Here is a 57,671-nt window from a genome sequence, read left to right on the forward strand (position 1 = left end):
ACCCATCAACAAGAAACCAGAAGTCAGTCGAAACTGATCAATGATCTTTATAAAGCTGTAGAAGAAAAACAGTTCATCTTATATTACCAACCAAAATTTAATACCAATCTTGAAGTTTGTGGGGTTGAGGCATTAATCCGTTGGAATCACCCAGCTTTAGGAATACTTACTCCGCATATGTTCATTGAAGGTGCGGAAAAAACGGGTTTGATCATTCCAATGGGATATTGGGCGCTTGAGCAAGCTTGCCTGCAAATTCAGGAGTGGGAGCGGAGTAACACGCCATTTTATCCAGTCGCTGTGAACTTATCGGCACTACAATTTGAAAATAAAAAGCTATTTAGTACACTCGAAGCATTATTAAAAAAATATCAAATTCAACCTCATCACTTAATTGTTGAGATTACTGAATCAACTGCAATGCGGCATATAGACTTGAGTATCCGAGCTTGTGAGCGATTACGTGACATGGGGATTCGTGTTGCCATTGATGATTTTGGAACAGGGCATTCGAGCTTCTTGTATTTAAAAGATTTACCCGTAGATGAATTGAAAATTGACCGAGGCTTTATTGTTGACTTAAAACCGGGTTCAAAAGAAGAAGTTATTCTAGAAAGTATTATTCATTTAGCGAAAAAGTTAGGTTTAACCGTAACGGCAGAAGGGGTGGAAACTCAGCAACAGGTTGAGATTTTAACCCGTTTAGGATGTCAGCAATTCCAAGGTTATTTATTGGGAATGCCAGTTCAGGTCGATCAGCTCATTGAGTCTCAAGGTGCTCATTCTGCTTAGTCATTTTAGAAGTAAATAAATTTTTTAAAAGTTCATATTTATACAATATCTAAAAACATATTTTAGGCTAGTTAAAAAATTAAATAATTTTAATAACTTAAAGAAATTTGGCTATTGACAGTTTTCCTATCTCAGTCTATCTTTTTCACGCTTGAGCTACAAGACGAGTTCATCGATCAAGTCTTGTTGAGGTTCAGAAGAGGCATATACTTTTAAAGTACTAGTCTACTTTCTTGATGGTTGAATGAAAGAGGGACATCTTTGGGTGTGCTGGTGTCGTACCAGTCTGTCAACCCGCTTTCGTTCTGCCACCATAATTTTTAGCTAATAAGTAAAATATTTTAAAAAAATAACTATGAAAAATAATATAGTTTTTATATTTATATAATATTTAAAATAATAATTAAGTTAATCTAATGAAAAACAATAAGAAATTTAAAATCTTGTCATAAAAGCTACATTGACACCTATAAACTCTCAGATTATCCTTTGCAAGCTGGCCTACATTGCCAGTCGGTTTTAGCAGACCGCATAGTAAGAGCATCAGATTATTCCTTCTGAGGAGTAGTCTTATGTTATCAATCGTCCCTCGCTTGTTGCGGTAGGGCGAGTGAGGGACACCTTCGGGTGTGCTGATTCTTACTATCAGTCTGCTAACCCTTGCTCGTTCTGCCACCATAATTCTAGATTAATGCTTTGGCAGAACTCCCAATCTAAAGGAGTTGGTTATGCATTCTATTTTTATACCTCCAGACTAGTCTATAGCGCGGTTTGATGACCTTTGGGTTTTCAAGCAGTAGCTCGTCACGACCAAAAAAATCATATCAACAATAAAACTTGAGATGCGCTGAGGCTGTCTTTAGAGGGCCTTTGCATGCCTTTTTTTGCTTAAAACAAGAGCCTAGGCAGTTTTATCTCATTGAGACACAACAAGAACTTATTTTTATAACGGTAAAACTATGCAACATTTAGATCTCCCATTTCGTGCTTTAAGCGTGCTTCATTCTGCAAGATATCTTTTTAATAATTATGGTTTTCATAAAGTCGGGGTAGACCGAATTATTGAAGCAGCAAAACTCCCCAAAGCTACCTTTTATAATTACTTTCACTCAAAAGAAAGGCTCATTGAAATGAGCTTAACCTTTCAAAAAGATGGTTTAAAAGAAGAGGTGCTTTCAATCATTTATGTTCAGAAAGATTTAACCATTATTGAAAAACTCCGTAAAATTTACTTCTTACATGCAGATTTAGAAGGCCTTTACCATCTGCCATTTAAAGCTATTTTTGAAATTGAAAAACTTTACCCAAAGGCTTATCAAGTAGTGGTTGAATACAGAAACTGGCTCATTAGCGAGATTTATAGACTGCTTTTAACAAAGAACTCAGAGGCCTCAAAAGAAGATGCACACATGTTTTTATTTGTGGTGGATGGGGCTATGGTTCAGCTTTTAGGTGAAAACAGTGTGGATGATAGAGATGTATTATTGGAGTATTTCTTAAAGAATATCACGGTGGATTAATAATATATAAATGTGCATAGTTATAAGTGGTAAAGGTTTAGTTATTCTTAATAAACCGCTGATTAAAACTCATTAAATTTATATAGATTATAAAATTAAAATAAAGAAAATGAGAGCAGCTTCTGTGTTTAAACTAGCAGGGGCTTTGCTTTTATAGGGCTGTAACAATAATTTAGATAGATTTTATCAGTAGAGCTGTAATTCATGCTCTACTCGTTTTTTTAATGATATTTTAATTCTTCTACAAAACACCTAAAACTATTAAATTGATACATTAAGCGGCGGAACACGCTTGAGTTTCTTCAAAATTAATAAGCTTTATTATATAAGACCATGTTTGTTCAGAATTAATTTTTGATTTATTTATTGTGCCATCAATAATGATGCCATCAATAATATTAAGGAAAAGACTGGTAAGTGTATGGGCATCTTTAATTTCTAATTCTAGAAATGTTGAGAAAACCAATTTGTAAATCCATTCTCGATATTTATTAACCTGATCTTTAATAGATGGGTACAGTTGTAGAACTTCAATGGTGGCTTTTTTAAATAAACAACCATTGAAATCCTCTGTATTAATCCAGTCGATATACCAGTTAAAAATGCTTTTAAGTCTAATTAAAGGATTGTTAATATTATTAATTTTTCCTAATATTGAAGATTGTATTTCTAAATTTCTTTCATGAAGACACTCTTCAATTAAGTTTTCTTTAGAAGAAAAGTACTTATAAAAAGTCATTTTTGCCACATTGGACTCAGCAATAATCTTATCAACACCAACAGATGTATAGCTCTTCTGGTTAAAAAGGGATGTTGCTGTTGTTATAATATTTTCTCTTTTTGTCATCGGGTTCACCGTCGCGAATATTTTTGATTAACTTTGCTATTGTAAGTGTTAAAGCTTAAATAAAACTTATTTTATAATATTTAAAAAACTATATTTATTCAATAGTTTGGTTAACCTTAAAAAATAATATTTTATGTATTTAGTTGGCAATAATTTACTTTTTTAAATATTATTAATTAATCCATTGATTTGTTGAGTTAATAGACATAATATCAGGTTGTTAAGGATGGGTATATGGATTTTATTTTAGCAACTGAATGCAAATTGAAATAAAGGGAATCCCCAACTTAACTATAAGAAAAAACTTTTTATTGAGAATGATTATGTCAAAAAAATTTGAAGATTTTAATAATCCACGAGAAAAAGCATTGCAGGGGATGAAAAATAGTATTCCTGCAAAACAATGGGAAGAAAATTTAAAATTTCTCAAACAGTTAAGAAATAAAATTGCAGAATTACCAGTTTGTAAACATCCTGCAATTGAAATGTTAAATCATGGTTATCTAGATAAGGATACTTTAATTCATATTCATTTAGAATATCGTCATGCAATTGTACAGATTTTTACTGATGCTTTATTACAAGCGCAGTTCCAAACAAAACAACTGGAACCAAAACTCCATTCTGGAGCTAAAATGTTTCCACGGGTATTATTAAGTTTAAATGTACTTGATGAATTCGGTTTTAGACCGGGATTAGGTAAAGATGATTATTATTTGGGGAATCCTGAATATGCTCATTATCCATTGTATGAAGATTTACTTAATGATTATGGTCTAACGGAAGATGATCGCCGTAATTATAAAGCTTCACAAGCCGCAGATCAGGTTCGTTCATTTTTAGAATCTTCTTATGATAGTTATATCAATGTAGTTGCATTGTTAGCAGTTGCCGAAGAAGAGGTTATTCTTTTTAGCCCTCCATTACGAGAAGCGACTAAATTTGTGAATATCGACGTTGAAGGCGGTGGCTATTACCATGTGCATGGTGTATCTACCGATGAAACGTCTGAGGCGGCTGATGATGACCATCAGGATGACCTTTGGTTTGCGTTAGCTCAAGCAATTACAAAAGATGATTATGAGAGCTTAACTAAGCTATGTATTGATTATTGTGCATTATGGAATGAGTTCTGGGATGTACAAATTGCCGATGTGCAATTTATTGAAGAAAAGAAACTAGCTTAAGATATTCTGCTAAGTCCTAAGAAAGCCTATCCACAATCGGATGGGCTTTTTTGATTGTAAAATCTCTAATGAACGAAGTTGTATTCTCAAAAAATGTTCAAAAATCTTATGAGTGACTGATGGCATATCAACAATCATTAAACAGTTCTATAAATCTGCTACAATTACGCCAATTTTTATTTTGATCGACTTTAGATCTTTGGCACTGCAATCTCCGCAGTAGGTGTATTTCATGAGTTTTAAAGATGAGTTAGCGGCACAGGTTGCTCAACGCCGCACATTTGCCATCATTTCCCACCCCGATGCCGGTAAAACCACCATGACAGAGAAATTACTGTTATGGGGTAAAGCAATTCAGGTTGCAGGGATGGTAAAAAGCCGTAAATCTGACCGCGCAGCTACATCTGACTGGATGGAAATGGAAAAAGAGCGTGGAATTTCTATTACCACGTCTGTTATGCAGTTCCCATATAAAGGTCATACCATTAACTTACTCGATACACCGGGACATGAAGATTTCTCGGAAGATACGTATCGTACCTTAACCGCAGTTGACTCAGCGTTAATGGTGATTGATGGTGCAAAAGGTGTCGAAGAACGTACCATCAAATTGATGGAAGTGTGTCGTATGCGTGACACGCCTATCATTTCATTCGTAAACAAGATGGACCGTGAGATTCGTGAGCCACTTGAGTTACTTGATGAGATTGAAAATGTCCTCAATATCCGCTGTGTACCTATTACATGGCCATTAGGAATGGGCCGTGATTTTGCTGGTGTATACAACATTATTGAAAATAAATTGTATGTCTACAAAGCAGGCTTTGGTTCAACCATTACAGATATTGAAGTACGTGATGGTTATGATCATGCTGATATTCGTGAAAAAGTAGGCGATTTGGCTTGGGCATCTTTTGAAGAGTCGCTTGAGCTCGTACAAATGGCGAATGAGCCATTAGACCGCGAATTATTTTTACAAGGTAAACAAACTCCGGTTCTATTTGGTACGGCATTAGGCAACTTTGGTGTTGACCATGTACTAGATGCTTTCATGGGCTGGGCACCTGAACCTAAAGCGCACCCTACACAAGAGCGTGTGGTTGACGCGAAAGAAGAAGGTTTTTCTGGTTTTGTATTTAAAATTCAAGCCAACATGGACCCGAAACACCGTGACCGTATTGCCTTCATGCGTATTTGCTCTGGTAAATATGAAAAAGGTTTAAAGATGAATCACGTGCGTCTTGGTAAAGATGTCCGCATTAGTGATGCTTTGACATTCCTTGCTGGTGAGCGTGAACATTTAGAAGAAGCATGGCCGGGCGATATTATTGGTTTACATAACCATGGCACGATTCAAATTGGTGATACTTTCACAAGTGGTGAAAATCTGCACTTCACAGGTATTCCTCACTTTGCGCCAGAGATGTTTCGTCGTGTGCGTTTAAGAGATCCATTAAAGTCAAAACAATTGCAAAAAGGTTTGAAAGAGTTGTCTGAAGAAGGGGCGACTCAGGTATTTATGCCGCAAATTAGCAATGACTTGATTGTTGGGGCGGTAGGTGTGCTCCAGTTTGACGTGGTTGCTTATCGTTTAAAAGAAGAATATAAGGTTGACTGTGTTTATGAGCCTGTAAGTGTTAATACAGTTCGCTGGATTCACTGTGATGACGAAAAAATTCTGAATGAATTTAAGAAAAAAGCACATGACCAACTTTCTATAGATGGCGGCGGACACTTAACTTATCTTGCTCCAAGCCGAGTGAACTTGCAGATTATGCAAGAGCGTTGGCCTGATATTCAGTTCCGTAACACACGTGAACACTGATCATTTTAATGTGACAAACAGCTTCGAATAGAAGCTGTTTTGTTTTGAAAAATAAAAAAGGATGATGAAATGAACTTGAGTAAAAAGGCAATTATTGCGCTGGTGGTTGCAGTCGTAACATTAATTTCTGCTATTTCTATTTTTGTCTGGAAAAGCTCTCAGTCTTCATCATCTTCTCAAACGAAACTAGCAGGTACCCAAACTCAAAATATTGAAAAAGCTGAAGTACTGCCATTTCTCAACTTACAAGAAGTAAAAGCCGATTATGCTTTGCCATTTTGTGAGAAGAAAAATTGTATTGATGTTGATATTCAAACGATAAAAACTCAAGACGCATGGATAAATGACTGGATCGCGAAAAGTCAGACAAAAGTGATCCAAGATCAAATTGATTTGAAAAAAGACTTAAGCTTGCAGCAGGCGATTAATGCCTATGTAAAAAAGTCTGATGAATGGCAAGATAAATATTCAAAGAATCGGGCTTATGAATTGCATCTTCATACACGTATTGCTTCGCAGCGTAATCAATATGTTTTATTGCAATTGGGGCTTGATACCAAGCAAGAAGAGCTCACGATTAAAGATCGTTATTACTTTTTCGTGGCCGACCGAAAATTGCATAAAAGTTTAAGTTTGTTAGATGTTTTAAAAAAGGATCAGCAAACAGCTATGCATCAAATGGTGCAGGTAGCCTATCAAGACTGGTTAAAAAAGCAGACTGTTGAGATAAAAAAAGAAGCACCAAAAACTTTATATTGGGGACAAGCGGATTGGTTCTTTGATGGTGAAGGCATTGGACTGCATTATCAGGCAAACCAAATTACAAAAGAGGCACCACAGCTCGATATTTATTTATCTACAGAACAAACAAAAAAAATATTACAACCCGAGGTTTATGAACAAATGTTTTAAGATGGTAGCAGAATTTGCAACCTCTATTTATATGCGCTAATTTCTTAGAAAAGGCACTGCGTAATCTCCTTAGAATAAAAGGCAAAATATGATGTTATCTTCTAAAGTTTCACTGCGATTAACTTTACTTGCTTCGGCTATATTTTTGGTGGCATGCCAACCTAAAGCCGATCCTAAGGATTCTCAAGAACAGCAGAAACCAGCAGTCGAACAACAAAAGCCAGTAGAGCTGACTTTGAAGGGTGAAACAATTCCGAGTAAGGTTGCTTTACCTGATTGTGATGGTAAGACTTGTCCTGAATTTACAGTTGAGCGTTTACAGAGTAATTTTCCATTTATTGATAAAATTGTAGATCAGCAAATCTTAAAGACTCTAGATCAAATTTTAGAGATTGCTGAACCCGATGCTAAAGTGAAGCAACCAGATCAAAAAACAGAAGCTTCAGCAGTTGCGGGTGCAGAGCAAAAAAATAGCTTTGATGCACAGGTGCAACGTTATGCAAACTCATTTATTGGTCTGGACAATGAGTTAAAAGCTTTAAGTAGTAGTCATCAAATTAATCTTTTAGTTAAACCTAAGATTTTGCAGGCTCAAGGTAAAGTGGTCACTGTTGTACTTAATAGCAGTAGCTATTTAGGTGGTGCTCATGGTTCTGCTGCACAGCATTACTATAATTTTGATTTAAAAGAACAAAAGCAGATCAAGCTTGAAGACTTGTTACGTCCACAGCAAAAAGCAGCGTTAGAGAAGTTGGCGCATGAAGCCTTTAAGACTTGGGTTACAGACTCTAAACTGGCTGATAATGTCGCTGATTATGAACAAGCTTGGCCATTTAAATTATCTGATAATTTCTTATTAGGTGAGCAAGGTTTAATTCTTCAATATGGTGAATATGAAATTGGACCATATGTGGTGGGATTACCTCGATTAGTCATTCCTTATGATCAATTACAGGAAGTCTTGAAAAAAGAGTATTTGCCGCAGCCTAAAGCGCAACCAGCTTCAACACCTGTTGCAAAAAGTGGAAGCTAATGCGTCTGTTTGATACACATACGCATTTTGATGTTGCCGATTTTGATGAAGATCGGCAACCGTTAGCGCTTAATGCCAAAAAGGCTGGGGTTGATGCGTTGGTTTTAATTGGTTTTGTGCAGTCACGTTTTGATGAATTGCTACAAACCCATCATCAGTTAAATAGCTGGGAAAATGTACCGACTTCATATCTAGCACCCGGTTTACACCCATTTTATATTGAGCAACATCAGCCAGAACATCTTTCTCATCTTGAGCAAATTTTACAGAAAGAAGAATGTGTGGCAGTAGGTGAAATTGGTTTAGATACTTTCTTAAAAGAACATAAGCACCCTGATATCTATGCGAAGCAAAAACAATATTTTGCCGATCAGTTAGAGCTGGCAACCCAATATCAAAAACCAGTACTTCTCCATATTAGAAAAGCCCATGGTGATGTACTCGCAATGTTAAAAGCTCAGAAATTTAAACTGGGTGGAATTGCCCATGCTTTTAGTGGTGGCATAGAAGAAGCGAAAGGCTTAATTAAACTTGGGTTTAAAATTGGTGTGACAGGGCAAATTACTAATCCGAATGCAAAAAAACTTCATACGGTTGTGCAGGCTATAGGTGTAGAGCACTTGGTGATAGAAACGGATTGTCCCGATATGACCCCACTTTGTTGTCAAACCTCAACTGAAGAGCGTACCCGTAATACCCCAGTTAATTTGCCTTATGTTTTGCAAAGTTTGGCAGAAAACCTAAACATATCAGCGTCAGATTTGGCCGTACAGCTTTGGGGAAACTCGCTCTCGGCGTTGAAATTATCGTAATAAAAATCAAAGATTAGAAATAGTAACTAAAACAAAACACAGCGATTAGAAAAGAAGCTTAAAGTAAGAAAACAACATGTAAAAACGTGAAAAATAACATTGCCAGACATGGGAGGATAACCCAATGGCTAAGTATAGCAATATCAATAGTTTTAATGCTTTACAGACGCTAACAGTAGGTTCCAGCAATTATCAGATTTTTAGCTTAGCCCAAGCAGAGAAAACGCTAGGGGATATTGCCAAACTACCGAAATCTTTAAAAGTATTATTGGAAAACTTATTACGGTTCGAAGATCAACTTAGCGTTAAAACTGAACACATCTATGCCTTAGCAGAATGGTTAAAAACCAAAGGTTCTGAACAGGAAATTCAATATCGACCTGCTCGAGTTTTAATGCAGGATTTTACAGGGGTACCTGCTGTAGTCGATTTGGCAGCAATGCGAGCAGCCATGGCTCAAGCTGGTGGAGACCCAGAGAAGATTAACCCCTTATCTCCTGTTGATTTGGTGATCGACCACTCGGTGATGGTTGACTATTTTGCCGATGATCAGGCTTTTGAAGAAAACGTACATATTGAAATGCAGCGTAATGGCGAACGATATCAATTTCTACGTTGGGGACAGTCTGCATTTAATAATTTTAGTGTAGTGCCGCCGGGTACGGGGATTTGCCATCAGGTCAATTTAGAATATTTAGCCCAAGCAGTATGGTTGGGAGAAGATGAAGGCAAAACTTTTGCATTTCCTGATACCTTAGTGGGAACAGATTCGCATACGACCATGATTAATGGCTTGGGTGTTTTAGGTTGGGGCGTAGGTGGTATTGAGGCTGAAGCTGCAATGTTGGGTCAACCTATTTCTATGCTTATTCCTGAAGTCATCGGTTTTAAACTTACAGGAAAATTACCAGAAGGTATTACAGCAACTGACTTGGTACTTACCATTACTCAAATGCTTCGCCAAAAGGGTGTAGTGGGTAAATTTGTAGAGTTCTATGGAGATGGTTTGGCAGATTTGCCTCTTGCTGACCGCGCAACAATTGCCAATATGGCACCAGAATATGGTGCAACCTGTGGTTTCTTTCCAATAGATGAAGTGACTATAGGATACCTAAAACTGACAGGGCGTCATGAAGACCGTATTGAACTCGTTGAAGCCTATAGTAAAGCTCAAGGTTTATGGCGTAATGCTGGTGATGAACCTGTTTTTACAGATACTTTAAGTTTAGACATGACCACGGTGCAAGCAAGTTTGGCTGGACCAAAACGCCCGCAAGACCGAGTGCTGTTATCAGAAGTGCCTAAAACGTTTAATGCGCTCATGGAGTTAACGCTAAAACCAGCAAAAGAAGCAAAAGAACGTCTAGAAAATGAAGGTGGTGGTACTGCTGTAGAGGCAAAAAAAGCAAATATCCAGCATGAAAGCCCATCTTGTGTGATTGAAGGGCAGGAATACCCTCTGACTCATGGGGATGTTGTTATTTCTGCGATTACCTCTTGTACCAATACTTCTAACCCAAGCGTGATGTTAGCGGCAGGCTTGCTTGCTAAAAAAGCTATTGAAAAAGGCTTACAAAGAAAACCTTGGGTGAAAAGCTCTCTTGCACCTGGTTCTAAGGTCGTGACTGATTATTTGTTAGCTGCTGGGCTTACGCCGTATTTAGATGAGTTGGGTTATAACTTGGTGGGGTATGGCTGTACAACCTGTATTGGTAACTCAGGCCCATTACCCGAGCCAGTCGAAGATGCAATTCAATGCCATGATTTAAATGTTGCATCTGTACTTTCTGGTAACCGTAACTTTGAAGGACGGGTACATCCATTAGTTAAAACCAATTGGTTAGCTTCACCGCCTCTTGTTGTGGCTTATGGTTTGGTTGGGAATATTCGTACCGACCTGACAACACAGCCTCTTGGTGAGGGCAAAGATGGACAGCCCGTCTATTTAAAAGATATCTGGCCAAGTCAGGCAGAAATTGATGTTGTCTTGCAGAAAGTAAATACAGAGATGTTCCATAAAGAATATGCTGCGGTCTTTGATGGTGATGCGAGTTGGCAAGCGATTCAGATTCCAAAGAGTAAGACCTATGAATGGGCCGATGACTCGACTTATATTCGCCATCCTCCTTTCTTTGAAGGAATTGGAGAGCCACCGAAACCAATTAAAAATATTGAACAGGCACGTATTTTGGCTGTTTTAGGTGACTCGGTCACAACCGACCATATTTCACCAGCGGGGAATATCAAAAAAGATAGTCCTGCGGGTCGGTATTTACAAGAGCAAGGGGTCGATTCAAAAGACTTTAACTCGTATGGTTCTCGACGTGGTAATCATGAAGTGATGATGCGAGGCACCTTTGCCAACATTCGTATTAAAAACGAAATGCTTGGTGGTGAAGAGGGTGGTAATACTATTTACATTCCAAGTGGTGAAAAGCTTGCCATTTATGATGCAGCGATGCTTTATCAACAAGAAAACACGCCTCTTGTGATTATTGCCGGTAAGGAATATGGAACAGGTTCTTCACGGGACTGGGCTGCAAAAGGAACAAATTTATTAGGTGTGAAAGCGGTGATTGCCGAGAGCTTTGAGCGTATCCATCGTTCAAACCTAGTCGGTATGGGAGTGTTGCCATTACAGTTTGTTGATGGGCAAACTCGTCAATCTCTTAATTTAACTGGTCATGAAGTGATATCAATCCGTGGTTTACTGGACGGGATTCAACCTCATCAAATTCTTGAAGTTGATGTAAAAAGACCGGATGGGGTAGCGAGTCATTTTAATGTGTTGTGCCGAATTGATACGTTAAATGAGGTCGAGTACTTTAAGGCCGGTGGTATTTTGCATTATGTACTTCGAAATTTGATTGCAGACTAATTGAAAAAGAAACCCTGTAATTTACAGGGTTTCTTTTTGGAAATTTAACTAAACTTAAATAATTTCTTCCAGCTAAATGACGTAGTCAGCATCCAAACATCGAGTGGATTAAAATATAGTGAATCTAAATCAAAGAAATCCCCAGATGCTTTTCGGGACAGCTTTAATAATTCTGAATTTTCATCTATCGAAAAAGTTTGATTCTCTAACAACTCTGGATTTTCGATAAGGATATATAACAAGAAATGATTCAGAATATAGGATGCTTGATCTACTTTTAGATTTATACATCCATCTGGTTTGCCGAATTGATGCATTCCACAAGAATAAAGTAAATTATCGTCGGAAATAATAGGAATAAAGCCTTTAAACAGATCTAGGGTATTTTCAGCACTATAACTAAGCCAATCACTTTTAATATGTCTAAGTCCAGAAGTCTCAACTTTAATTGCTAAGCCGCCTGCCTTGATGAGGGCTTGCCCTAACAATAGAGCTTGTTGTGCTAACTCGATTGATCCACCCTCACAAACAACATAAATAACCATATTATGTCGATCGATTTTTTCTAATTCACTTTCAGAAAAACGGCCCATACTCAATGACCTAAAAATCTGACTTACATTCGGATCATTTTCATACTCTTCAATTTCAGCATAATGCTCATTTGTTAAAGACTTAATAATTGAGCCTGCGTAAATATATCCTGTTTCATTAGTGAGGAGGGCATGTAATAGAGCTTGATGATTTTCCCAAACACCTGGGATACATAAGACAATTTTTTGATTAAGTTCTTGATTCATTATTAATAAATTTTAAGGGACTTTTGCTATTTATAATATCGTAAAAGATATCCTATGCCTAATTGATTCAGGTAAAATAGCCACCGTGTTTTATATCCCCTCAAAGAGTAACAATGACCGATCTCCAACAAGATGAATATGAACGTCGTTTTGCAGGTGTAGCCAAAGTTTATGGTGATTCATCGTTCCAACACTATGAAAAAAGTCATGTGATGGTGATTGGTATTGGTGGTGTTGGCAGTTGGGCTGTAGAAGCTTTAGCACGCACGGGTATTGGTGAGATTACATTAGTCGATATGGACGTGGTTGCGGCATCAAATGTAAACCGTCAGCTACCAGCGATGACCTCTACATTAGGCTGTGAAAAAGTTGAAATTATGGCGGAACGCTGCCGTCAAATTAATCCACGTATTAAAGTAAATATTATTGATGACTTCTTAACACCTGAGAATGTCACAGAGCTTTTAAATCCTGTACCGGATATTGTTCTAGACTGTATTGATGACGTTAAAGCGAAGTTGGCTTTAATGCTGCATTGCCGTTTTAACAAAATTCCTTTGATTGTTTCTGGTGGAGCAGGCGGTAAGCTCGATCCGCTTAAAATTCGTGTGGCGGATTTATCAAAAACCGAACAAGACCCGATGTTGGCGAAGTTACGTAGCCAACTTCGCGCTCGTGGTATTTGTAAAAAACCAAAAGAGAAATTTGGAATTACCTGTATTTATTCGATTGATAACCCATTCTCAAGTGCAGATGTGTGTCCATCGGCTGGTTTACGCTGTGGTGGCTATGGTTCAGCGGTGGTTGTGACTTCAAGTTTTGCCATGATTGCAGTAGCTGAAGTTTTAAAGAAACTTGATTTAAAGAAAGCTTAGTTTAAATATTAAAAAGGCGTGCTCTTATGTTTGGGCATGCCTTTTTCTTTTTTAGTCATATAATTCTATCGTGTCGTGTTTGGGCTGTGTTGGAAGCTGCTGATCATAAAATTTAAAGCACCATAAAATTAGAATAACGACAGTGAATATGGTGAAACCTTTTAAATACTTCATGAATAATTTAATCAAGTGAATGGTCTTGATAAAATTCTAGCGAAGGTAATCTATCTAATCTAATATAGAAAATAGGCTTAATGATCTAATTTTGAGATGGGAATGCTCACTTTAAAACAATTTCAATATTTTATAAAAATTGTTGAAGAAGGCAGTTTTACGGCTGCTTCAGAAAAGCTCTTTATTGCTCAATCAGCTTTGAGTAGGCAGATAAAATTATTGGAGGAAGAGATTAACTTTCAACTATTTGATCGTACTGACAAGAAAGTAAAGCTTACGGCAGCGGGAGAGGTCTTTTATAAGAAAATAAAAGATAACATGCTCTACTTAAATGAAATTATTGATCTTTCTAAAAGTGTTTCGGAAGGGAAAAACCGCCAGATTAAAATTGCTCACTCAAGCAGTGTTGTCATGGATCATAAAAAGATTCAGATATTAAAAGAAATTAGCTTAGCTAAGCAGATAAATTTTGAGGTGAATACCTTGTCATCGGAGCAGCAAATCTTAGCTTTAATGAGTGGAGAAATTGATATTGGTTTGATAAGACCGCCAGTATTGCATAGCCTTGAAGAAATAACGATTTTGAAATTATATGAACAGCCGTTATTTGTCGCTGTCTATATTGATCATCCTAAATTTAAACAAAAACAAAGTATCCAGATAAGAGATTTAGTAGATGAATATTTTGTTTCAACTCCACATCCAAAGCGGGGAGGTTTGAGCTATCTAGTCTCAAACTTGTGTGTAGGAGCTGGTTTCTTGCCTAAAACAGCGGTAGTCCAATCTCGTAAGATAACCCAATTACAATTAGTCGCTGCAAATTTGGGTATTAGTATTGTCCCTCAAGAATTTGAACAAATACTACCCAAAAATGTAAAACTGATTCCGCTGGAGAATAAGAACCTTTTCTCTGAAGTAGTTTTAGCTTATAGAACAGACCAAAGTGATCTGATTCAATCTTATGCTGAACATATCTACGAACTGCTACAAGCGTGAGTAGGAGATATCTTTAACCATATGCTGAAATAATTATTGTAGCCCAGTGTGCTCGCTAATAAGAAACGTATATTCGCTATCATCGTCTAACTGACGCTCCTGAGACATAATGTCTAGTTTAGGGCGTTTATGTTGATAGAATTCTAAATTGATGCAACCACTATTATTAATTGCATAGCGAATAGAGTAATTATCTGGCTCTAGAAAAATTGTTGCTTCTTCAAATGAGTGCAGAGATAGAATTTTTTTCTTATCATGAAAAATCACAGAAGGACAATCTAGTAATCCATTTAAATATTGCTTTCGCATGACATGGATCCGAGCTTGAGGAGCCGTTCCTTTCAATAAATATTGTGGTTGATAAATCCTTTTTTCTGGTACTTTTTTGAAAACTTCTATAACGTTTGTATCGGGAATAGCATACGCCAAACTAAACGACGTCAGTAAGTAACCGCCTAAGAGTATTTTTTTCATAAAGTTACATCATCATTTTTGACAAGTACAATATGAAAATCATGCAAAAAAGAAGCCAAACCTGATTTTAAAAGTCTGTCTGATCAACTGCTTGGCATATTTAAAAAGGATTGAAAAACCCAATGCTTAGGTAGGTTGCCCTAAACGATAGTAAGTGTAAGTGACGCTGTCATCTTTATAGACATCATAGCTGTTTTGTTTGAAGTCAGAGACCCATTCACTTCCTGTATAGCCAGCAATATGTCCATAAACGTGATTGCGAGTTCTGTGAATGATATAGATGTCACCTTCTTGTGGCTCATCAAATGATGGATTTATCTCTTTGTAGCCAATCTTTTTGAGAGTATCTCCCCAGTCTGAAGCTGCAATGGGGTGATTCCTAATATCTGCACCAGCAGATTCGAGAGCAAGGCGGATACTACGTGCACAACGGGCTTTGCTGCGTCTTGAGGTAATACTTTCTAATTTAGCTACGAATCTATCAACATCTATTGCTGGAATATCGGAAGTTTCAGTTTGATGATTACTAGGTTTCATGGTGAAAGGATAAGGGAGACTTGGAGTGCTGTGGAATACAACAATGGCTGCCTGATTTGAATCCTGATACATATAATTATCAGCTACTTGTCCGTCATAAATAATCATCGTGAAATCTCTACCGTACTATCTATATCCATATTAAAAAAATCACCACCTACCTGTGGCGTTCAGAGATACTAATAGGCGTACCTTAAAAGTTTTGTTTATGTTATGTAATAACGTATCTTTTTTCCAAATATTGCTACTTAGAGATAAAAAGATACTCATTAAAATGAAACACAAAAACAATTTAACTTAAGTTATTGATATTTTTATTTAAAAATAATTAATCAGAGCTTAAATTTGAATATTTTAATTCAGTCATTGCGAATATACTCAAAATCTAAGTCCCTGATTTAAAATGCCACATTTTCTTACAATTTAAGAAGCCATCACATGTTTAAGCCTGAGGTTCTTTTAAATATTCCTCAGTACGAATTAAAGCTGCTTGCATGTTGCTAATAGCCTGTTCAACATCACCTAAAGTTTTTGCATTTCCGCCACTTAGCGCCTGACGCCATTTACGCGCACCAGGTAAATTTTGGAATAAACCCAAAATATGACGTGTAATGATGGAGAGTGGAGCACCTTCAGCCATACGCTGTTCAATATAAGGTAGCATTTGTTCCATAATCTCAAATCGATCTGGAGCTTCCAAATTCCAAAGCTGACCCATTTCCGCGAGTAAGTACGGATTATGATAGGCTTCACGGCCAATCATGACGCCATCAACATGCTGTAAATGTGTTTGAGTTTCAGCAAACGTTTTAATCCCGCCGTTAATTTCAATGGTGAGATGTGGGCGCTCTTGTTTTAAACGATAGACATCTTCATAGCGTAAAGGTGGAACTTCACGGTTTTCTTTTGGTGACAGGCCTTTCAAAATAGCAATACGGGCATGAACTACAAAATGAGTGCAACCTGTTGCTGCAACTGTATCTACAAAATGAAGCATCTCTTCATAAGAGTGCATGTCATCAATCCCGATACGGTGTTTCACCGTTACTGGAATGTTTACTGCTTTTTGCATAGTGTGAATGCATTCAGCAACCAAATCTGGTTCTGCCATTAAGCAAGCACCGATTTTATTGTTTTGTACACGGTCACTTGGGCAGCCTACATTGAGGTTAACTTCATCGTAACCCCAGTCTTCAGCCATTTTTGTACAGGTCGCAAGCTCTTGCGGGTTTGAACCGCCTAACTGTAATACGATAGGTTGCTCTTGTGCACTGTAGTCTAAATGACGTTTTGCATCGCCAAAAAGAATCGCACCTGTGGTCACCATTTCGGTATATAGCACAACATTTGGGTTAAACAAGCGCGCAAAGAATCGATAATCCTTCGTTGTCCAATCCATCATGGGTGCGACAGAAATACGAGGTTGTAACGATTGAAGTGATTGCATAACCAATAGCCCAAAAGTCGCTAAATTAATGAAAGGGCAGCATTATACGAGGTTTATGCTTGAATCGACAGAGGCATTTAGCCGAGTAATTTATAACCACCCTTGTGTTGAATATAGGGAGATGATTTATAACAAGTTACCTTATTGGGAAATCATTTTCTTTTTTTGTAAGATAGCATCAAACAAGCTAAACAAAATACAAAGTACAACTAACCCAATACCAGCAAGGCAAGTCATGGTCCATCCGCCACGGTTCCATGCAAAAATTCCTAATGCTGAACCTCCTGCGCCACCAATAAAGTAAGTGGTCATATAGATGGCATTAATACGAGATTTTGCATCTGGTCGTAAACGGAAAATAATGCTTTGGTTGCTTGTGTGTACGAGAGCTAGTGCTAACTGAATTAAAGCAAAACCAGCAATGTAACTCGCAAGCAAAGTTTGTCCATAATAAAAGCAGAGCCAGCTTAACAAGAACAAACCACAGCCTATCCATGTGAGTAGAGTGGTACGTCCCTGATCGGCATATTTACCAATATAACGGGTTGATAAGGCACCAAAGATACCGACTAAAGGCACTAGTCCAATAAACAGATCAGGTAAATGATGTGCTGAGGTGAGGAGTAATGCGATGGTGGAATATAAAATACTCACAGATGCGAAAGCGAAAGCACCTGTAAGCGCTCTTAATAATAGTCTTTTCTCTTGTTTTAAAAGCTGACCCATGGAACCAAAGATCTGTCCATAGTTCATTTTCATGCGTAAAACATAAGGCAAGCGACTTTTTAAGGTATATGCCAACAGAAGCATTAATATGCCGCTTACCACATAAACCACTTTCCAGTGGAATAAGTTAGAAAATAGTCCAGCCAGACTGGTAGAGAGTAAAATACCCACCAATAAGCCACTCATTAAAAAACCAATGATCTCGCCAGTTTTTTCAGGTTTTACAGTCATTGTAGCAAGTGGAATAAGCACTTGAGCTGCCACAGAAAATAAGCCCGCTAAAATTGTACCGATCCATAGCATGGGTAAGTTAACAGCAAAAGCAGAAGTAAATAGGCCAACTGCACAAAGCACCATCAAAAACGGAATAGCCTTGGCTTTATTGACGATATCACCCATCGGAACAATAAAAAGCAGTCCGAGGGCATAAGACACCTGAGCAAATGTAACGGTCAATGCGGCTTGTGCTTGAGTAACAGCAAAGTCTTGTTGAATGGAGTGAATAAGAGGCTGGCAATAATAATTCACACCTGCACATAAGCCACATGCTGCTGCCATCAACCAAAGTAAAGGTTTATTTTGACTGATATCTTCAGGGGTAGACATGATGTTCTCTCGATTTTATTAGGTGTATGCGGTTGCTTCGACTTCAATGAGCATATGCTCTAATGCAAGGCGTGGTACAGGAATAAGTGTACAGGCTGGAAAAGGATGATTTTTCCATAAATTTTGCATAACTTTAATTAAAATTTCATGTTTTTCGACCGAATGGTCAACAACTAAAACTCTTAATACGGCAATGTTGCTAAGCTCTGCATCGGCAGCAGTTAAAGCATGTTGAACATTATCAATAGCTTGAGAAACTTGTTCTTCAAAGTTTGGGCTTAATTCACCTTTTGAGTTTTCGCCACCTTGACCTGCAATATGAATAATCTTTTTAAAACTTTCTACCACAGCAACATGACTATAAGCATTTGGAGTAGGGTCGTATAAAGTTGATGGATTTATTATTTTAAAAGTTTCTTTATTCATGGATCTCAACCGTTCAGTAAAATTTAGATGAGTATCCAACCTCAACTTAAGTTGAGGTCAAGAGAAATTAGTATTTTAATCTTTTCTTTCTAAGGGTAATTATCATGACACCTGCAATATTTAAAATACAGCCTACCCATTGCCACATATTGAGATGTTCATTTAAAAAAGTAACCGCGAGTAAAATAGTTAAAACTGGTCCTATTGAAGCAATCATGGCAGATTGAGAGGCGCCAAGTCGCTCAATACTTTGCATGAGCATAACGGTAGGTAAAACAGTGACTAAAAAGCCAAGTCCGACGCCGTACCAAATTACACTAGATGGAAGTTGTAATAGAAGTTGAATAGGCTGAGGAGTGCTTAATACATAGTGCGTTAATGTACCTATACAAGCCACTGTTAAAGCTAAACCTGTGAAATTCCAAGAACCAAATTTTTTAATTAATGGCGGTGTCAGTAGTAAGTAGCCTGCAAAAGCCATAGCACTCGCAAACACGAGACTTGTGCCTAACCAGAAGTTGCCCTGAATTGGTGCATTGTTGTGCTCTTGAAGCATGACCAATACAGTTCCACTATAACTAAGAAAAATGGCAAATAAACTTTTTGCATCTAATTTTTGTTTGTATAGGAAGCTTGAGACAATGACTGTGAGTGTGGGATATAAAAATAGAATAATTCGCTCGAGTGAAGCACTAATAAACATCAGACCCATAAAATCGAGCCAGCTGGCAAAGTAGTAGCCTAATAGACCAGCAAAAATTAAAATTAGCCAATCCTTCTTTTTTATGCCCTGATTATGATGCCTGTTAAACCAGCAAATTACTAGAAAGAACGGTAAAGCGCTTAACATGCGTAAAGCCATCAGGACTGTGGCGTCTACTAATGGAGAAAGGGCATAAGTCTGTTTAATAAAGATTGCTTTTGTACTGAATAGAAAAGCAGAGCAAAGAGCAAAAAAAGACCCGATTTGAAACGAAGATAAAGAAATTTTCATATACAAGACTGTATAAGAGAGACTGTTGTCTGCAAAAAAAGAAAAAGCTTCCTATGTTACACCTCAAATCAAATATCGTGAATCATCAGTTCAAAATATGGGTATTTATTAAATAAATATTGGGTGGTATTTTAAAAAAGTTCAATTAGAATCCAAATTCTGTACAAAGAATACACATGGGGGAAACATTGCAGGTTGCAATGTTTTTGACAATGAGAAATTAGCTTGAGGAACGCTCATGCAAATCGGAATCCCAACCGAAACTGTCGTCGGTGAAAATCGTGTAGCTGCTACGCCAGAGACAGTAAAGAAGTTGATTAGCGCTGGTCATAGCGTTGTGATTGAACGTGGTGCCGGTGTAAAGGCTGCGTACATTGACAGTGCTTATGAACAGGTCGGTGCAACCATTACGGATGATGCCTATACGGGTAGTCAAATTATTTTGAAAGTTCGTGCGCCACAAGGCGGGGAAATTCAAAAACTTCCAGCAAATACTGCTGTTGTAGCAATGTTTGATCCTTATCGTAATACCGAGCTAGATCAGTTTGCGAATCAGCAAGTTTCTGCTTTTGCATTGGAATTGCTTCCTCGTACGCTTTCTCGTGCGCAGAACATGGACGTATTGTCTTCTCAGGCAAACCTTTCTGGTTATAAATCAGTTTTGCTTGCTGCCGCTGAATATCAACGTATGTTCCCAATGCTTATGACTGCTGCCGGTACTGTAAAACCTGCTCGTGTTGTGATTATGGGTGTGGGTGTTGCAGGTCTGCAGGCAATTGCAACGGCAAAACGTTTAGGTGCAATTGTTGAAGCAACTGATTTGCGTCCTACGGCAAAAGATCAGGTTGAATCTTTAGGTGGTAAGTGGTTAGACGTACCAATGTCTGAAGAAGAGCAACAACGTGCAGCTGACGCCGCTAAAAATGGTTATGGATGGATGCCGGGTGAGCAATACATCAAAGACCAAGCCGCTATTGTTGATAAGGCTGTTTCTAACGCTGACATCGTGATTACAACTGCATTGTTGCCGGGTCGTGATGCACCGCGTCTGATTAAGGCTGAAACTGTTGCCAAGATGAAACCAGGCTCTGTCATTTTAGATATGGCTGTTGAAACTGGTGGTAACGTTGAAGGCTCTAAAGTTGGCGAGACTGTGTTTACAGAAAATGGCGTGAAAATTTTGGGTGTTCCAAATATTCCGGCAACTGTAGCGACAGAAGCTTCCGCACTATATGCGCGTAACGTATTCAATTTCGTAGAAACTTTATTCGACAAAGAGAAAAACTTTGCGATTAATCAAGAAGACGAAATCCAAAAAGCCCTATTGGTCACTCATGGCGGTCAAGTACTGCTTAAGCGTGGTTAAGGAGATTTCTCATGGTTGAAACTATTACAATTTTCGTCCTTGCCATCTTCGTAGGTTATTACGTAGTTTGGGGTGTTACACCAGCTTTACATACACCACTTATGGCAGTAACCAATGCGTTGTCATCTATTATTGTAGTGGGTGCAATGTTGCAAACTGTGGGTCTGCCTATTTTGGGTGTAGATGCTAACGTTGCATTTCAAAGTGTGAATGTGGTGAGCGTACTGGGTGCGATTGCGGTATTTTTGGCAAGCATTAATATTTTCGGCGGCTTTGCAGTAACTGCACGCATGTTGGAAATGTTCAAGCCTAAGCAAAAGAAATAAGAGGGCTTTGACATGGAATTTATTCAAGCAAATGCAAATTGGTTGTACCTTGTAGGCGCAATTCTCTTTATCTTGACACTTCGTGGTTTGTCTGGCCCTAAAACAGCAATTCAAGGTAACCGTTACGGTATGATCGCGATGGCGATTGCTGTAGTTACGACCTTCTTTGTTGCGAATAACCCAGTCATCTGGATGATTGTTGGTGCAATGGTGTTGGGTGCAATCGTTGGTATTGCGCGTGCTCGTACTGTGCCAATGACTCAAATGCCTGAAACTGTTGCATTGATGCACTCATTAGTTGGTTTGGCAGCAGTCCTAATTGCAATTGCTGCAATTTTACACAACAACCAACTCACTGAATTGTTTGCTCAAAATGAGGCAGCTTTGACAGCGGCTGGTGTGCAACATGTGCACATGAGCAGTGTTCACTTATTTGAATTGTTCGTAGGTTGTTTTGTTGGCGCGATTACCTTTACTGCATCTGTGTTTGCGTACGGTAAATTGGCTGCAAAAAAATGGGCGAAAACAATTTCTGGTGCATGGGTTAAACCAGTTCAGGCGCTTATCTTTATTGCGATGTTGGCTTGTGGTTTCTACTTCTTTACCACTGGCAACATGACTGCATTCTGGGCAATGACAGCACTTGCACTTGCATTTGGCTGGGTTTGGATTGCACCAGTTGGTGGTGGTGATATGCCTGTAGTGGTATCGCTTCTTAACTCATTCTCGGGTTGGGCTGCGGCAGGTATTGGTTTTACACTTGAAAACAACATGTTGATCGTTGCGGGTTCTCTCGTGGGTTCATCTGGTGCGATTCTGTCGTACATCATGTGTAAAGCAATGAACCGTTCAATCATCAATGTATTGTTTGGCGGTGCAATGGGTGGTGCAGCGGTTGCTACAGCTGCTAAAGGTGAGCAAGTTCAGCGTAACCACCGTTCTGGTTCTGCTGATGATGCTGGCTTCTTGATGTCAAATGCGGACAGCGTTGTGATTGTACCGGGTTATGGTATGGCGCAAGGTCGTGCACAAAATGCTGTAAAAGAATTGTGTGAAATTCTAAAAGAGCAGGGTGTTCGCGTTCGTTTTGCGATCCATCCAGTTGCTGGTCGTATGCCTGGTCATATGAACGTATTGCTTGCTGAAGCAGACGTAGCATATGAAGACATCTTGGAAATGGATGAGATTAACTCAGACTTCCCTGCAACTGATGTGGTGCTTGTAATTGGTGCAAACGACGTAGTAAACCCTGCTGCGAAAGATGATCCAACTTCACCAATTTATGGCATGCCGATCCTTGAAGCACATAAAGCACGTACGATCATGGTGATTAAGCGTTCTATGGCAACAGGTTATGCAGGTCTAGACAATGACTTGTTCTATAACGAAAAAACAATGATGATTTTTGGTGATGCCAAGAAAGTTGTGGAAGATATGACAAAAGCAATCAATGGTGGCGGTCACTAATCTGACCTCAATCAGGATTGTAAAAGCCACCCGAGGGTGGCTTTTTTATTTGGCCTATTTGTTTAAAGAAATTTTTCTACAAGGTCCATTGACTGTTGATAGAGGTTGCGTGCCAGTTGTTGGTTTTTTGCGTGTGAAGATTTCCAGTCTGGCATGTGCGCACTGACATATTCCCCATTACGATTTTGCCATGCATCTCCGGTTGCCATTTCTGTAATGAGATTTGCTGGAACTGAGGTTGGGACTAAGCCTAATTTCATCGCTGCATAAACTGGTTTTGGTAAGTCACGATAAATATCAGAAGCGACACCGCCCGGGTGCAATGCATTGTTGGTAATAGAACTACCTGCTAGTTGTTCTGCTAAAGCATTGCTGAATAGTAAATTCGCAAGCTTCGATTGCCCATAATAGAACAGGGGGTTGTAAAAACCTTCTGCTCGAAACTTGTTGGGTTTAATGGAGCCAACCCAATGAGCAATAGATGCGAGATGAATAATCCGTGCTTCAGGCGATTGTTGTAAAACTGGAAGCAATTTTTGAGTTAGTAAAAAATGGCCTAAATAATTGACACCAAATTGCTGCTCGAAGCCATCGACAGTCAGTTGTTTGGTCTTGGCAAATAACCCTGCATTATTAATGAGTACATCAAGGCTACCATAGCGATCTGCAATCTCGTCGGCTGCCTTTCTAGTTAATTCAAGACTGTTTAGATCGAGAGAAACTAAATCGACTTGTCCTTGGTTAAGGGCGCGTAATTTGTTTTGCGCATCTTGAGCTTTTTCTGGATTTCGGCAGGCTAAAATAACATGTTGCCCTTGTTTAACGAGTTGTTCTGCTGTGGCAAAGCCAATCCCTGTGTTGGCGCCCGTAATTAATATTCTCACTTTCTGTACTCCGGTTATGCTATTTATTGGTGGGGACTTCAAGAGTTTGTATATTGCTGCAAATCTGACAATTTGTCATGTCAAATTTAAAAGTGCGCGATGATTGGCTTTTAATGGCTAATAAAGCATTCGATGAAATTTAAAGATTTTGTTATTTAAAAAATATAAATACCACTTTATGAAGGGGCATACTTTTTCTAAAGAATTAAAAAAGCGGCTCAAAAGAGCCGCTTTTTTTAAAAGCAAAATTTTAAGCAACCGACTCTGGAGCGGTACGCCATAAGCTTTCTAAATCATAGAATTTACGAGCTGTTGGTAGCATCACATGTACTACAACAAAGCCGAGATCAATCAAGATCCATTCTGCATCTCGTTCACCTTCAACGCCAATCGGGCGGAAACCGGCTTTTCGAGCTTCTTCTGCAACATTGTCAGCGAGTGCTTTGACATGGCGAGTAGAAGTACCACTTGCAATTACAATAGCATCAGAGACATTGCTAATTGAGCTAACATCTAACTGGAGAATATCTTTTGCTTTTACATCAACTAAAGCGTCATGAACAACTTTGAGACAAGTCTGTACGTCTTTATTTGAGGTGTTCATTGCGAAATCGTGAGAATTAGACACGCTGGGCGATGGTTCTAAATTCATATAGGGTATATTTTCCTGACAATTACTCACTATCTAATATAGTGGTTTTCGCGCTAAATTTCAATCAGAAGTCGTAACAGTTTATATATTTACATCATCCGAAAAATACTTTTTCTTCCAAGTAAATGAGTGATTTGAAGTATTTTCAGGCTTGTATTCTGCTGCAATATAGTTTTGATAAGAGCTTTGCTTTAACCAAGAAAAAATTTGTTCATAAGGAATTTGGGCTGTATCTGGTTCATGACGGCCCGGACAGTCCGCAAATTGAATATGTCCAATTAAGTTAATATTTTCTTGCAAACCCTCAAGTACATCTTCGCCCATCATCGCCATGTGATAGCAGTCATATTGCATTTTTAGGGCAGGGTGATTGACCGCTTCTAGCATTTCTTGTCCCTGCGCAATGTTCTGCACCAAAAAGCGTGGCATATCTGTACCGTTAATCATTTCAAAAACGGGTTCTATACCGTGTTCACTAAGTAAGTTACAGGCAAGTTTTAAATTAGCTGCTAATGTTTTCAAACAAGGCAGTAGGTCGGCATCTAGCGGTTGTTTCCCTGCCAAAATATTAACACGGGGAACTTTTAAAGCGGTGGCATAGCTAATCGCTAATTCTAATGCTTCACGAAAAGCTGTTTCTTGACCGGGTACACCAGCTAAACCATTTCCGCCTTGCATAAGATCACCAGCAGGCACATTGATTAGGCAGAGGCTAAGATTGTAGCGTTCGAGTTGAGTTTGAATATCTGAAATAGCCAATTCATAAGGAAATTGAATTTCTACATATTCAAAGCCCTGTGCATGGGCCAGAGCAAAACGTTCAATTAAAGGAACTTCGGTAAAAATCATGGATAAATTGACTGCAAGACGACCCATACTCAAACTCCGTTTATTTTTGCTCTATTAATTGAATCATAGTAGCTAAATCTTTCTCAGCAAAGCCATTTTTTTGGTGAGTTTGTAGCTGTAGTAGAGCTTTTTGTGCAACTGGGATGTCTAAATTAACATTGTTAGCCAATGTTACTGCGTTGTTAAGATCCTTAGATAATGTTTGAACTTTCCACTGAACTGGTTCAAATGTATGAGTTGCCATGCGGGGAGTTAGAATTTGAAAGGGTTTAGAGTCAGCAAATCCACCTGCTAAGGCAGGAGCAAGCAAAGTTGTATCTACACCAGCTCGATCTGCAAGTGCGACAGCTTCTGCAATAAGAGCGCTGTTGGCTGCAACAATAAGTTGATTACAAATTTTGGTGGCTTGGCCAGTTCCTGTATCTCCCATGCGAGTCACACGTTGGGATAGAACATTATAAATAGGAGTTAATTCTGTAATGGTTTGAGCATCACCGCCTGCAAAAATGACAAGTGTGCCTTGTTCTGCACCCGCTGTTCCGCCTGATACAGGTGAGTCAATCCATGTGACGTCATGGGTAGCAGCTGCTTGAGCAAGCGTTTTCGTTGCGGCAACAGATAAACTCGAGAAATCAACAATAACCTGTTTAGCTTTTAAGTTAGGCTGAATTTGCTCAAATACAGCTTGTACTGCTTTGTCATCTGCCAGACAGATTAAAATAACTGGATATTCACCAATATTTGAAAGTTCTAAAGGTTGTGCACCGATATCAATAAGTTCTTCGCATGCAGAGACGGTTCGATTCCAAACAGCAACTTGAAAGCCAGCTTGAATAAGGCGGGTTGCCATCCGACTTCCCATAAGCCCTATGCCTAAAAAAGCAATAGGGGTGTTGCGATCAAAATTCATAATCTAAGCTCTTATTTATATTGGCGTGGTAAAAAATTAACTTCCGGATGTTTGTCTTTTTTACGAGCAAGTTTGCTATTTTTACCAAGTAATAATTTAAGTTGCCAGATTTTTTCTAGACGTAATGATTTTTCTGGTTGATGTTCCATTGCGTCAAGTACACGTTTTGCCGCAGTGAGGGCATCAGGTGAGCGCTGCAACATTTCAGATGCAATCTCATGTGCTCTCTCTAGAGGAGAATCACTTAAATGAGTTACAAGACCAATTTCTTTTGCATAATTCCCATCAAAAACACGTGCAGTTAAAGTGAGTTCTTTTGCAAGGTCAACGCTAATTAAACCTTTTAATGAGCGAGTAAGTCCCATATCAGGAACTAAACCCCAACGGCTTTCCATAATCGACATTTTTGTTTCTGGATGAGAAATTCGGATGTCAGCAGCCAATGCAAGTTGCATACCAGCGCCGAAACAATATCCTTCTAATGCCGCAATAACAGGTACAGGTAAATTCTGCCAAGTCAGAAATGCTTTTTGAAAAAGACTTTGTCCTGGTTTTACAAGTTCCCAAATTGCAAAAGCAGAGTTTTTGGGATTGTTGAGGTCAGATAAATCAATGCCAGCACTAAACACATTTCCTTCGCCTGTCAAAATAACACAGCGAATATCTCTATCCTTTTTAATTGCTTTTGCAGTTGAAACTAACTCTTTTAATAAGGCAAAACTCATCGCATTGCGTTTGTCTGGACGGTTTAAATATACCGTTGCAATGCCATTATTTTTTTCAATACGTAAGAGTGCCATGAGATTCCCGCTTCTTTTTTTATAGATGAACGGAGCATAACATGGCTGTAATCTGGAAACATGACAGCTCAGTCATACCTATTTGGTAGATATGTTAGTCAGGTATCACCAAGATCTGAAGAGCAGCACTTTCTACCTCTTTAACGGCAAGACCTAATTCATCAAAGCGCTGTATAACTTCTTCAATGAAGCCTTCATCTGCTATACGGCGTTCTTTACGTAGCGTTGAAATAAATTGCTCAAAGTCACCTGTAACTTGCTGTAGTTTCGGGGCACCTACATAGCGAGTGGCACCATACAGACGATGTAAAACATGCTCAAGTTGAGGGAAGTCTTCAAGCTCAATGAGCTGCTGCATTTCGTCTAGCTCAGTTGGAAAACTATCAACTAACATTTTAAGTAGATCTTGTGCTAAGTCTTCTTTATTTGCTGCAAGTTGCAAACTTTGTTGCCAGTTTAAAATTTGTGGGTCTAAAGCTTCTGCAACTACGTGGTGGTCTTTATCTATGGCTTTTGCTGTAAAGTTGTTTTTAGTCCATTGCGTTAAGATCTGGATGATTTGCTCCATTTGAATTGGCTTGGTGACATAGTCATTCATGCCTACTTTAAGAAGCTTTTGCTTTTCATCGGCAAGGGCATGGGCCGTTAACGCAATAATTGGAAGCTGCATTTCCCCATCTAAAGTCGACTCTAAAGAACGAATAGCACGGGTGGTATCAATGCCCGACATGACAGGCATTTGAATATCCATAAACACTAAATCAAATGGTTTGAGTTTTTGGTCAATTCGTTCTTGAATAAGGTTAAGCGCTTCTTGACCACTTAACGCTTTAGTTGTTTTAACGTTTAATTCACCCAACAAAGCTTCTAAAACAATTAAGTTTGGTAAATGGTCATCTACTGCCAGAATGTGTAAACCCTGACCATTAAAATCTTGCTGTTCTTCTTCAAAAATAGGTTGGTTGCTTAATAATTGAATGAGTCCACTACGGCTTAATGGTTGATATAGAGGACGAGCGCGATATTCACTGAGCATGTTTGGCTCAAGCGTCATTTGATAACCATAGACGGCTAAATTGCCTTGATAACGGCTACGGATTTCTTTTAATAACGCTTCTGTATCACCGCTATGGTCAACGATAAGCCATGTATTATCTTTCTGATCAAGATGTTTTAAACGGCTAAACAAGTCCAGAATCGATTGTGTTTCGATGTGAGGAACATGATAGTTTTCAAGGTAATAACGTAAAACACTTGCTGTAGCAGGATGAGCAAGATAAGACACGACTTGTAAATGCTCAAAATGCGGGTGTTCGATTTCGTAATCTTCATCTACCACAAATTGTGCGGTAAACCAGAACGTAGAACCTTTTTCTGTCGGTGCACGTTCTTGATTGTCCTCAAAGCCAATTTGACCATGCATGAGATGAACAAGCTGTTTAGAGATAGCAAGGCCTAAACCAGTACCGCCAAATTGACGTGTAACTGATGCATCGCCTTGCGAGAATGATTCAAATAATTTTTTACGATCTGTACCACTTAAGCCAATACCACTATCTTGAACACTAAAATGAAGCAGACATTGTCCAATATCATCATGTTCCATACGAACACGAACAATAATTTCACCATCTGGAGTGAACTTGATTGCATTAGAAATCAAGTTGGTCAGAATTTGCTTGAAGCGTAGAGCATCACCAATCACTTGTTGTGGAATGTTGTCCGCATAGTAAAAAGCCATGGCGATATGTTTTTGAGCAGCCAAAGGGGACAGCATATCCATGACATCAAAAATGGCTTCTTCTAAGTCGAATGGTGCTGTTTCAAGTTCTAACTTGCCTGCATCAATTTTTGAGAAATCTAATACATCGTTAATTAATGCCAATAAATGGGCAGATGACTTGCGAATCGTTTGTAAATAAAGATTTTGTTCGTTATTTAAGTTTTGCTGACGAAGCAATAAATGAATGAAGCCATCAATACTGTTGAGAGGCGTTCGAAGCTCATGACTAATATTTGCAAGGAAAACTGACTTTGCCTGATTTGATGAAATCGCTTGGTCACGTGCTTGACGATAGGTAATATTTTGGACTTCTAAGGTATCTAGTGTTCTGCGTAAATCTTCCTCTGTTTGTTCAGTGTGTTCTTTTAACTCTAAAAAGCTAAAGTGTAATCGCTTAACAACGTTTGCGATGTCTCGCTGTAGTAAGCGTAGCTCGCCAGTACTATTAATGACTAGGTGTTGGTCTAAAGTATCTGCATTTAGACGTTGTAACTGCATGCGAATTTCATACATCGGCGCAATCCAGCGACGAGAATAAAAATTCAAGCATAGTAAAAGCAACAGTAAGGTCATTAATCCAGTAATGACGAGAGCAATCATAATGCGATAACGTGCCAACTCTAGAGGCTGGTTATCCATTTCAATCACTAACCAGACAGGCGCTTTTCCAGCTTTATTACTAATCTGTAGTCCATAAATATTGTTGTGGTTATAAGAGATTGGACCAAAAAAATTATTACTACTGGGAAAGCTAGGCCAATAACGATTATCGCGATAACCAATACTTAAATAAGTCTGTCCGTTGTTATCGATAAGTACCGCGCGTTTAAGATTTTTTTCGCTAAACATGCTTTGCATGATGTGCTGGGCATGATCGTATTCATCGGGCTGTAGTTCGACCAGCGTATACAAATCTTTCGCAATTTGATTGTAGCGAGCTAAAATTGCTGAGGCGTGATGTAGCTGTTGTTGTTTTACCGAATGTGACGTTTCTGTTAAAACCAGAAAAGCACCGACCCCTGTTAAAATCATAATCGGCACAAAAATTAGAGCAATCAATTGCCCATATGCATGATTCAGACGTAAGCGTTTCGATAAGGTTTTATTGAAATTAGACATGGCTACATCAGATTTATCTCTCTGTACGGCATCTTATCACGCTTTATTTTAAAACAGACGGCATTTTATAAATGACCGAGCTTTAATCGCTTTCATGAAAAAGCATATTGAAATGGGTGCAGTACCGAGCATTTTTTCATACAATAGGCCCACCTCGATATAGGTGTTGATCATGAGTAATACACAACCTGACTTTTTAGCCGACGAATTTTTGTTAGATCACTATGTAGGTAAGACACCTCTAGTTCGTTTGCAGCGATTAGCTTCTCATACGCAAGCGACGGTTTTAGCAAAATTGGAAGGTAATAATCCAGCAGGTTCTGTAAAAGACCGTCCTGCATATAACATGATTATGCAGGCAGAAAAACGTGGTCAAATTAAGCCAGGTGACACTTTGATTGAGGCAACCAGTGGGAACACAGGTATTGCTTTGGCAATGGTTGCTGCAATGCGTGGCTATAAAATGAAACTTATTATGCCAAACAACATGAGTCAGGAGCGTAAAGATGCGATGCTGGCTTATGGTGCAGAGCTGATTGAAGTAACACCGCAGCAAGGCATGGAAGGTGCACGTGATTTAGCCTTGCAAATGGAAAAAGAAGGTAAAGGTCACGTTTTAAATCAGTTTGGTAATCCCGACAATGTTGAAGCTCATTACTTAACGACCGGTCCTGAAATTTGGAAACAAACAGGTGGGAAAATTACCCATTTTGTCAGCTCAATGGGTACAACTGGTACTATTATGGGTGTTTCTAAATATTTAAAAGAACAAAACCCAGATATTCAGATTGTTGGTTTACAACCAGCGGATGGATCAAGTATTGCCGGTATTCGCCGTTGGCCAAAAGAATATTTACCTACTATTTTTGATAGTAGCCGTGTGGATCGTACTATTGATATCCCACAAATTGATGCTGAAAAAACCATGCGTAAATTAGCACGTATGGAAGGCATCAGTGCGGGTACATCTTCAGGTGGTGCAGTATGGGCATCCATCAAGATTGCAGAAGAAAATCCAGATGCTGTTATTGTTTGCATTATCTGTGACCGTGGCGACCGCTACTTGTCTACAGGATTGTTTTCAGTACAGGACGATAACTCATAATTGAGAGAAATAATGCGTTTCCCAACCTTAGTTTTTGATATTGAAACTTTAACTGATTTAAAAGCGGGAGCGCATTTATATCATCTTGATTTGCCAGAGGCTGATGTAGAGCAAGCGTTGACTAAACTGCGCCGTCAAGAATCAGGCATGGATTTTCAGCGCTTACCTTTACATGAAATTGTTTGTATTTCTGGTCTGTGGATTGATGAGTCTGGTTTTAGGTTGTTTTCTTTTAGTCGGGAAAACTATTCTGAAGCCGAAATTTTACAGAAATTCTTGTCAATTTTTGATAAACGTCATCCGACTTTAGTGAGTTGGAACGGCTCGCAATTTGATTTACCCGTCATTCTATTCCGTGCCATGTATCATGGGCTTTCTGCACCAGGCTTGTTTGATCAAGGTGAGATTGATAGCCAGAAGCGTTTTAATAATTACCAAAACCGTTATCACCATCGTCATATTGATTTGATGGATGTGATGGCAATGTTTAACGGGCGTAATTTTCAAAAGCTTGATGATATTGCCTGCATTTTAGGTTTGCCGGGTAAGCGCGGTGAGTCGGGTTATCATGTGCCAGAATATGTCCGTACGCAGCAGTGGTTAAAACTGACCAGCTATTGTGAAGGAGATGTACTTAATACATGGTTCGTCTATGTACGTTGGTTGTTATTAAAAGGACAATTAACTGTAGATGAGCATAATGATTGGGTAAACTCTAGTATTGATTATTTGAAAAATATTCCTCAGCAAGCAGATTTTCTTGAAGTATGGGAACGTACCTCGAAACATACTGAATTTACTTCACACTATTTTAATCCTTTAGATTTTTAGGTTCATCCTTTGAAACAACAAGCCAAATCTCGCAAGCCTCAACAACTTGAATATATTTTTCAGGTTGAAACACTTTCTCATGAGGGGCGGGGAATTGCGCATTATGGTTCTTATCCTGATCATCCCGCAGATAAGCATGGCAAAAAAGTTTTTATTCGTTATGCATTGCCCGGAGAAACTGTAAAGGCTCAGATTACCCATCAAGCGAAGCGTCTTGAAGAAGCCGAGATGGTGCAGTTGTTAGGAGAACCTTCAACTCATCGTATAGATGCAATTTGTCCTCATTATGGTATTTGCGGTGGCTGTAGCATGCAGCATATCCATCCTGATGAACAAATCCGTTTAAAGCAAAGTGTGCTCCAATCACATTTACAGCATTTTGCAGGTATTCAACCTGAACAGTGGCTAGAACCGATTCGGTCTTTACAAAGTGATTATCGCCGTCGAGCACGAATTGGTGTGCGTTATTTGCCGAAGCCAGATCGCTTAATTATGGGGTTTCGTGAACATCATAGTAATCGCTTAACTTCTATCCATAGTTGTAGTGTTTTGGATGAAAAACTATCAAATAGCTTGCCTGAATTGCGTCTTTTACTCCAAAGTCTAAAAGGCAAAGCACATATTGGTCATGTAGAATTAGCAAAAGGTGATCATGAAATTTCTTTATTGGTTCGTCATGTAGAAAAATTAAACAATTCTGATGTCAACCAATTAAAGCAATTTGCGTTAGACAAAGGGTGGCAGTTGTATTTGCAACCTAAGGGTCCTGAAAGTATTCATCGTATTGATGATGAAAAAGGCGCTTCACGTTTACATTATGCCTTAGGGAGGTTTAATGTAAATTTTGCTTTTTCGCCATTGGATTTTACTCAGGTCAATGCCACAGTAAATGAACAAATGGTTCAATTGGCATGTGAATTGCTTCAATTGCAACCAGGTGAAAAAGTACTTGATCTATTTTGTGGATTAGGCAATTTCTCGCTTCCGTTAGCACGATGTGTTGGTGAGAGTGGGCAGGTTGTTGGTGTGGAAGGGAGTGAAGAAATGGTTCAACGGGCAACAGCTAATGCAAAATGCAATAGTTTGGTGCAGGCAACCTTCTTTTCACAAGATTTAACAAAAGATTTTTCGCATCATTCTTGGGCAAATCAAGGATTTGATGCATTATTGATTGATCCTCCTCGTGCTGGTGCATATGAAATTATGCAGTATGTATCAAATTTTGGAGCAAAAAGAATCGTTTATGTATCATGTAATCCAGCTACACTGGCAAGGGATGCAGGTGTTTTGGTCCAATATGGCTACCAGTTAAAAAAAGCAGCGGTAATGGACATGTTTACGCACACAGAACATGTTGAATCCATTGCACTATTTGAAAAAATTCAAGAGATAAACGATTAAAAACATGAGTTACATATTGAGGAGAATGGTATGGTCACAGTACGTGAACAGTTACCTGAACAACTAACAGAGTTGTCCGAGGAAACGACTGTAGAGCATGCCGCCGAAACGCAAATCGGTTTAGCCTCATGGTTGGATCGGGTGCGTGAAATATTAGATGGGGCGAAGCTTGAACAGCTTGAAAAGGTTGCGAATGAAACCCTGCAAAAAGAGTTAGAATCAACGGTTAATCATCGGTCCAATACTTTCGCTACTGGCGTTGGAATGGCCGACATTTTGGCACATCTCCATGTAGATGAAGATACTCTATCGGCAGCCATGCTCTATCGTAGTGTGCGTGAAGACATTACTGATATAGAAGAAGTAAAAAAGAAATTTGGAGATCAGGTCTATAACCTTGTCAAAGGCGCTTTGGCAATGGGTAAACTATCGGAACTCATTGAAAAAAATAAGCGGTTAGAAGACCACTTTAATAACAATCAACGAGAACATTTAAGTGGCATTTATAAAATGCTGATTTCGGTCACCGAAGATGTTCGTGTTGTTTTAATTAAACTTGCTGAACGTACCTATTCTTTACGAGAGCTGGCAAATTCCTCTCGTGAACGTCAAGAACGCGTAGCACGTGAAATTCTTACTATTTATTCACCATTGGCACATCGACTCGGTATTGCTCAGCTTAAATGGGAACTTGAAGATCTCGCTTTTCGCTATTTAGCTCCAGATCGTTATAAAGAAATTGCGTCATTACTGAATGAAAAACGTTTAGAGCGTGAACATTATATTCAGTTCGTCATTGACCGTTTAAAAAATGAATTGGCGTCTTACGGAATTGAGGCAGAAATCACAGGTCGAGCAAAGCACATTTATTCGATTTATCGAAAAATGAAAAGCAAAAACCTGAGTTTTGATCAGCTCTATGATATTCGTGCCTTACGTGTATTGGTCAATAGTGTCCCTGAGTGTTACCACTCTTTGGGTATTGTTCATCAAATCTGGCGTCATATTCCGCATCAGTTTGATGACTATATTACCAATCCGAAAGCAAATGGTTATCGCTCTTTGCACACTGCTGTAATTGCCGAAAATAAATCGCTTGAAGTACAAATTCGTACTCATGAGATGCATGACGAAGCAGAGTTGGGTGTATGTTCGCACTTTAACTATAAAGAAGGTTCAAAGAATACCGACCATTCCTTTAACCATCGTTTGCATTCATTACGTGCTGTTCTAGAGCACTATCAAGAACGCAATGAAACGACGGTACATCAAAACGAAGATGAAACAGAAGGCTTTGATCAACTACAAGATTTTGAAGGTTTTGAGAAGATTTATGTTTTCAGTCGTGATGGTGACATTAAGGAATTGCCACGTGGCTCAACAGTTTTAGATTTTGCTTATCATGTGCATACAGAAGTAGGGAACAAGTGTTACGCAGCGCGAGTTAACCAGCGTTATGTACCATTAACCTATACTTTAAAAACTGGCGAACAGGTTGAGATTTTAACTAAAAAAGATCGTGATCCAAACCGAGATTGGTTGGTGAATTCTTTAGGTTATATTAAAACCTCTCGTGCCCGTGACAAGCTGCGTCATTGGTTTAGACAGCAAGATCGTAGTAAAAATCTTGAAGTAGGCCGTGAACTTCTCAATAAAGAATTAGCTCGTCTTGCGATTCATCCAAAAAGTATCGACCTGAATGATTATTCATCACATTTTAATGTAAAAACAGGTGATGACATTTTGGTGAGTCTGGTAAGTGGTGATATTAGCTTACATGCCTTGATTAATCAGGTGAATCGTCAAATGCATCTAGATCAGGATGAACCTGAACTAGTGCTTAAACCAGCATTAAATCCGCGTGCAAGCCATACGTTATCGGCCCACGGAATTTTAATTGATGGTTTAGACAACGTAGAGTTGCACATCGCTCAGTGCTGTCAGCCCGTACATGGTGAGTCAATCGCTGGATATATTACTTTGAACCGTGGTGTCAGTATCCACAAAGTCATTTGTTCAGATTATCAGCGTATGATTAAGCAGGAACCAGAGCGTGCTGTTGAAGCCGATTGGGAAATGCAGCCAACGCGTGGTCAAAGTGTTCAAATTGTAGTTGAAGCTTATGATCGTCGTGGTCTACTAAAAGACTTAACTCAAGTAATTTTCTCTGACCAAATCAATATTCGGCAGGTCAATACAATTTCTGAAGCAGATGGTATTGCCAATATGAAGTTGTTAATTGAGGTTAAGGGTTTAGCGCAGCTTTCTCGCTTATTGGCTCGCTTAGAACAGCAACCTGGAATCATTAGTGCGCGACGCATGATCCAAGGTGTTTAATTAAATTGAGTAATAAAAAAGGCTGTCAAATGACAGCCTTTTTTATTCGAATTACTTTCTTGATAAATAAATATTAGTGAGTCGATTTAAAAACTGAGGGCTTAAAGTCGAGAGCTGATAAAGCAGTTTGGTTTTTATGCCAACAGGTGTATGAGTAGGTGTCCAGAAATGAGCTTTTTTCTCTACGAGCGTAAGAACCTGTTTGGCAATATCATTTGGTGTTAAGTCAATTCCCATATTGTGAATAGTACCGGCATCCATATTTTTGACCATTGCTGTTTGTACGAATAGCGGCATCACATCTAAAACGCGAATACCATATTTTTTCCATTCCACATCTAAGCCTTCAGTAATCCCCCGAACAGCAAATTTACTGGCTGAATAAGAAATCAAATCTGCTTGCCCATAAATTGCAGAAGCTGACGAAAGATTGATGACACGTGCAAAAGACGCTTGCTTTAAATAGGAGAGCGCAGCATGACAGCCATTAATGACACCGTTTACATTAATATTTATTGTTCTTTGATGAGCTTTGATATCAGTCGTTTCAAATGCACCAGAATATAAAATACCGGCGTTATTTACCAAGATGTTAAGTTCGCCAGCCCAGTCGGTAAATTCTTTTAATATATGTTGCCATTGGCTGTAATCACTTACATCTAGATAGCCAGCACATGCATTTGGCCCTAAGTCACTTGCCAGTTTTTGAGCAAGCGACTCATTAATATCATAAATGCCTACTTTATATCCCTGTTGATAAAATACACGTGCAATTTCTGCCCCAATACCTTGAGCGGCACCACTAATCAGAATACTGTGTCTCATCTTTTTTCTCTTTGTCAGTACAATAGTGCGATTGATTCAATCGCTTTGATTTTGATCATAACAAATTAAGATCTTAGTTTTACTGACCGACTTTTTGAACTTGAGGGTTACCATGGATAAGTTGCTTAAAATTATGCAAGAGTTACGTGAAAAATGTCCGTGGGATCAGGCGCAAACACCCATGACTCTTACCAAATATGCCATTGAAGAAGCCTATGAAGTCGAGGCGGCCATTCGTCAGGGCGATATTAATGAAATTCGAAATGAGCTGGGTGATTTGCTATTACAAGTCGTGTTCCAATCACAAATGTTTAGTGAGCAAGGCGCTTTTAATTTTAATGATGTGGTTGAGGCAATAAGCGAAAAGTTAATTCGCCGTCATCCACATGTTTTTCAGGCAGATCAATTTAATAACTTAACGCCAGAACAAGTAAGTGAACTTTGGAAACAAATTAAACAACAAGAAAAACAAGGCAAGCCGCAATCACGATTAGATGAACTAAAGCATGGACCAGCACTATTACAAGCACAAGAGATTCAAGAAAATGTAGCAAAAGTTGGGTTCGATTTTGAAACCGTAGAAGATGCTTATACAAAACTAGAAGAAGAGTTGGATGAGTTCAAGCAGGCACTAAAAAATCAAAATATGGATGAAATTCAAGATGAATTTGGAGATTGTCTGTTTTCATTAGTCAATGTTGGACGTAAACTTGCAATTTCAAGTGAAACATCACTTCTATCAACAATACATAAATTTAGAAGCCGTTTTGCTTTTATTGAAGATCAAGCGCAAAAACAGCAAAGAACATTAGAAGACATGACCTTGTCTGAAATGGATGAATTGTGGGATCAGGCAAAACAGCAGTTAAAATCAGGGGAAAAAACACATGCCGCTCAGCATGAATCTTTGGAAGAGTAAGTATTATATTTTTATTGTTTTATTTTGGAGCCTGATTTCATCAACACTGATTCAGGCCCAATCTTTCGATCAAAATTTTAAGGAGTGGAAAGCTAAACAGCAGATGTATGATCAGAAGTTAAGCATCCAGCACTCCTCTCATTCTAATGTCCCAAAAAGTTCAACAATGACTGATTCGTCTGGGCAGGTGCACTTGAATCAAGCCAATGTTGATGAGCTTCAAAAGCTAAAAGGGATTGGTGAGAAAAAGGCTCAGGCAATTGTAGAATACCGTCAAAAGAATGGTGGTTTTAAAAATATTGATGAATTTAAAAACGTAAAGGGCATTGGTCCAGCCATTTTTGAAAAGAATAAAACACGGTTGAGTTTATAAATCATGTGTTTGTCAATTGTCATTTCATGCGCAAACTACAGAGAATCAAATTGCCCTTTGTGTGCGTTAGAGCTATGATTAGCGACAACTTGTTATTTACGTCCTGACGTAGGAGACAGCGTCTTTTGCAAACCTTGCGAGCGTCAAAATGTGGTTTGTCCACAGCCCAACTTCCTTCTTCGATTTTAGATGTGATCGATAGCCTGACTAAAGCTGGCTATGAAGCTTATATTGTTGGGGGTGGTGTCCGTGATTTAATGCTAGGGTTTAATCCTAAAGATTTCGATGCAGTCACCAATGCGACACCTGCTCAAATTAAAGAAGTTTTTGGCCGACGTTGCCGAATCATTGGCCGTCGATTTGAATTGGCACATGTCTATTCAGGGCGTGAGCTTATTGAAGTTGCAACATTCCGTGCCCCCCCTAAAAAAGCAGTTACGAGTGCCTCAGGCATGATTTTACGTGACAATAACTGGGGTACCATCGAACAAGACTTTGCTCGACGTGACTTTTCTATCAATACCTTATATTACCAACCGCGTAAGGCTATTGTGCTCGATTTTTGCAAAGCAATTGACGATGTTAAAAACAAAACTTTGCGTTTATTGGGTGATCCAACACAGCGTTTTGAAGAAGACCCTGTGCGTATGCTGCGAACTCTACGCTTTGCAGCCAAGTTAAATTTCAAAATTGATTCAAATATTCTCGATATATTTGATGCTGAAATGACGCAATTATTGCGTGATGTCTCTCCGCATCGTTTATATGATGAATCTCAGAAGTTGTTCACAATGGGACATTTGGCGCGTGTTCTGCCAATGTTGATTGAGTTTGGTGTTTGGAAGCAACTTTTTGCCGATGTTCAGCCTAATCTCACCCCATTTATTCAACGAGCAGCAAAGAATACAGATCAACGTATACAAGTGGGTAAAACAATTAACCCTGCATTTTTCTATGCAGTTTTATTGTGGCAGCCGTTTTTAGAGCGTTGTGAATTTTATTTATCTAAAGGTATTGTGCCAGCCGAAGCGCGTGCACAGGCTGGTTTAGACGTCTTAAAACGCCAAGCAACACGTACAGTGATTCCTCGTTTTGCAGAAACTTTTATTCGTGAAGTTTGGGAAATGCAGACTCGTTTGCTCAATCCAAAACCACAGCAAATAGAAGCATTGGCAGGGCATGCTCGCTTCCGTGCGGGTTTTGACTTCTTATTACTCCGTGAAAAGTCAGGTGATGACACAACACAAGGAATGGGAAGCTGGTGGGAATCCTACCAAGAAATGTCAAATGACGAAAAAGAAGCTGCTATTAGCCAATATAATCGTCAGAAAGCTAGAAACCGCCGTAAAGCTGCTGCTGAGCCTATTGAAAATAATAAAGTTGAGACGGAAATTGAACCTTTGGTTGATATTCCAGAACCACGCACTCGCCGTGGGAAAAAAGAACGTACTAGACAAGATCAGGCAGTAAGCCGATTTGTTGAAAAAGCGACTGCTTCAGAAGCTGGTGTGACGGGCGATCATCCAATTTTAAAACGTAAGCGGGTACAACGCGATTTAAGCCAAGTTGTTTTTGGGCCAACGCAATGACAATAACCACTTATATTGGTTTAGGAAGTAATTTAGGCGATTCCCGTCAAATTTTATCTGAAGCCATTGCCAAGCTTAAAACCTTAGGAATGGTTAAAGTTTCTAGACTTTATCAAAGTCCACCTATGGGGCCTCAAGACCAGCCAAATTATTTAAATGCAGTTGCAGAATTAAATACGGATCTTGCGCCTTTAGATTTACTCAATCATTTACAACGTTTTGAGCAAGAGGCGGGTCGTGTACGACTTCGCCGTTGGGGTGAGCGAACCTTAGATTTGGATTTGCTTATATATGGCAATGAAAAAATTCAAAATGAGCGCTTAACTGTGCCGCACATAGGAATTCTACAACGAGATTTTGTTGTAATTCCCTTATTAGATTTAGATGCAGATTTACAACTGAATGGTCAGCCACTCAAAGATTTAGAGCTGATACAGCAGCCGACACTGACTGTACTTGCTGATGAGTCTTGGGCTTAAGCTCTCGATTCATTATGTTCTGCGAACTCCTGTAGAGGATATCATCATGATTAGTCTAAGTGACTTAAGAAAATTTAAAACCGAAGGACGCAAGTTCTCTTGCCTGACTTGTTACGATGCAAGCATGGCAAAAGCAATGGAACTTGCTGAAGTTGATACAATCTTAATTGGTGATTCTCTTGGAATGGCAATTCAAGGGCGAGATTCAACTTTGCCAGTAACCGTTGAAGATATGGCTTATCATACAGCAGCGGTTCGTCGTGGTAATCAGCATGCATTGATTATGACCGACTTACCATTCATGAGTTATGCAACCTTAAATGATGCTTTGCAGAACTCAAGAACAGTTATGCAGGCTGGCGCTCAAATGGTGAAAATCGAAGGCGGTGCATGGTTAAGTGAAATCGTGCAGGTTTTAACCCGTAATGGCGTGCCTGTTTGTGTACATTTAGGCTTAACACCTCAATCTGTACATGTATTTGGTGGTTATAAATTACAAGCTAGAACACGTGAAGCGGCAGATCAACTCATTGCTGATTGTACAGCAGTAGTTGAGGCGGGTGCATCGGTGTTATTACTTGAATGTGTACCTGCTCAGTTGGGACAAGAAATTGCTGAATTATTCCCAAATACACCTGTAATTGGTATTGGTGCAGGTAATGCAACTGATGGCCAAGTATTGGTTGTACAAGATATGTTAGGTTTAACTTTTGGTCGAGTTGCGCGTTTTGTACGTAACTTTATGAAAGAACAATCAGGTGAAACTGCTATTTTAGATGCGTTTAAAGCTTATCATGCTGCGGTACTTGATCAGTCATTCCCTGCTAAAGAACATACTTTTCACGTTGAGCTGTAATTCATGAAAACAGAAACCACCATACAAGGTCTTGCAGCTTCTTTAAATCCTGCTAGAGCTGCACGTAAAATTATTGGTTTTGTCCCAACAATGGGAAATCTACATGAAGGACATCTCACACTTGTTCGTGAAGCGAAAAAGTTATGTGATGTTGTGGTTGTGAGCATTTTCGTAAATCCGACTCAATTTGGACCGGGTGAAGATTTTGATAACTATCCTCGTACTTTAGAACAAGATAGTCGTCTATTGGCTGATGTAGGCTGTGATATTATTTTTGCGCCATCAGTTGAGCAAATGTACGGTACCCAACCGCGTTTAACAAACATAAGTGTAAATCAGATTACAGATGCTTTATGTGGTAGTTCACGTCCGGGACACTTTGATGGTGTAGCTTTGGTTGTAACTAAGCTCTTTAATATTGTGCAACCCAATTATGCTTTCTTTGGACAAAAAGATTACCAGCAGTTAGCAGTTATTCGCCAGTTTGTACAAGATTTAAATATCCCTTTAGAAGTGATTGGTGTACCAATTGTTCGTGCAGCAGATGGCTTGGCTCTTAGCTCAAGAAATGGTTATTTAAGCGATGAACACCGTCAGGTGGCTCCGGTTATTTATCAAAGTTTGAAGCAGGCTGAGCAACAGTTACATCAAGGCAAAGATTTGCAACAAGTTGTAGAAGATATCAAAACTCAGTTGACAGATAATGGTTTTGTTGTGGATTATGTCGAAGCTCGTCAGACAAATCTGTTACCTGCTACTCAATTTGATCGTGATATTGTGTTATTTGTCGCGGCAAAACTGGGTGCAACCCGTTTGATTGACAATTTAGAAGTTGCCTTTACACCCCAATAAAGAGATCAAAGGACAGCCATGCCATGAAGCGTATACTTATCGTGACAGGACAGTCTGGTTCAGGAAAATCTTCAGCCCTTCAAGTATTAGAAGATTTGGGCTATTACTGTATTGATAATTTGCCTTTGGCATTGCTGCCTGAAATTGTGGCAAAGCTAGATCATGAAAATAACCTAGAGCAATTGGCTTTAGGTGTGGATGTAAGAAGTACTCGGGCAGATATGCAAGAGTTCGATCATGTTTTTGAGCAATTACAAAGACATGGGACGGTTGATGTTATTTACCTTACTACGCAAGATCAGGATCTGATTGCGCGTTTTAGTGCATCGCGTCGCCCACATCCATTAGCCAACCGTTTTAAAAGTCTGTTGCAATGTATTCATGAAGAAAAGCAGTTGCTGCTTCCAATTCAGTTCCGCGCGACGGTTCATATTGATACAACGGATAAAAGCGTTCATGATTTAAAGCATATTTTACTGTCTAAATTGGGGCAGTCAGATAAGCTTATTGTCATATTGCAGTCCTTTGGATATAAACATGGCATTCCTTTAGATGCCGATTATGTTTTTGATGTACGGCATTTACCAAATCCGCATTGGGATTTAGAATTAAGACGTTTTTCTGGTTTGGATGAGCCAGTAAGACAATTTTTAGAAGCAAGTCCACAAGCAAACGAAATGTTTGATGATATTCTTCACTTCTTAAAAAAATGGCTTCCAGCATTTGCTGAAGGACATCGTCACTATATGACGATTTCTATTGGTTGTACTGGAGGTCAACATCGTTCGGTTTATATCGTAGATAGACTAAAACAAGCACTTGAGGCAGAATGGTCTGTTCAGGTCTTACACAGAGAAATGAAGCACTGGTCATGATAGACACAACTGTTGATGTAATTAATAAACTCGGTTTACATGCTCGTGCATCAGGAAAACTGATAGAGGTCACTACAAAGTTTCGTTCGTCGATCCAGATTGGGAAAGGCGACCATTTGGTAGATGCAAAAAATATTATGTCTTTGCTGATGTTAGGTGCAGGTAAAGGGACCACTTTGCGATTGGTCATTGATGGTACCGACGAAGAACAGGCATTAAATGAAGTACTGGCGTTATTCGCAGCAAAATTTTATGAGGCAGATTAATCGTGGCACGTGGTTCCCAACGTTATACTGAAGAAGATTTTGGTTCTTTAGAAGGACGTGCAAGCAAAACCGAACAGAAAAAAGCAGTGCAACGCATGGCTGCTTTAGGTGAGCAACTCGCACAACTTTCTATTAAACAAATTCAGAAACTTCCAGTTGATGAGCGTTTAATTGATGCTTTAATGGAAGTGCAGAACATTAGTTCTTTTGAAGCACGTCGTCGCCAATTTCAACGTATTGGTAAGTTATTGCGCAATGAAGATGAGACCGTTATTTTGTCTTATTTAACCCCACAGCAAGGCGCAAAAAGACAGGCTCAATTAATGCGTTGGGTTGACCGCATGATTGAACAGGGTGATCCTGCAATTACTGAATTTAGTAAAATTTATAATGCATCGGAACGTCACACCTTGCGTCAGCATGTGTTGAGAATCAACCGCGATAAAACTCAACAGGCGAGTGAAGCAGATATCGAGGCATCAAAAGTTAAATTTATTAACTATGTACAGCAAATTGCATTATTGTCTGATCAAGGCTAAATGCACTTAAATAAAAAAAGCGACGCTCAAGGCGTCGCTTTTTTTATTTATATATTCTCAGCGCGTTCTTTTGCCCATTCACGCAAAATAAACTTCTGTAATTTGCCGGTCGATGTTTTTGGAATTTCTGTAATGACCACATCTTTAGGAACTTTAAAGCGTGCTAACTCTTTTTGGCAATGTTCAATAATTTCTTCAGGCGTTGCTATTGCACCCATCTTTAATTCAATAAATGCGCATGGTACTTCTTGCCAACGGGCATCGGGTTTAGCAACCACCGCAGCGGTTAAAACAGCTGGGTGCTTATACAACACATCCTCTATTTCTAGAGAGGAAATATTTTCTCCACCTGAAATAATAATGTCTTTTGAGCGATCAGTAATTTTTGCATAACCATCGGGATGGCAAACTGCTAAGTCTCCCGTATGGAACCATCCACCAGCAAAAGCTTCTTGAGTCGCTTTGGGATTCTTTAAATAGCCTTTCATGACAATATTGCCACGGAACATGATTTCTCCCATGGTTTGTCCGTCGTTTGGTACGGGTTGCATGGTTTCTGGGTCTAATACACGCATACTGTCTTGTAATGGATAGGGCACGCCTTGACGGGAATGAAGTTGGGCTTGTTCGGCAATTGATAGCTCATTCCATCCTGATTGCGAAGCGCACAAGGCAGAAGGCCCGTAGGTTTCAGTTAAACCATAAACATGGTTTACGTTAATCCCCATATTGCGCATACCTTCAATAATAGCAACTGGAGGAGCTGCTCCAGCAACCATCACTTCAACATGGTGATCAAAGTCAGTTTGCTTTTCTTTAGGTAAGTTAATAATCATTGAAAGAACAATAGGTGCGCCACAGAAATAATCAACTTTATGTTTTGCAATGAGTTGCATGACTAATTTTGGGTCGACCTTGCGCAAGCAAATATTGGTTCCACCACTGGCTGCTATACTCCATGCAAAACACCAGCCATTACAATGGAAAAGCGGTAATGTCCATAAATACACAGCACGAGGTTTCATTCCGCAGGCCAATATATTACTTGCAGCGTTTAAATAAGCGCCTCGATGATGATAAACAACGCCTTTAGGATTACCTGTTGTGCCTGAAGTGTAGCTTAAGCTAATTGCATCCCACTCATCATCTGGTAAATGCCATACGAAATTAATGTCGCCTTGAGCTATCCATTCTTCATATTCAAAAGAGCCGATAAACTGATTCTCGCCCTCATATTCATCATCAGCTACATCAATCACAATAATGTGTTGGTCAGGAATAAGAGAAAGTGCTTCTCTTGCCAAATTAACAAATTCAGGGTCAACCAAAAGCACTTTACTTTCAGCATGTTCTAACATGAAAGCTATTGTTTTTGCATCTAAGCGTGTATTGAGCGTATTGAGTACAGCCCCAGCCATTGGAACTGCAAAATGTGCTTCTATCATGGCTGGCACATTAGGCAATAAAACTGATACCGTATCATTTTTTTCAATTCCGAGTTGTTTGAGTTGAGAAGCAAACTGGCAACAACGTTGGTAAGTTTCTTTCCATGAAATTTGGCGTTTACCGTGAATAATCGAAGCATGATTTGGATAAATATAAGCTGCACGCTCTAGGTAGCGTAGAGGCGATAACGCAACAAAGTTTGCGGGTGTGCGTGGTAATTCATCATAAGCACTAACCATGTGAAACAACTCCGTGTTCTATTTTTAATTCATTCTTTGAAAATATGACTTAACACTCATCAAAGCATCTATGCTTTAGTCTTAAAGAGAAGTACCCTTCAGTCAGAAAATGAGCAGAAATGCTATTTTCTTCATCTTAAACCACTTGTGTTGAACATGTTTAAAAAATAATCTCAATATGTTTTTTAAGTCATTTAATGCTGTTTACCTGATAAACAAAATGTATTTATGATTTTATGGGCTCAAAGGTTTTCACTTTGCTTGAACAAGTGTAAAATCTTTCAGGTTTTTAAACTTTGATTTACACCGTTTTTATATTTTGAGGTTCGCCTCGATCATAATCTCGCGGTGAAATGCTCCTTCGTATAGGGCATCACTCCTTAAGGATTTTTTTATGCCAATTATCACATTGCCAAATGGCGATCAAAAGAATTTTGATCACGCTGTATCTGTTATGGAAGTTGCCCAAAGTATCGGGCCTGGTCTAGCAAAAAATACTGTTGCTGGACGTGTGAATGATCGCTTAGTTGATGCATGTGACTTAATTACCGAAGATTCGACCTTACAAATTATCACTCCAAAAGATGAAGAAGGTCTTGAAATTATTCGCCATTCTTGTGCACACCTTGTTGGACATGCTGTTAAACAGCTTTTCCCTGAAGCCAAGATGGTGATTGGTCCAGTCATTGAAGAAGGTTTTTACTACGACATCTGGATGCCACGTCCTTTTACTTTAGACGATATGGCAGCTGTCGAAGAGCGCATGAAAAAGCTCATCGATCAAGATTACGATGTTGTTAAAAAAATGACACCACGTGACGAAGTAATTGCTGAATTTACTACACGTGGCGAAGAATACAAATTACGCTTGATTGCAGACATGCCTGAAGAAACAGAAATGGGCTTGTACTACCATCAAGATTATTTAGATATGTGTCGTGGTCCACACGTACCGAACACTAAATTTTTAAAATCGTTTAAGCTGACAAAAATCTCTGGCGCTTATTGGCGTGGTGATGCGAAGAACGAACAGCTTCAACGTATTTATGGTACTGCATGGGCTGATAAGAAACAGCTTGCTGCATACATCAAACGTATTGAAGAAGCTGAAAAGCGCGACCACCGTAAAATTGGTAAAGCTCTAGACTTGTTCCATATGCAAGAAGAAGCACCAGGTATGGTGTTCTGGCATCCAAACGGTTGGACGATTTACCAAGTTCTTGAACAATACATGCGTAAAGTTCAGCAAGACAATGGTTACCTCGAGATTAAAACACCACAAATCGTAGACTTTACGCTTTGGGAAAAATCAGGTCATGCAGCGAACTACGCAGACAACATGTTTACGACTCATTCTGAAAGTCGTAATTATGCGGTTAAACCAATGAACTGCCCATGTCACGTGCAAGTTTTCAACCAAGGTTTGAAGTCTTACCGTGATTTACCAATTCGTTTAGCAGAGTTCGGTTCTTGCCATCGTAACGAACCATCTGGTTCTTTACACGGCATTATGCGTGTACGTGGCTTTACACAAGATGATGCACATATCTTCTGTACTAAAGAACAAATCGGTCAAGAAGTCGCAGATTTTATTAAACTGACGCTTGATGTTTATAAAGATTTTGGCTTTGAAGAAGTGCAAATGAAACTTTCTACACGTCCAGAAAAACGTGTGGGTGAGGATGCACTTTGGGATATGGCTGAGAAATCTTTAGCAGATGCTTTAGATGCAGCAGGGTTAGAATGGGAATTACAACCTGGTGAAGGTGCGTTCTACGGTCCAAAAATTGAATTCTCATTGAAAGACTGTCTCGGACGTGTATGGCAATGTGGTACTATTCAGTGTGACTTCAACTTACCAGAGCGTTTAGATGCGTCTTATGTGACTGAAGACAATGATCGTGATCAGCCTGTTATGTTGCATCGTGCAATTCTTGGCAGTTTTGAGCGTTTTATTGGTATACTAATTGAACACTACGCTGGTTTCATGCCGCCTTGGTTGTCACCGTTACAAGCATGTGTCATGAATATCACGGACTCTCAAGCTGAAGCTTGTGAGAAAGTCGTAGCAAAACTCAAAGAAAATGGTCTTCGTGCCATTTCTGACTTGAGAAATGAAAAAATCGGATTTAAGATTCGTGAGCGTACTCTAGAGCGTATTCCTTACTTGTTAGTTCTTGGTGATCGAGAAGTTGAAGAAGGTACAGTGAATGTACGTACCCGCTCAGGAAAAAATTTAGGTACTATGTCAGTAGATGCATTCATTGACTTAGTGAAGTCTGCCGTCGCCGAACGTGGCCGGTATATTGTGGAGTAAGAAAGATTAAACAGCCTGACCGTAACCAACAACAAGGTGCAAAAAGCAACCGTCCAGCAATTAATGATGAGATCCGTGCAAAAGAAGTACGCCTCGTCGGTGCTGAAGGTGAGCAAAAAGGAATTGTTTCATTAAGTGAAGCACTGCGTGCTGCTGAAGAGGTTGAACTTGATCTTGTTGAGATCGTTGCAAACGCCGAGCCGCCTGTTTGTAAAATTATGGATTACAACAAGCACTTGTTTGACCTGAAGCAGAAGCAAAAAGATGCGAAGAAAAAACAGCATCAAGTGCAAGTGAAGGAAATCAAACTGCGCCCTGCAACTGATGTTGGTGATTATCAAGTTAAGCTTCGTGCTATTTTGAAATTCCTTGAAGAAGGAAACAAAGTAAAGATTACTTTACGTTTCCGTGGTCGTGAAATGGCTCACCAACAGCTTGGCTTAGCTCAATTGCAAAAAATTGAAGTAGATGTAGCTGAGTTTGGGGTTGTGGAACAAGCACCAAAAATGGAAGGCCGTCAAATGGGTATGTTACTTGGACCGAAAAAGAAAAAGTAATACTCAAAAAAAGCACTGCAAAAGCAGTGCTTTTTTATAACTAAATACAAATAAAAAAGATGATTTAATTTTTCTCTATTCAGTTTCATTTAAGACAATTAATATATTTTTCTAGGAAATTCAATTCTCGAATTTTATGTGTTTTTTGGTGTTGCAAATCTAATCGTCTCTGTTAAAACATGATATAAACCAAGACGCAGTCATGATAACGATGAGTAGGAAAATAGAATGATTGATCTATATTATTGGGGAACTCCCAATGGACATAAAATCACAATTGCCTTAGAAGAAATGGGACTGGATTACACTCTTTATCCAATCAATATTTTAGAAAATGATCAATTTCAACCAGATTTCCTGAGAATTTCCCCAAATAATAAAATTCCTGCGATTGTTGATCAAGATGGACCCCGTGGTGAGCCAATTTCTATATTTGAATCAGGCGCTATCTTGCAATATTTAGGTAGAAAAACTGGATTATTTTACCCAACTGATGAGCAAGAGCGAGTTGAGGTTGAGCAATGGCTCATGTGGCAAATGGGCGGTTTAGGTCCTATGCTTGGGCAAAATCATCATTTTAATCGTTTTGCCCCAGAAAAAATCCCCTATGCTATAGAGCGCTATGTAAATGAAACTAAACGTTTATATAGTGTACTTAACAAACAACTCATTGGTCAGAAGTTTGTCGCTGGTGAATACTCTATTGCGGACATGGCAATTTTACCTTGGATTTTACGTTATGAATGGCAAGGTATTCAGATTGAAGAATATCCATACGTACAAGAATATATTGTACGTTTAACAGCACGCCCCGCAGTTCAGAAAGCACTATCGATTAAAGTGGCCTAATTTCTTGCTTGGATTTAGTGAATACTTAAAGCAAAAAGTCGTTTGGTGTGATTGATTATGCTGAGCTACTTTTTGCTTTTTATGAGTGCCTTTGGCGCTGCGACATTACTACCTCTACAGTCTGAAGCAGTATTGGCGACTTTGTTATTAAAGGGGCAATATTCAGCTTTGCTTTTAATTGGCATAGCTACTTTGGGTAATGTATTGGGTTCTTGCGTCAATTGGTGGCTAGGCCTAAAAATAGAACAATTTAAACATCGTAAGTGGTTTCCGGTTTCTGAAAAGCGTTTACAACAAGCGCAGAGCTTTTACCATAAATATGGATTTTACTCTTTATTGTTAAGTTGGGTTCCCATAATTGGCGATCCCATTACTTTGGTTGCTGGACTATTCAAAGAAAATTTTTGGCGCTTCCTTGGTATAGTCATTATTGCTAAAGCAGGGCGTTATTTGTTTATTTACTGGGTGGTAATGGGTTTTATTTAAAATAAAAAAGCATCCGAAGATGCTTGAATTATAAATATGTATTTAGTCTTCTGAGCTTTTTGTAATGTCTACTTTAAATAGATCATTCGTTTTGAGCCAACAGAAAGTCACAACAAATAGAGTCATACAGCCTCCGAAAATAGTCGCTGTAATAGTTCCCAAATATTTAGCTGCTAAGCCTGACTCAAAAGCTCCTAATTCATTACTCGAAGACACAAACATGCCATTTACAGCGGCTACGCGTCCCCGCATATTTTCTGGTGGGAAAATTTGCAAAATGGTTTGTCTTACAACAACAGAAATACTGTCACATGCACCTGTCATAGCAAGCGCAAAAAGAGATAACCACATATTATTCGAGAAGGCGAATAGGATTGTGAATATTCCAAAACCTGCTACAGCAAGTAACATGTTACGCCATGCATGTTGAGTTGGCGGAAAGCGGGTTAAGGCAATCATGGTAATGAGTGCGCCAATAGATGGAGCTGCTCGTAAATATCCAAGCCCTTCAGGACCAACTTTTAATATATCTTCTGCAAAAATGGGTAATAACGCGATGACACCCCCAAATAAAACAGAGGCTAAATCAAGAGAAATTGCCCAAAGAACAATTTTGGTTTTCCAGATAAAGCGGAAACCGTCTCCTAGACTTTCTAAAATATTGTCAGTTTCAATTTTAGGGAAACTACGTTTATGCAGTAAGTTAATTAAAATAAAGCAAATAGCGAGTAAAGCAGCGACACTAAATAGGCTAGTTTCCCGTCCTAAATAAGCAAGCATAAAACCACCAAGCATTGGTCCAATAATTACACCACTTTGCCAGCCGATGGTTGTCCATGTCGCACCATTTGCATAAAGTTCGCGTGGAATTAAAAATGGCTTTAAAGATGTTGCAGAAGGATTGTAGAAACCGCGGATTGTTCCTAAACCAAAAATAACAGCATAAATGCCCCATGAAAGAAAACTAACACTGATATGCCCTAAACCATGTAAGTGGAAAAGTAACCATAGAACCAAGGGGAGAGGAACCGAGAAAAATAAACAGATTTTCATAATAATCTGTTTATTAAACCTATCTGCGAAATAGCCTCCCCAAAGAGAAAGGGCAATAAAAGGAATGGCTTCTGCGAGTCCGATTAAACCTAAAGTCAGTGGGTCTTTGGTGATTTGATATAATGAGTAAGCAACAATAATTTCTTGAATTAAAATTGCGAGCGTTAAGCAAAATTGATTGATCGTAACGATAGAGAAATCTCGATACCGCAATGCAGCGAAAGCATCATTTTGTGTATTCATATTCTTTTGAATTTAAGAGATTGCGCTTATTATAGGCGATGATTTTGTGGATTTTCTCGTAATTTGATAATTGATTATAGAAAATATTGTTTATATAAAATAGACAATTTACTATCAAAAAATGAGCATTTTACTTTTGTTTTAAGTTGGGATGCTTTAGAATATCGGCTCCCTTACCTGCAGGTCGTTTTTGCAATGGTGCAAACGTTCCGAACAGGTGTTCAAAAGAGGTTGTTATGCCTAAGATGAAAACTCGCCGCGGTGCTGCTAAACGCTTTAAAGCGACTGCACACGGTTTCAAGCGCAAACAAGCATTTAAGCGCCACATTTTGACCAAAAAATCTGCTAAACGTATCCGTCAATTACGCGGCTGTGTAATGGTTCATGTTTCTGATGTGAACTCAGTTCGTCGTATGTGCCCATACATCTAAGGAGATTATAAATGGCTCGTGTAAAACGTGGTGTAGTGGCTCATCGTCGTCACAAAAAAATTCTTGCTCGCGCTAAAGGTTACTATGGTGCTCGTTCACGCGTTTACCGCGTAGCGTTCCAAGCGGTAATCAAAGCTGGTCAATACGCTTATCGTGACCGCCGTCAAAAGAAACGTCAATTCCGTGCTCTATGGATTGCGCGTATCAATGCTGGTGCTCGTCAAAACGGTTTGTCTTACAGCCGTATGATCGATGGCTTGAAAAAAGCTCAAGTGATCATCGACCGTCGCGTATTAGCTGACATCGCTATGCATGATGCAGTAGCATTTGCTGCTTTAGCTGAAAAAGCTAAAGGTGCATTAGCTGCATAAGCTTAGAGATTCAAAAAAAGGCCGCTTTTTAGCGGTCTTTTTTATTTTTAGTGGTTCTGTTTTAAAAAAGATAATAACCAGAGATAAATTATGAAAGATGAAAAATTTTTAGATGACTTAATTCAAAAAGTGCAAAAAGGTGATCAGTTTAAATATTTATATTTTTGGGGGCATACTCCTAAGCAAGTTGATCTTATTGATAAGAGTTGTTTTAGTCAGTGGTATCCAGCGCAATTTAAAGATGAGGGTATTGAATACCTTACTGCTGAGCACTATATGATGGCGCAAAAAGCAAAATTATTTAATGATGAAGAAATCTTTGCACAGATCTTGCAAGTTAAACATCCAAATGAAGCAAAACAACTAGGTCGTAAAGTGCGCAATTATGATGAAAAGATATGGCAAGAAAAACGGTTTGATATCGTGGTGAAGGCAAACTTTGTTAAATTCTCTCAGCATCCTGAATTGAAAAATTTCTTATTAGCAACGAAAGACCATATTTTAGTTGAAGCATCTCCGGTAGATAAAATTTGGGGGATTGGTATGGCGCAAGATCATTTACATATTCAAGACCCATCTCAATGGCAAGGCTTAAATTTGTTGGGCTTTGCTTTAATGCATGTTCGGGAGCAGCTTTTAGCTCAATAAATTTGTTTTAAAAAATTTATACCTAACTTTAAAAAGTAGTGATGTGCGGGGAACGAATTGAAATCATTAAATGAAAGAGAAATTAGTATAGCCACTTTTAAGGATGCATTATCTATTGCAGAAGTGCATGTACAGTGCTGGAAAGAAACTTATACAGGTATGCTTAAGCAAGAAATATTGGATGAGCTTAAAGTACTAGATAAGGAGCTACTATGGAAAGAAATAGCCAAAAGCCCTGATCATAAGTTATTTATCTATACTGAAAATGGAATGGTAAAAGGCTTTCTCGATGGTTATCTGAGCCCTGAGAATAATACTGCTGAAATTCTTGCCTTTTATCTTTTGAAAGAAATTCAAAGGCAAGGTATAGGCCGTGAGTTATTTCTAAAGTTCTATCAATGTGCATTAAATCAAGGTTACGCTTTTATTCGTTTAGAAGTTTTTAATAAAAATCCAAGCCGTTTCTTCTATGAAAAAATGGGAGCCAAAATAATTGGCGAAGCCGAACTACCTGAGTTCGGCTTCGAAATAACAGAATTATTTTATCAATGGGAACTGTAATCTTGATTAAAGGCCAAAATAATAAGCCAAAGCACAAATAATAATCGTTAAAATAATCAGCTTAATAACGCCTGAACCAGTGCCTTTATGGTGGTGAGATTTCAAATGTTGTGGATTTTCATTTGATTGCTCGAATGGAGAAGCCTTAACGACTGGAATTATTTGAGCTGTTTGGTAGTGATTAGCAGTCTTAACAATAAGCTTGGCAAACAAATCATCAGTTTTTTGCGTGAAATTTCTTAAATTAATCAGTTGTTCTTGGTCTAGCTCTTCTCCTAAAGGATCATTTGCAAGTCGCTTCTTTTGTTCTAAATAGTTGGTTAATGCTTGAGTACGAGATAAAAGCTGGTGAGCATAATCTGCAGGATAACTCTCTGGAATTAAAGCAAGTTTTTGTTCTTGGCTCGTAATGTTGGTACCATCAAAATAAGCTTTTTGAAACTCTGGTTCTTCAAAACCTGCTGCATATTTACTACGAAATAATTCACTATCCATAAAGTCCGCTATTTCTTGCCATGGCGGATTTTTTAAATCTGCTTCAATTTTTTTTGATAATTTTTCAGTTAGTTCAAAACGCCAGAAAGTTTCTAAACGAAGTTCGCAGGTTTGTGAAGGAGGGGCTTCAAACTCATTATCATTGTTATACCATTCAGCAAGTTCATGGCCAAAAATCCATGCAAATTTCTTATCATTTTGATGGCTCACAATAAAATGAGTATAAGGTAAAAGCTCAACATTGCTGTTTGGATTTTGCTCTTCATTTAGAAGGCTTGATAAATGTAAGCTAAGCTGAGTGGTGCCTTGTTTTTTTAAAGCTTCTAACCAAACTTGAAAGTGTTGGGCAAGCAAATGCTGAGAAGCTAAGTCACGAAACTGAAAACTATGGTGATCAAAAATATGATGTTGTCGCCATTGGGTAAAGCTTAAATTCTGGCGGAGGTATTCATTACCATACGTCACAAGCGTAAGTTGTTGTTTCCAAATTTGATTGAGCGCCATAATAGTTGATCTCATTGACGATGCTATTATCTTATACGTTTTATCTTTTTGTTGCCTAATACATTTTTCATGATGGATAAACTTCATCAATTCGATGAAAAACTGTTAGAATGCAGTGTTTTATTATATTTTTTTAATTTGTTGCTTTGAGAGTTAATATGTCACTGGAAGCCCTGACCACAGAAGCGCTTGCTGCCATTGCAGCAGCTCAAGACCTTGTTGCACTTGATCAGGTACGTGTGCAATTTACAGGGAAAAAAAGCCAGCTTGCAGAACAATCGAAAGCATTAGGGAAAATGGACCCTGAAGAACGCAAAGTACAAGGTGCTGCGATTCATGCTGTTCGAGAAACAATTAATACTGCTTTAACAGAACGTCAAGCAGCATTACAGCAGGCAGCACTTGAGCAAAAGCTAGCAAGTGAAACGATTGATATTACTTTGCCGGGCCGCGGTCAACGTGTTGGTACAGTCCATCCTGTTACTCAAGTACAAGAAAGAATTTGTCAGTTCTTCACTAAAGCTGGTTTTACAGTCGCGACTGGTCCAGAAGTTGAAGATGACTATCATAATTTTGAAGCATTAAATATTCCTGGTCACCATCCAGCGCGTGCTATGCACGATACTTTCTATTTTGATGCCACTCATTTACTGCGTACGCATACTTCTGGTGTACAGATTCGTACAATGGAAACAAGTGAGCCACCAATTCGTATTGTATGTCCTGGGCGTGTTTATCGTTGTGACTCAGATCAAACGCATTCACCTATGTTCCATCAGATCGAAGGTTTATACGTTGCTGAGAACACCAGCTTTGCTGAGTTAAAAGGTTTATTGATTAATCTGCTTAATGAATTTTTTGAAAAAGATTTAAAGGTACGTTTCCGTCCATCATATTTCCCGTTTACTGAACCAAGTGCGGAAGTAGATATTATGGATGAACGTGGCCGTTGGTTAGAAGTTTTAGGCTGTGGCATGGTACATCCAAATGTATTACGTGCTGCTGGTATTGATCCTGATAAATACAAAGGCTTTGCTTTTGGTTTAGGGGTAGAGCGTTTTGCAATGTTGCGTTATGGCATTAATGACTTGCGTATGTTCTATCAAAATGATGTGCGTTTCTTACGCCAATTTGCCTAACAGTTTTTCAGGATTAAAAAAGGTTTATAAAGATGAAGATTAGCGAAAATTGGCTACGCACATGGGTTAACCCAGCAATTGATAGTGATACATTGTCTGATCAGTTGACGATGCTTGGTCTTGAAGTTGATGAATTAGCACCTGTGGCTAAACCATTTACTGGTGTAGTAATCGGTGAAGTGTTAACTGTTGAGCAGCATCCCGATGCAGACCGCCTGCGTGTAACAACTATTAATATTGGTTCAGGTGAGCCTCTGCAAATTGTATGTGGTGCACCTAATGTTCGCGTTGGAATGAAAGCTCCAGTTGCAACCATTGGGGCTGTATTGCCTGGCGATTTTAAAATCAAAAAAGGTAAGCTTCGTGGAGTTGAGTCACAAGGGATGCTTTGTGGTGCTTCTGAGATTGATCTTGAAGATAAAATCGATGGTTTGCTCGAACTGCCAGCGGATGCTCCAGTAGGAGTAAATATCCGTGAATACCTCAAACTTGATGATAATGTCATTGATATCAGTATTACGCCAAACCGTGGTGACTGTTTTAGTATTCGTGGTATTGCCCGTGAAATTTCAGTTATTAATAAGCTAGAAATGATTGAGCCTGTAATTAATACGGTTGCTGCCACCATTGCTGATGAGAAAAAAGTAGTGATCAGTACTGAAGGCGCTCCGCGTTATTTAGGGCGTGTAGTTAAAAATGTTAATGTAAAAGCTGTTACTCCCGAATGGATGCAACAGGCGTTATCGCGTTCAGGAATTCGTACTCATAGTATTTTGGTTGATGTGACCAACTACGTCTTAATGGAATTGGGTCAACCAATGCATGCATTCGATTTGTCTAAAATCGAAGGGACTGTACATGTTCGTCAAGCAACACAACAAGAAAAGTTACAACTTCTGAATGATCAAGAAGTTGAGTTGCAAGAAGATATTATGGTGATTGCTGATGACCAAAAAGCTTTAGCAATTGCTGGAATTATGGGCGGTTTAGCATCAAGTGTAACTGATGAAACTACCGATATCTTCCTAGAAAGTGCGTTCTTCGCGCCACTCGCGATTGCTGGTCGTGCTCGTCGTTTTGGTTTACATACAGACTCTTCACAGCGTTATGAACGTGGTGTGGATTTTGAATTGCCGTTAATAGCGATGAACCGTGCTTCGCAGCTTATTCAAGAGTTAGCGGGCGGTGAATTTGGCCCAATTACTGTAGCTGAAAAAACTGACTTACTTCCAAAACGTGAAGCCATTGAACTGAAACAAGCTCAGGTAGATCAATTATTGGGATATCAAGTGGCGGCTGAGTTCATTACAGATGCTTTAACTCGATTAGGGTGTGAGGTAACAGTTAAAGCTGAAGGTGAGTGGAGTGTGGTTCCACCATCACATCGCTACGATATGGCAATTTATCAAGACTTAATTGAAGAAGTTGCGCGTATTGATGGTTATGACAATATCCAGATTAGCTTACCAAGCATGGATGTTAAATTTGCGAAACACCAAGATCGTTTTGAACTCGCGGAGTTGCGTCAAACGATCGTGACATTAGGTTATCAAGAAGCAATTAGCTTTAGCTTTGCTGATGCCAAACTTGAAAAGCAATTAAATCCTGAAGTTAAGCCATTGATGCTCGCAAATCCAATTTCAAGTGATTTGGCTGTAATGCGTAGTACTTTACTTTCTAGTTTAATTCCTTGCGTACAATATAATCTCAACCGTCAGCAAAGTCGTGTTCGCTTCTTCGAATTCGGACTGCGTTTTGATTATCAAAATGCTAAGAACATTGAAGACTTACAACAGACTCCTACCTTGGCTCTTGTTGCAGTCGGCTCGCAAGAACCAGAATCTTGGCATGCTAAGCCACAACCGATGGATTTCTTTGATTTCAAAGGTGAAGTAGAAGAGATTTTAGCTGCTGGGCGCGTAAGTGTTGAATACGTTCGTTCAGAACGTGCATGGTTGCACCCAGGGCAATCGGCTGAAATTTTAGTAGATGGTAAGTCAATCGGTTATTTGGGCCGTTTGCATCCATCTCTAGAAAATGAGCTTGATTTAAGCACTACTTGGGTTGCTGAACTCGATCAAACAGCTGTTTTGCAATCTTATGTATCTAATTTTACAGAATTATCACGTTTTCCTTCGGTTAGACGTGATATTGCGCTTTTAATCTCTGATAATATAAATGTTAGAGATATTCAGCAGTTAATCGAACAAACTGGTGGAGAGCTTTTAGACTCTACATGGTTATTCGATGTGTATACGGGGCAGGGTGTCGAAGATGGTAAGCGCTCATTAGCGTTTGCACTATTGTGGCAACATCCTTCACGTACGCTTGAAGATGCTGAAATTAAATCTGGTATGGACAATATTATCCAAGTGTTAGAAAACACTTATCAAGCGACATTGAGGGCCTCATGACAGCATTAACAAAAGCAGACATGGCTGATCATTTAAGTGAGTTAACCAGCTTAAATCGCCGTGAAGCAAAACAAATGGTCGAGTTGTTCTTTGACGAAATTAGCCAAGCACTTATTGCAGGGGAGCAGGTTAAGCTCTCTGGTTTCGGTAATTTCGAGTTAAGAGATAAACGCGAACGCCCAGGACGTAATCCGAAAACAGGCGAAGAAATTCCGATTTCTGCTCGCCGTGTAGTGACCTTCAGAGCGGGTCAGAAATTTAGACAACGCGTTGGAAATGAGCAGATCGATTGATCTGCTTTTTTTTTACTTATGTCTAGATAGCTTTATTTAACTACAATGTTATGTCAATTTATCTAGGTATTTAAGCGAAGTAGTCTAAGTAATTTAAAATTTAGGTGTAAAAAAAGAGGACAAAATGTCCTCTTTTTTCTAATCTAGAATATAGATTAGTGTGCAGCAGAAGCAGCAGGTGCAGAAGCAGCAGCAGGTGCAGAAGCAGCAGCAGCAGCAGCAGCATCAACAGCTGTAGAAGCAGCAGTAGCAGCTTCAGAAGCAGCAGTAGCAGCAGTAGAAGCAGCAGCTACAGCTTCAGAAGCAGCAGCAGCAGGAGCTTCTTCTTTCTTAGAACAACCAACGAAAGCTAAAGTAGCAG

57 protein-coding genes (2 of these 57 cut by a window edge) are annotated in these 57,671 nt (G+C 39.0%); 37 read left to right on the forward strand and 20 right to left on the reverse strand.

Annotation, left to right across the window (positions count from 1 at the left end; all coding sequences use genetic code 11):
* Together AC07M3_RS10390 and AC07M3_RS10395 are read left to right on the forward strand one after the other, a co-directional pair.
* Positions 1–792, forward strand: the 3' end of a protein-coding gene (locus AC07M3_RS10390; protein ID WP_199990076.1) for a bifunctional diguanylate cyclase/phosphodiesterase. It extends 1,263 nt beyond the left edge of the window; the window shows 792 of its 2,055 coding nt (coding positions 1,264–2,055); the start codon falls outside the window, past its left edge; it ends in the stop codon at positions 790–792.
* A gap of 959 nt (positions 793–1,751) precedes the next feature.
* Positions 1,752–2,312: a TetR/AcrR family transcriptional regulator gene (locus AC07M3_RS10395; RefSeq protein WP_494567228.1), complete on the forward strand. Its 561-nt coding sequence runs from the start codon at positions 1,752–1,754 to the stop codon at positions 2,310–2,312.
* Between the two features lie 274 nt (positions 2,313–2,586).
* Here AC07M3_RS10395 and AC07M3_RS10400 read toward each other — a convergent pair whose 3' ends face one another.
* Complete coding sequence (locus tag AC07M3_RS10400; protein ID WP_494567229.1) at positions 2,587–3,159, reverse strand: TetR/AcrR family transcriptional regulator; 573 nt, start codon at positions 3,157–3,159, stop codon at positions 2,587–2,589.
* Between the two features lie 323 nt (positions 3,160–3,482).
* Here AC07M3_RS10400 and AC07M3_RS10405 point away from each other — a divergent pair, with 323 nt between their 5' ends.
* The 6 genes from AC07M3_RS10405 (at position 3,483) to acnA (ending at position 11,806) form a co-directional block, all read left to right on the forward strand.
* Positions 3,483–4,346: a hypothetical protein gene (locus AC07M3_RS10405; protein WP_494567230.1), complete on the forward strand. Its 864-nt coding sequence runs from the start codon at positions 3,483–3,485 to the stop codon at positions 4,344–4,346.
* A 232-nt stretch (positions 4,347–4,578) separates the two neighbouring features.
* Complete coding sequence (locus AC07M3_RS10410; RefSeq protein ID WP_005044796.1) at positions 4,579–6,171, forward strand: peptide chain release factor 3; 1,593 nt, start codon at positions 4,579–4,581, stop codon at positions 6,169–6,171.
* A gap of 69 nt (positions 6,172–6,240) precedes the next feature.
* Positions 6,241–7,083 (forward strand): hypothetical protein, encoded by an 843-nt coding sequence (locus AC07M3_RS10415; RefSeq protein ID WP_494567231.1) that lies wholly within the window; start codon positions 6,241–6,243, stop codon positions 7,081–7,083.
* A gap of 91 nt (positions 7,084–7,174) precedes the next feature.
* The gene (locus AC07M3_RS10420; protein WP_348951736.1) at positions 7,175–8,116 is read left to right on the forward strand and encodes an RsiV family protein; all 942 of its coding nucleotides are present in this window, start codon (positions 7,175–7,177) and stop codon (positions 8,114–8,116) included.
* The gene (locus AC07M3_RS10425) at positions 8,116–8,928 is read left to right on the forward strand and encodes a TatD family hydrolase (RefSeq protein ID WP_494567232.1); all 813 of its coding nucleotides are present in this window, start codon (positions 8,116–8,118) and stop codon (positions 8,926–8,928) included. The genes AC07M3_RS10420 and AC07M3_RS10425 overlap by 1 nt, the downstream gene beginning before the upstream one ends.
* Before the next feature lie 124 nt (positions 8,929–9,052).
* On the forward strand, positions 9,053–11,806 hold the full coding sequence (acnA, locus tag AC07M3_RS10430) for an aconitate hydratase AcnA (protein WP_494567233.1): 2,754 nt from the start codon (positions 9,053–9,055) through the stop codon (positions 11,804–11,806).
* 44 nt (positions 11,807–11,850) lie between these two features.
* Here acnA and AC07M3_RS10435 read toward each other — a convergent pair whose 3' ends face one another.
* Positions 11,851–12,606 (reverse strand): hypothetical protein, encoded by a 756-nt coding sequence (locus AC07M3_RS10435; RefSeq protein ID WP_494567234.1) that lies wholly within the window; start codon positions 12,604–12,606, stop codon positions 11,851–11,853.
* Between the two features lie 113 nt (positions 12,607–12,719).
* Here AC07M3_RS10435 and AC07M3_RS10440 point away from each other — a divergent pair, with 113 nt between their 5' ends.
* Positions 12,720–13,481, forward strand: a complete 762-nt coding sequence (locus tag AC07M3_RS10440) for a tRNA threonylcarbamoyladenosine dehydratase (protein WP_133747648.1) — start codon at positions 12,720–12,722, stop codon at positions 13,479–13,481.
* A gap of 51 nt (positions 13,482–13,532) precedes the next feature.
* Here AC07M3_RS10440 and AC07M3_RS10445 read toward each other — a convergent pair whose 3' ends face one another.
* Entirely contained in the window at positions 13,533–13,655 is a 123-nt protein-coding gene (locus AC07M3_RS10445) for a hypothetical protein (RefSeq protein ID WP_080547764.1), read from the reverse strand.
* Between the two features lie 96 nt (positions 13,656–13,751).
* Between AC07M3_RS10445 and AC07M3_RS10450 the strand changes: the two genes are divergently transcribed.
* Positions 13,752–14,651, forward strand: a complete 900-nt coding sequence (locus AC07M3_RS10450) for a LysR family transcriptional regulator (protein WP_494567235.1) — start codon at positions 13,752–13,754, stop codon at positions 14,649–14,651.
* Between the two features lie 33 nt (positions 14,652–14,684).
* On the opposite strand, the gene AC07M3_RS10455 is transcribed toward AC07M3_RS10450, so the two are convergent.
* The 6 genes from AC07M3_RS10455 to AC07M3_RS10480 form a co-directional block, all read right to left on the reverse strand.
* Positions 14,685–15,080: a hypothetical protein gene (locus AC07M3_RS10455; protein WP_494567272.1), complete on the reverse strand. Its 396-nt coding sequence runs from the start codon at positions 15,078–15,080 to the stop codon at positions 14,685–14,687.
* Between the two features lie 171 nt (positions 15,081–15,251).
* Complete coding sequence (locus AC07M3_RS10460; RefSeq protein ID WP_494567236.1) at positions 15,252–15,770, reverse strand: hypothetical protein; 519 nt, start codon at positions 15,768–15,770, stop codon at positions 15,252–15,254.
* A gap of 334 nt (positions 15,771–16,104) precedes the next feature.
* Positions 16,105–17,109, reverse strand: a complete 1,005-nt coding sequence (gene dusA, locus AC07M3_RS10465; protein WP_494567237.1) for a tRNA dihydrouridine(20/20a) synthase DusA — start codon at positions 17,107–17,109, stop codon at positions 16,105–16,107.
* A gap of 141 nt (positions 17,110–17,250) precedes the next feature.
* Positions 17,251–18,441: an MFS transporter gene (locus AC07M3_RS10470; protein WP_005036838.1), complete on the reverse strand. Its 1,191-nt coding sequence runs from the start codon at positions 18,439–18,441 to the stop codon at positions 17,251–17,253.
* A gap of 18 nt (positions 18,442–18,459) precedes the next feature.
* A complete protein-coding gene (locus tag AC07M3_RS10475; RefSeq protein ID WP_494567238.1) occupies positions 18,460–18,867 on the reverse strand; it encodes a RidA family protein in 408 nt (135 codons plus the stop codon).
* A 67-nt stretch (positions 18,868–18,934) separates the two neighbouring features.
* Positions 18,935–19,861: a DMT family transporter gene (locus AC07M3_RS10480; protein ID WP_494567239.1), complete on the reverse strand. Its 927-nt coding sequence runs from the start codon at positions 19,859–19,861 to the stop codon at positions 18,935–18,937.
* 238 nt (positions 19,862–20,099) lie between these two features.
* Here AC07M3_RS10480 and AC07M3_RS10485 point away from each other — a divergent pair, with 238 nt between their 5' ends.
* From AC07M3_RS10485 to AC07M3_RS10495, 3 genes are read left to right on the forward strand one after another with little or no spacing between them, the layout of a single operon-like run.
* Complete coding sequence (locus AC07M3_RS10485; RefSeq protein WP_004641209.1) at positions 20,100–21,227, forward strand: Re/Si-specific NAD(P)(+) transhydrogenase subunit alpha; 1,128 nt, start codon at positions 20,100–20,102, stop codon at positions 21,225–21,227.
* An 11-nt stretch (positions 21,228–21,238) separates the two neighbouring features.
* Positions 21,239–21,553, forward strand: a complete 315-nt coding sequence (locus AC07M3_RS10490; RefSeq protein ID WP_003654992.1) for a proton-translocating transhydrogenase family protein — start codon at positions 21,239–21,241, stop codon at positions 21,551–21,553.
* Positions 21,554–21,565: 12 nt separating this feature from the next.
* Positions 21,566–23,020, forward strand: a complete 1,455-nt coding sequence (locus AC07M3_RS10495; RefSeq protein WP_017391250.1) for an NAD(P)(+) transhydrogenase (Re/Si-specific) subunit beta — start codon at positions 21,566–21,568, stop codon at positions 23,018–23,020.
* Between the two features lie 62 nt (positions 23,021–23,082).
* Here the strand turns inward: AC07M3_RS10495 and AC07M3_RS10500 are convergent, their stop codons facing one another.
* From AC07M3_RS10500 to AC07M3_RS10525, 6 genes are all read right to left on the reverse strand, one after another.
* Positions 23,083–23,904, reverse strand: coding sequence for an SDR family NAD(P)-dependent oxidoreductase (locus tag AC07M3_RS10500; RefSeq protein ID WP_494567240.1), 822 nt, complete (start codon positions 23,902–23,904; stop codon positions 23,083–23,085).
* Positions 23,905–24,154: 250 nt separating this feature from the next.
* Positions 24,155–24,556, reverse strand: coding sequence for a ribosome silencing factor (gene rsfS, locus AC07M3_RS10505; protein WP_003654998.1), 402 nt, complete (start codon positions 24,554–24,556; stop codon positions 24,155–24,157).
* An 81-nt stretch (positions 24,557–24,637) separates the two neighbouring features.
* The gene (locus tag AC07M3_RS10510) at positions 24,638–25,432 is read right to left on the reverse strand and encodes a hydroxypyruvate isomerase family protein (RefSeq protein WP_494567241.1); all 795 of its coding nucleotides are present in this window, start codon (positions 25,430–25,432) and stop codon (positions 24,638–24,640) included.
* A gap of 13 nt (positions 25,433–25,445) precedes the next feature.
* The gene (locus tag AC07M3_RS10515) at positions 25,446–26,315 is read right to left on the reverse strand and encodes an NAD(P)-dependent oxidoreductase (RefSeq protein WP_494567242.1); all 870 of its coding nucleotides are present in this window, start codon (positions 26,313–26,315) and stop codon (positions 25,446–25,448) included.
* An 11-nt stretch (positions 26,316–26,326) separates the two neighbouring features.
* Positions 26,327–27,115 carry a crotonase/enoyl-CoA hydratase family protein gene (locus AC07M3_RS10520; RefSeq protein WP_133747655.1) on the reverse strand — a complete coding sequence of 263 codons (789 nt, stop codon included), beginning with the start codon at positions 27,113–27,115 and terminating at the stop codon, positions 26,327–26,329.
* A gap of 94 nt (positions 27,116–27,209) precedes the next feature.
* Positions 27,210–30,017 carry a GacS-like sensor histidine kinase gene (locus tag AC07M3_RS10525; protein WP_494567243.1) on the reverse strand — a complete coding sequence of 936 codons (2,808 nt, stop codon included), beginning with the start codon at positions 30,015–30,017 and terminating at the stop codon, positions 27,210–27,212.
* Between the two features lie 172 nt (positions 30,018–30,189).
* On the opposite strand from AC07M3_RS10525, the gene cysM reads away from it, so the two are divergent.
* Genes cysM through AC07M3_RS10545 form a run of 4 tightly spaced genes read left to right on the forward strand, consistent with a single transcriptional unit; the run spans position 30,190 to position 35,691 of the window.
* Positions 30,190–31,122, forward strand: coding sequence for a cysteine synthase CysM (gene cysM / locus AC07M3_RS10530; protein WP_005036815.1), 933 nt, complete (start codon positions 30,190–30,192; stop codon positions 31,120–31,122).
* 12 nt (positions 31,123–31,134) lie between these two features.
* Positions 31,135–31,953, forward strand: a complete 819-nt coding sequence (locus AC07M3_RS10535) for a 3'-5' exonuclease (RefSeq protein WP_005036811.1) — start codon at positions 31,135–31,137, stop codon at positions 31,951–31,953.
* Positions 31,954–31,962: 9 nt separating this feature from the next.
* A complete protein-coding gene (rlmD, locus tag AC07M3_RS10540; protein ID WP_494567244.1) occupies positions 31,963–33,354 on the forward strand; it encodes a 23S rRNA (uracil(1939)-C(5))-methyltransferase RlmD in 1,392 nt (463 codons plus the stop codon).
* Positions 33,355–33,384: 30 nt separating this feature from the next.
* Positions 33,385–35,691 (forward strand): RelA/SpoT family protein, encoded by a 2,307-nt coding sequence (locus AC07M3_RS10545; protein ID WP_494567245.1) that lies wholly within the window; start codon positions 33,385–33,387, stop codon positions 35,689–35,691.
* A gap of 51 nt (positions 35,692–35,742) precedes the next feature.
* On the opposite strand, the gene AC07M3_RS10550 is transcribed toward AC07M3_RS10545, so the two are convergent.
* On the reverse strand, positions 35,743–36,516 hold the full coding sequence (locus tag AC07M3_RS10550; protein WP_494567246.1) for an SDR family oxidoreductase: 774 nt from the start codon (positions 36,514–36,516) through the stop codon (positions 35,743–35,745).
* Between the two features lie 112 nt (positions 36,517–36,628).
* Here AC07M3_RS10550 and mazG point away from each other — a divergent pair, with 112 nt between their 5' ends.
* The 9 genes from mazG to yjgA all read left to right on the forward strand — a co-directional run bounded on the left by mazG (position 36,629) and on the right by yjgA (position 43,264).
* Positions 36,629–37,435: a nucleoside triphosphate pyrophosphohydrolase gene (gene mazG / locus AC07M3_RS10555; protein WP_494567247.1), complete on the forward strand. Its 807-nt coding sequence runs from the start codon at positions 36,629–36,631 to the stop codon at positions 37,433–37,435.
* Positions 37,404–37,808 carry a ComEA family DNA-binding protein gene (locus AC07M3_RS10560; protein WP_092707412.1) on the forward strand — a complete coding sequence of 135 codons (405 nt, stop codon included), beginning with the start codon at positions 37,404–37,406 and terminating at the stop codon, positions 37,806–37,808. The genes mazG and AC07M3_RS10560 overlap by 32 nt, the downstream gene beginning before the upstream one ends.
* Before the next feature lie 125 nt (positions 37,809–37,933).
* The gene (pcnB, locus tag AC07M3_RS10565; protein ID WP_309951958.1) at positions 37,934–39,397 is read left to right on the forward strand and encodes a polynucleotide adenylyltransferase PcnB; all 1,464 of its coding nucleotides are present in this window, start codon (positions 37,934–37,936) and stop codon (positions 39,395–39,397) included.
* Positions 39,394–39,876 (forward strand): 2-amino-4-hydroxy-6-hydroxymethyldihydropteridine diphosphokinase, encoded by a 483-nt coding sequence (gene folK, locus AC07M3_RS10570; RefSeq protein WP_199990098.1) that lies wholly within the window; start codon positions 39,394–39,396, stop codon positions 39,874–39,876. Before pcnB ends, folK begins: the two co-directional genes overlap by 4 nt.
* Before the next feature lie 46 nt (positions 39,877–39,922).
* Positions 39,923–40,732 (forward strand): 3-methyl-2-oxobutanoate hydroxymethyltransferase, encoded by an 810-nt coding sequence (gene panB / locus AC07M3_RS10575; RefSeq protein WP_003655024.1) that lies wholly within the window; start codon positions 39,923–39,925, stop codon positions 40,730–40,732.
* A gap of 3 nt (positions 40,733–40,735) precedes the next feature.
* Positions 40,736–41,584, forward strand: coding sequence for a pantoate--beta-alanine ligase (gene panC / locus AC07M3_RS10580; protein ID WP_005036795.1), 849 nt, complete (start codon positions 40,736–40,738; stop codon positions 41,582–41,584).
* 23 nt (positions 41,585–41,607) lie between these two features.
* A complete protein-coding gene (rapZ, locus tag AC07M3_RS10585; RefSeq protein WP_003655028.1) occupies positions 41,608–42,459 on the forward strand; it encodes an RNase adapter RapZ in 852 nt (283 codons plus the stop codon).
* Positions 42,456–42,725 carry an HPr family phosphocarrier protein gene (locus AC07M3_RS10590; RefSeq protein WP_013198928.1) on the forward strand — a complete coding sequence of 90 codons (270 nt, stop codon included), beginning with the start codon at positions 42,456–42,458 and terminating at the stop codon, positions 42,723–42,725. Before rapZ ends, AC07M3_RS10590 begins: the two co-directional genes overlap by 4 nt.
* A gap of 2 nt (positions 42,726–42,727) precedes the next feature.
* Entirely contained in the window at positions 42,728–43,264 is a 537-nt protein-coding gene (gene yjgA, locus AC07M3_RS10595) for a ribosome biogenesis factor YjgA (RefSeq protein WP_494567248.1), read from the forward strand.
* Between the two features lie 47 nt (positions 43,265–43,311).
* Here yjgA and AC07M3_RS10600 read toward each other — a convergent pair whose 3' ends face one another.
* A complete protein-coding gene (locus AC07M3_RS10600; protein WP_494567249.1) occupies positions 43,312–44,949 on the reverse strand; it encodes an acyl-CoA synthetase in 1,638 nt (545 codons plus the stop codon).
* A 394-nt stretch (positions 44,950–45,343) separates the two neighbouring features.
* On the opposite strand from AC07M3_RS10600, the gene thrS reads away from it, so the two are divergent.
* The 4 genes from thrS (at position 45,344) to AC07M3_RS10620 (ending at position 49,158) form a co-directional block, all read left to right on the forward strand.
* Positions 45,344–47,266 carry a threonine--tRNA ligase gene (gene thrS / locus AC07M3_RS10605; protein WP_494567250.1) on the forward strand — a complete coding sequence of 641 codons (1,923 nt, stop codon included), beginning with the start codon at positions 45,344–45,346 and terminating at the stop codon, positions 47,264–47,266.
* A 5-nt stretch (positions 47,267–47,271) separates the two neighbouring features.
* On the forward strand, positions 47,272–47,823 hold the full coding sequence (infC, locus tag AC07M3_RS10610) for a translation initiation factor IF-3 (RefSeq protein ID WP_080026316.1): 552 nt from the start codon (positions 47,272–47,274) through the stop codon (positions 47,821–47,823).
* Positions 47,824–48,051: 228 nt separating this feature from the next.
* A complete protein-coding gene (locus AC07M3_RS10615) occupies positions 48,052–48,672 on the forward strand; it encodes a glutathione S-transferase N-terminal domain-containing protein (protein WP_494567251.1) in 621 nt (206 codons plus the stop codon).
* 57 nt (positions 48,673–48,729) lie between these two features.
* The gene (locus tag AC07M3_RS10620; protein WP_494567252.1) at positions 48,730–49,158 is read left to right on the forward strand and encodes a YqaA family protein; all 429 of its coding nucleotides are present in this window, start codon (positions 48,730–48,732) and stop codon (positions 49,156–49,158) included.
* Between the two features lie 42 nt (positions 49,159–49,200).
* On the opposite strand, the gene nreB is transcribed toward AC07M3_RS10620, so the two are convergent.
* Positions 49,201–50,454, reverse strand: a complete 1,254-nt coding sequence (gene nreB / locus AC07M3_RS10625; RefSeq protein WP_494567253.1) for a nickel resistance MFS transporter NreB — start codon at positions 50,452–50,454, stop codon at positions 49,201–49,203.
* Between the two features lie 236 nt (positions 50,455–50,690).
* Here nreB and rpmI point away from each other — a divergent pair, with 236 nt between their 5' ends.
* The 4 genes from rpmI to AC07M3_RS10645 all read left to right on the forward strand — a co-directional run bounded on the left by rpmI (position 50,691) and on the right by AC07M3_RS10645 (position 52,465).
* Entirely contained in the window at positions 50,691–50,885 is a 195-nt protein-coding gene (gene rpmI / locus AC07M3_RS10630) for a 50S ribosomal protein L35 (protein ID WP_003655048.1), read from the forward strand.
* Positions 50,886–50,896: 11 nt separating this feature from the next.
* Positions 50,897–51,256, forward strand: coding sequence for a 50S ribosomal protein L20 (gene rplT, locus AC07M3_RS10635; RefSeq protein WP_000124858.1), 360 nt, complete (start codon positions 50,897–50,899; stop codon positions 51,254–51,256).
* Between the two features lie 90 nt (positions 51,257–51,346).
* Entirely contained in the window at positions 51,347–51,904 is a 558-nt protein-coding gene (gene ybiA, locus AC07M3_RS10640; RefSeq protein ID WP_494567254.1) for a riboflavin biosynthesis intermediates N-glycosidase, read from the forward strand.
* 57 nt (positions 51,905–51,961) lie between these two features.
* Positions 51,962–52,465, forward strand: coding sequence for a GNAT family N-acetyltransferase (locus AC07M3_RS10645; protein ID WP_494567255.1), 504 nt, complete (start codon positions 51,962–51,964; stop codon positions 52,463–52,465).
* A gap of 6 nt (positions 52,466–52,471) precedes the next feature.
* On the opposite strand, the gene AC07M3_RS10650 is transcribed toward AC07M3_RS10645, so the two are convergent.
* The gene (locus tag AC07M3_RS10650) at positions 52,472–53,464 is read right to left on the reverse strand and encodes a hypothetical protein (protein ID WP_494567273.1); all 993 of its coding nucleotides are present in this window, start codon (positions 53,462–53,464) and stop codon (positions 52,472–52,474) included.
* A 158-nt stretch (positions 53,465–53,622) separates the two neighbouring features.
* Here AC07M3_RS10650 and pheS point away from each other — a divergent pair, with 158 nt between their 5' ends.
* Genes pheS through AC07M3_RS10665 form a run of 3 tightly spaced genes read left to right on the forward strand, consistent with a single transcriptional unit; the run spans position 53,623 to position 57,310 of the window.
* Complete coding sequence (pheS, locus tag AC07M3_RS10655; RefSeq protein ID WP_003655056.1) at positions 53,623–54,603, forward strand: phenylalanine--tRNA ligase subunit alpha; 981 nt, start codon at positions 53,623–53,625, stop codon at positions 54,601–54,603.
* A gap of 32 nt (positions 54,604–54,635) precedes the next feature.
* Positions 54,636–57,017: a phenylalanine--tRNA ligase subunit beta gene (pheT, locus tag AC07M3_RS10660; protein ID WP_494567256.1), complete on the forward strand. Its 2,382-nt coding sequence runs from the start codon at positions 54,636–54,638 to the stop codon at positions 57,015–57,017.
* Entirely contained in the window at positions 57,014–57,310 is a 297-nt protein-coding gene (locus AC07M3_RS10665; RefSeq protein WP_000126166.1) for an integration host factor subunit alpha, read from the forward strand. The genes pheT and AC07M3_RS10665 overlap by 4 nt, the downstream gene beginning before the upstream one ends.
* Before the next feature lie 155 nt (positions 57,311–57,465).
* On the opposite strand, the gene AC07M3_RS10670 is transcribed toward AC07M3_RS10665, so the two are convergent.
* Positions 57,466–57,671, reverse strand: partial view of a hypothetical protein gene (locus tag AC07M3_RS10670; RefSeq protein ID WP_307011751.1) — the 3' portion only. Its footprint extends 37 nt past the window's final position; only the last 206 of its 243 coding nucleotides appear in the window; its start codon lies beyond the right edge, outside the window; its stop codon occupies positions 57,466–57,468.

This window comes from Acinetobacter sp. GW821-FHT09D10, from assembly GCF_059416285.1.

Bases quoted from the DNA above. Each gene is read 5' to 3' on its own strand.
- AC07M3_RS10410 (WP_005044796.1), top strand. From the start codon at position 4,579: ATGAGTTTTAAAGATGAGTTAGCGGCACAGGTTGCTCAACGCCGCACA.
- mazG (WP_494567247.1), top strand. From the start codon at position 36,629: ATGGATAAGTTGCTTAAAATTATGCAAGAGTTACGTGAAAAATGTCCG.
- AC07M3_RS10620 (WP_494567252.1), top strand. From the start codon at position 48,730: ATGCTGAGCTACTTTTTGCTTTTTATGAGTGCCTTTGGCGCTGCGACA.
- rpmI (WP_003655048.1), top strand. From the start codon at position 50,691: ATGCCTAAGATGAAAACTCGCCGCGGTGCTGCTAAACGCTTTAAAGCG.
- pheS (WP_003655056.1), top strand. From the start codon at position 53,623: ATGTCACTGGAAGCCCTGACCACAGAAGCGCTTGCTGCCATTGCAGCA.
- AC07M3_RS10600 (WP_494567249.1), bottom strand. From the start codon at position 44,949: ATGGTTAGTGCTTATGATGAATTACCACGCACACCCGCAAACTTTGTT.
- cysM (WP_005036815.1), top strand. From the start codon at position 30,190: ATGAGTAATACACAACCTGACTTTTTAGCCGACGAATTTTTGTTAGAT.
- rsfS (WP_003654998.1), bottom strand. From the start codon at position 24,556: ATGAATTTAGAACCATCGCCCAGCGTGTCTAATTCTCACGATTTCGCA.
- AC07M3_RS10515 (WP_494567242.1), bottom strand. From the start codon at position 26,315: ATGAATTTTGATCGCAACACCCCTATTGCTTTTTTAGGCATAGGGCTT.
- acnA (WP_494567233.1), top strand. From the start codon at position 9,053: ATGGCTAAGTATAGCAATATCAATAGTTTTAATGCTTTACAGACGCTA.
- panC (WP_005036795.1), top strand. From the start codon at position 40,736: ATGAAAACAGAAACCACCATACAAGGTCTTGCAGCTTCTTTAAATCCT.
- AC07M3_RS10535 (WP_005036811.1), top strand. From the start codon at position 31,135: ATGCGTTTCCCAACCTTAGTTTTTGATATTGAAACTTTAACTGATTTA.
- folK (WP_199990098.1), top strand. From the start codon at position 39,394: ATGACAATAACCACTTATATTGGTTTAGGAAGTAATTTAGGCGATTCC.
- AC07M3_RS10450 (WP_494567235.1), top strand. From the start codon at position 13,752: ATGGGAATGCTCACTTTAAAACAATTTCAATATTTTATAAAAATTGTT.
- AC07M3_RS10405 (WP_494567230.1), top strand. From the start codon at position 3,483: ATGTCAAAAAAATTTGAAGATTTTAATAATCCACGAGAAAAAGCATTG.
- AC07M3_RS10510 (WP_494567241.1), bottom strand. From the start codon at position 25,432: ATGGGTCGTCTTGCAGTCAATTTATCCATGATTTTTACCGAAGTTCCT.
- AC07M3_RS10495 (WP_017391250.1), top strand. From the start codon at position 21,566: ATGGAATTTATTCAAGCAAATGCAAATTGGTTGTACCTTGTAGGCGCA.
- nreB (WP_494567253.1), bottom strand. From the start codon at position 50,454: ATGAATACACAAAATGATGCTTTCGCTGCATTGCGGTATCGAGATTTC.
- AC07M3_RS10590 (WP_013198928.1), top strand. From the start codon at position 42,456: ATGATAGACACAACTGTTGATGTAATTAATAAACTCGGTTTACATGCT.
- AC07M3_RS10665 (WP_000126166.1), top strand. From the start codon at position 57,014: ATGACAGCATTAACAAAAGCAGACATGGCTGATCATTTAAGTGAGTTA.
- AC07M3_RS10520 (WP_133747655.1), bottom strand. From the start codon at position 27,115: ATGGCACTCTTACGTATTGAAAAAAATAATGGCATTGCAACGGTATAT.
- AC07M3_RS10650 (WP_494567273.1), bottom strand. From the start codon at position 53,464: ATGGCGCTCAATCAAATTTGGAAACAACAACTTACGCTTGTGACGTAT.
- pheT (WP_494567256.1), top strand. From the start codon at position 54,636: ATGAAGATTAGCGAAAATTGGCTACGCACATGGGTTAACCCAGCAATT.
- AC07M3_RS10480 (WP_494567239.1), bottom strand. From the start codon at position 19,861: ATGAAAATTTCTTTATCTTCGTTTCAAATCGGGTCTTTTTTTGCTCTT.
- AC07M3_RS10560 (WP_092707412.1), top strand. From the start codon at position 37,404: ATGCCGCTCAGCATGAATCTTTGGAAGAGTAAGTATTATATTTTTATT.
- ybiA (WP_494567254.1), top strand. From the start codon at position 51,347: ATGAAAGATGAAAAATTTTTAGATGACTTAATTCAAAAAGTGCAAAAA.
- thrS (WP_494567250.1), top strand. From the start codon at position 45,344: ATGCCAATTATCACATTGCCAAATGGCGATCAAAAGAATTTTGATCAC.
- AC07M3_RS10615 (WP_494567251.1), top strand. From the start codon at position 48,052: ATGATTGATCTATATTATTGGGGAACTCCCAATGGACATAAAATCACA.
- AC07M3_RS10425 (WP_494567232.1), top strand. From the start codon at position 8,116: ATGCGTCTGTTTGATACACATACGCATTTTGATGTTGCCGATTTTGAT.
- AC07M3_RS10475 (WP_494567238.1), bottom strand. From the start codon at position 18,867: ATGAATAAAGAAACTTTTAAAATAATAAATCCATCAACTTTATACGAC.
- rapZ (WP_003655028.1), top strand. From the start codon at position 41,608: ATGAAGCGTATACTTATCGTGACAGGACAGTCTGGTTCAGGAAAATCT.
- AC07M3_RS10545 (WP_494567245.1), top strand. From the start codon at position 33,385: ATGGTCACAGTACGTGAACAGTTACCTGAACAACTAACAGAGTTGTCC.
- AC07M3_RS10415 (WP_494567231.1), top strand. From the start codon at position 6,241: ATGAACTTGAGTAAAAAGGCAATTATTGCGCTGGTGGTTGCAGTCGTA.
- AC07M3_RS10485 (WP_004641209.1), top strand. From the start codon at position 20,100: ATGCAAATCGGAATCCCAACCGAAACTGTCGTCGGTGAAAATCGTGTA.
- AC07M3_RS10490 (WP_003654992.1), top strand. From the start codon at position 21,239: ATGGTTGAAACTATTACAATTTTCGTCCTTGCCATCTTCGTAGGTTAT.
- rplT (WP_000124858.1), top strand. From the start codon at position 50,897: ATGGCTCGTGTAAAACGTGGTGTAGTGGCTCATCGTCGTCACAAAAAA.
- AC07M3_RS10470 (WP_005036838.1), bottom strand. From the start codon at position 18,441: ATGTCTACCCCTGAAGATATCAGTCAAAATAAACCTTTACTTTGGTTG.
- dusA (WP_494567237.1), bottom strand. From the start codon at position 17,109: ATGCAATCACTTCAATCGTTACAACCTCGTATTTCTGTCGCACCCATG.
- panB (WP_003655024.1), top strand. From the start codon at position 39,923: ATGATTAGTCTAAGTGACTTAAGAAAATTTAAAACCGAAGGACGCAAG.
- AC07M3_RS10445 (WP_080547764.1), bottom strand. From the start codon at position 13,655: ATGAAGTATTTAAAAGGTTTCACCATATTCACTGTCGTTATTCTAATT.
- AC07M3_RS10460 (WP_494567236.1), bottom strand. From the start codon at position 15,770: ATGATTATTTATGACGGACAAGTAGCTGATAATTATATGTATCAGGAT.
- AC07M3_RS10440 (WP_133747648.1), top strand. From the start codon at position 12,720: ATGACCGATCTCCAACAAGATGAATATGAACGTCGTTTTGCAGGTGTA.
- AC07M3_RS10525 (WP_494567243.1), bottom strand. From the start codon at position 30,017: ATGTCTAATTTCAATAAAACCTTATCGAAACGCTTACGTCTGAATCAT.
- AC07M3_RS10400 (WP_494567229.1), bottom strand. From the start codon at position 3,159: ATGACAAAAAGAGAAAATATTATAACAACAGCAACATCCCTTTTTAAC.
- AC07M3_RS10420 (WP_348951736.1), top strand. From the start codon at position 7,175: ATGTTATCTTCTAAAGTTTCACTGCGATTAACTTTACTTGCTTCGGCT.
- AC07M3_RS10435 (WP_494567234.1), bottom strand. From the start codon at position 12,606: ATGAATCAAGAACTTAATCAAAAAATTGTCTTATGTATCCCAGGTGTT.
- AC07M3_RS10550 (WP_494567246.1), bottom strand. From the start codon at position 36,516: ATGAGACACAGTATTCTGATTAGTGGTGCCGCTCAAGGTATTGGGGCA.
- AC07M3_RS10395 (WP_494567228.1), top strand. From the start codon at position 1,752: ATGCAACATTTAGATCTCCCATTTCGTGCTTTAAGCGTGCTTCATTCT.